The 54,678-nt window shown below is 63.9% G+C and carries 57 protein-coding genes and 1 riboswitch (1 of these 58 cut by a window edge); of the genes, 27 read left to right on the top strand and 30 right to left on the bottom strand.

Going from position 1 to position 54,678, the window contains the following annotated elements; all coding sequences use genetic code 11:
* The 4 genes from ACLBXN_RS19805 to ACLBXN_RS19820 form a co-directional block, all read right to left on the bottom strand.
* The coding region (locus ACLBXN_RS19805) for a porin (RefSeq protein ID WP_447613283.1) at positions 1 to 1,035 on the bottom strand (1,035 nt) is incomplete at its 3' end.
* 72 nt (positions 1,036 to 1,107) lie between these two features.
* Positions 1,108 to 2,328, bottom strand: a complete 1,221-nt coding sequence (locus ACLBXN_RS19810) for a sugar transporter (RefSeq protein ID WP_447613284.1) — start codon at positions 2,326 to 2,328, stop codon at positions 1,108 to 1,110.
* 77 nt (positions 2,329 to 2,405) lie between these two features.
* A complete protein-coding gene (locus ACLBXN_RS19815) occupies positions 2,406 to 2,897 on the bottom strand; it encodes a DUF2127 domain-containing protein (protein ID WP_343678899.1) in 492 nt (163 codons plus the stop codon).
* A gap of 155 nt (positions 2,898 to 3,052) precedes the next feature.
* Entirely contained in the window at positions 3,053 to 3,712 is a 660-nt protein-coding gene (locus ACLBXN_RS19820; protein ID WP_343678900.1) for an NAD(P)-dependent oxidoreductase, read from the bottom strand.
* A gap of 108 nt (positions 3,713 to 3,820) precedes the next feature.
* Between ACLBXN_RS19820 and ACLBXN_RS19825 the strand changes: the two genes are divergently transcribed.
* Entirely contained in the window at positions 3,821 to 4,732 is a 912-nt protein-coding gene (locus ACLBXN_RS19825; protein WP_447613285.1) for a LysR family transcriptional regulator, read from the top strand.
* Positions 4,733 to 4,872: 140 nt separating this feature from the next.
* Here ACLBXN_RS19825 and ACLBXN_RS19830 read toward each other — a convergent pair whose 3' ends face one another.
* Together ACLBXN_RS19830 and ACLBXN_RS19835 are read right to left on the bottom strand one after the other, a co-directional pair.
* On the bottom strand, positions 4,873 to 6,009 hold the full coding sequence (locus tag ACLBXN_RS19830) for a branched-chain amino acid ABC transporter substrate-binding protein (RefSeq protein WP_003052646.1): 1,137 nt from the start codon (positions 6,007 to 6,009) through the stop codon (positions 4,873 to 4,875).
* Between the two features lie 239 nt (positions 6,010 to 6,248).
* Positions 6,249 to 6,791, bottom strand: a complete 543-nt coding sequence (locus ACLBXN_RS19835; protein ID WP_043006880.1) for a 6,7-dimethyl-8-ribityllumazine synthase — start codon at positions 6,789 to 6,791, stop codon at positions 6,249 to 6,251.
* A gap of 90 nt (positions 6,792 to 6,881) precedes the next feature.
* Positions 6,882 to 7,050, bottom strand: a riboswitch (FMN riboswitch).
* 248 nt (positions 7,051 to 7,298) lie between these two features.
* Between ACLBXN_RS19835 and ACLBXN_RS19840 the strand changes: the two genes are divergently transcribed.
* On the top strand, positions 7,299 to 7,931 hold the full coding sequence (locus ACLBXN_RS19840; RefSeq protein ID WP_447613286.1) for a hypothetical protein: 633 nt from the start codon (positions 7,299 to 7,301) through the stop codon (positions 7,929 to 7,931).
* Between the two features lie 87 nt (positions 7,932 to 8,018).
* Positions 8,019 to 8,702, top strand: coding sequence for a DUF4124 domain-containing protein (locus ACLBXN_RS19845; protein WP_447613287.1), 684 nt, complete (start codon positions 8,019 to 8,021; stop codon positions 8,700 to 8,702).
* Positions 8,703 to 8,821: 119 nt separating this feature from the next.
* Here ACLBXN_RS19845 and ACLBXN_RS19850 read toward each other — a convergent pair whose 3' ends face one another.
* Complete coding sequence (locus tag ACLBXN_RS19850; protein WP_447613384.1) at positions 8,822 to 9,709, bottom strand: NAD-dependent epimerase/dehydratase family protein; 888 nt, start codon at positions 9,707 to 9,709, stop codon at positions 8,822 to 8,824.
* 169 nt (positions 9,710 to 9,878) lie between these two features.
* Between ACLBXN_RS19850 and ACLBXN_RS19855 the strand changes: the two genes are divergently transcribed.
* A complete protein-coding gene (locus tag ACLBXN_RS19855) occupies positions 9,879 to 10,925 on the top strand; it encodes a CDP-6-deoxy-delta-3,4-glucoseen reductase (protein ID WP_447613289.1) in 1,047 nt (348 codons plus the stop codon).
* 120 nt (positions 10,926 to 11,045) lie between these two features.
* The gene (locus tag ACLBXN_RS19860) at positions 11,046 to 12,014 is read left to right on the top strand and encodes a Bug family tripartite tricarboxylate transporter substrate binding protein (protein ID WP_003052626.1); all 969 of its coding nucleotides are present in this window, start codon (positions 11,046 to 11,048) and stop codon (positions 12,012 to 12,014) included.
* Between the two features lie 112 nt (positions 12,015 to 12,126).
* Here ACLBXN_RS19860 and folK read toward each other — a convergent pair whose 3' ends face one another.
* The 4 genes from folK to hda are packed head-to-tail and all read right to left on the bottom strand — an operon-like array spanning position 12,127 to position 15,651.
* Positions 12,127 to 12,639, bottom strand: coding sequence for a 2-amino-4-hydroxy-6-hydroxymethyldihydropteridine diphosphokinase (gene folK / locus ACLBXN_RS19865; RefSeq protein ID WP_447613290.1), 513 nt, complete (start codon positions 12,637 to 12,639; stop codon positions 12,127 to 12,129).
* Positions 12,632 to 14,197 (bottom strand): polynucleotide adenylyltransferase PcnB, encoded by a 1,566-nt coding sequence (gene pcnB / locus ACLBXN_RS19870; RefSeq protein WP_447613291.1) that lies wholly within the window; start codon positions 14,195 to 14,197, stop codon positions 12,632 to 12,634. The genes folK and pcnB overlap by 8 nt, the downstream gene beginning before the upstream one ends.
* Positions 14,194 to 14,895 carry an HAD family hydrolase gene (locus tag ACLBXN_RS19875; RefSeq protein ID WP_447613292.1) on the bottom strand — a complete coding sequence of 234 codons (702 nt, stop codon included), beginning with the start codon at positions 14,893 to 14,895 and terminating at the stop codon, positions 14,194 to 14,196. Before ACLBXN_RS19875 ends, pcnB begins: the two co-directional genes overlap by 4 nt.
* Positions 14,896 to 14,952: 57 nt before the next feature.
* Positions 14,953 to 15,651 carry a DnaA regulatory inactivator Hda gene (hda, locus tag ACLBXN_RS19880; protein ID WP_003070849.1) on the bottom strand — a complete coding sequence of 233 codons (699 nt, stop codon included), beginning with the start codon at positions 15,649 to 15,651 and terminating at the stop codon, positions 14,953 to 14,955.
* A gap of 357 nt (positions 15,652 to 16,008) precedes the next feature.
* Here hda and purM point away from each other — a divergent pair, with 357 nt between their 5' ends.
* Together purM and ACLBXN_RS19890 are read left to right on the top strand one after the other, a co-directional pair.
* Positions 16,009 to 17,061 (top strand): phosphoribosylformylglycinamidine cyclo-ligase, encoded by a 1,053-nt coding sequence (gene purM / locus ACLBXN_RS19885; protein ID WP_003052609.1) that lies wholly within the window; start codon positions 16,009 to 16,011, stop codon positions 17,059 to 17,061.
* Between the two features lie 37 nt (positions 17,062 to 17,098).
* Complete coding sequence (locus ACLBXN_RS19890) at positions 17,099 to 18,157, top strand: AI-2E family transporter (protein ID WP_447613293.1); 1,059 nt, start codon at positions 17,099 to 17,101, stop codon at positions 18,155 to 18,157.
* An 11-nt stretch (positions 18,158 to 18,168) separates the two neighbouring features.
* Here ACLBXN_RS19890 and ACLBXN_RS19895 read toward each other — a convergent pair whose 3' ends face one another.
* Together ACLBXN_RS19895 and murJ are read right to left on the bottom strand one after the other, a co-directional pair.
* Positions 18,169 to 19,017 (bottom strand): SirB1 family protein, encoded by an 849-nt coding sequence (locus ACLBXN_RS19895; protein ID WP_447613294.1) that lies wholly within the window; start codon positions 19,015 to 19,017, stop codon positions 18,169 to 18,171.
* Positions 19,018 to 19,121: 104 nt separating this feature from the next.
* Positions 19,122 to 20,687 carry a murein biosynthesis integral membrane protein MurJ gene (gene murJ / locus ACLBXN_RS19900; RefSeq protein WP_447613295.1) on the bottom strand — a complete coding sequence of 522 codons (1,566 nt, stop codon included), beginning with the start codon at positions 20,685 to 20,687 and terminating at the stop codon, positions 19,122 to 19,124.
* 236 nt (positions 20,688 to 20,923) lie between these two features.
* Here murJ and rpsT point away from each other — a divergent pair, with 236 nt between their 5' ends.
* The 3 genes from rpsT to ACLBXN_RS19915 all read left to right on the top strand — a co-directional run bounded on the left by rpsT (position 20,924) and on the right by ACLBXN_RS19915 (position 24,714).
* Positions 20,924 to 21,217, top strand: coding sequence for a 30S ribosomal protein S20 (rpsT, locus tag ACLBXN_RS19905; RefSeq protein ID WP_003052598.1), 294 nt, complete (start codon positions 20,924 to 20,926; stop codon positions 21,215 to 21,217).
* Positions 21,218 to 21,531: 314 nt separating this feature from the next.
* Positions 21,532 to 23,226, top strand: coding sequence for a malate dehydrogenase (quinone) (mqo, locus tag ACLBXN_RS19910; RefSeq protein WP_407713960.1), 1,695 nt, complete (start codon positions 21,532 to 21,534; stop codon positions 23,224 to 23,226).
* Between the two features lie 111 nt (positions 23,227 to 23,337).
* On the top strand, positions 23,338 to 24,714 hold the full coding sequence (locus ACLBXN_RS19915; protein ID WP_447613296.1) for an MATE family efflux transporter: 1,377 nt from the start codon (positions 23,338 to 23,340) through the stop codon (positions 24,712 to 24,714).
* A gap of 83 nt (positions 24,715 to 24,797) precedes the next feature.
* On the opposite strand, the gene ACLBXN_RS19920 is transcribed toward ACLBXN_RS19915, so the two are convergent.
* Complete coding sequence (locus tag ACLBXN_RS19920; protein WP_003052588.1) at positions 24,798 to 25,124, bottom strand: DUF3579 domain-containing protein; 327 nt, start codon at positions 25,122 to 25,124, stop codon at positions 24,798 to 24,800.
* Between the two features lie 236 nt (positions 25,125 to 25,360).
* Here ACLBXN_RS19920 and ACLBXN_RS19925 point away from each other — a divergent pair, with 236 nt between their 5' ends.
* The 4 genes from ACLBXN_RS19925 to ACLBXN_RS19940 all read left to right on the top strand — a co-directional run bounded on the left by ACLBXN_RS19925 (position 25,361) and on the right by ACLBXN_RS19940 (position 28,287).
* Complete coding sequence (locus tag ACLBXN_RS19925; protein ID WP_447613297.1) at positions 25,361 to 26,557, top strand: acetylornithine/succinylornithine family transaminase; 1,197 nt, start codon at positions 25,361 to 25,363, stop codon at positions 26,555 to 26,557.
* A 17-nt stretch (positions 26,558 to 26,574) separates the two neighbouring features.
* On the top strand, positions 26,575 to 27,498 hold the full coding sequence (gene argF / locus ACLBXN_RS19930) for an ornithine carbamoyltransferase (protein ID WP_043374444.1): 924 nt from the start codon (positions 26,575 to 26,577) through the stop codon (positions 27,496 to 27,498).
* A gap of 38 nt (positions 27,499 to 27,536) precedes the next feature.
* Positions 27,537 to 27,800 (top strand): hypothetical protein, encoded by a 264-nt coding sequence (locus tag ACLBXN_RS19935; protein WP_447613298.1) that lies wholly within the window; start codon positions 27,537 to 27,539, stop codon positions 27,798 to 27,800.
* 121 nt (positions 27,801 to 27,921) lie between these two features.
* On the top strand, positions 27,922 to 28,287 hold the full coding sequence (locus tag ACLBXN_RS19940; RefSeq protein ID WP_034353569.1) for a YkgJ family cysteine cluster protein: 366 nt from the start codon (positions 27,922 to 27,924) through the stop codon (positions 28,285 to 28,287).
* Between the two features lie 139 nt (positions 28,288 to 28,426).
* Here ACLBXN_RS19940 and ACLBXN_RS19945 read toward each other — a convergent pair whose 3' ends face one another.
* From ACLBXN_RS19945 to ACLBXN_RS19955, 3 genes are read right to left on the bottom strand one after another with little or no spacing between them, the layout of a single operon-like run.
* Positions 28,427 to 28,621 carry a hypothetical protein gene (locus tag ACLBXN_RS19945; RefSeq protein ID WP_447613299.1) on the bottom strand — a complete coding sequence of 65 codons (195 nt, stop codon included), beginning with the start codon at positions 28,619 to 28,621 and terminating at the stop codon, positions 28,427 to 28,429.
* A gap of 13 nt (positions 28,622 to 28,634) precedes the next feature.
* Complete coding sequence (gene feoB / locus ACLBXN_RS19950; protein ID WP_211459497.1) at positions 28,635 to 30,569, bottom strand: ferrous iron transport protein B; 1,935 nt, start codon at positions 30,567 to 30,569, stop codon at positions 28,635 to 28,637.
* A complete protein-coding gene (locus ACLBXN_RS19955; protein WP_019042650.1) occupies positions 30,566 to 30,898 on the bottom strand; it encodes a FeoA family protein in 333 nt (110 codons plus the stop codon). Before ACLBXN_RS19955 ends, feoB begins: the two co-directional genes overlap by 4 nt.
* Before the next feature lie 259 nt (positions 30,899 to 31,157).
* Between ACLBXN_RS19955 and ACLBXN_RS19960 the strand changes: the two genes are divergently transcribed.
* Positions 31,158 to 31,478 carry a YkgJ family cysteine cluster protein gene (locus tag ACLBXN_RS19960; protein ID WP_003052565.1) on the top strand — a complete coding sequence of 107 codons (321 nt, stop codon included), beginning with the start codon at positions 31,158 to 31,160 and terminating at the stop codon, positions 31,476 to 31,478.
* 28 nt (positions 31,479 to 31,506) lie between these two features.
* On the opposite strand, the gene ACLBXN_RS19965 is transcribed toward ACLBXN_RS19960, so the two are convergent.
* Positions 31,507 to 32,238: a Stp1/IreP family PP2C-type Ser/Thr phosphatase gene (locus ACLBXN_RS19965; protein WP_447613385.1), complete on the bottom strand. Its 732-nt coding sequence runs from the start codon at positions 32,236 to 32,238 to the stop codon at positions 31,507 to 31,509.
* Between the two features lie 237 nt (positions 32,239 to 32,475).
* Here ACLBXN_RS19965 and ACLBXN_RS19970 point away from each other — a divergent pair, with 237 nt between their 5' ends.
* From ACLBXN_RS19970 to kynU, 5 genes are all read left to right on the top strand, one after another.
* The gene (locus ACLBXN_RS19970; RefSeq protein ID WP_447613300.1) at positions 32,476 to 33,102 is read left to right on the top strand and encodes a LysE family translocator; all 627 of its coding nucleotides are present in this window, start codon (positions 32,476 to 32,478) and stop codon (positions 33,100 to 33,102) included.
* A 10-nt stretch (positions 33,103 to 33,112) separates the two neighbouring features.
* The gene (locus ACLBXN_RS19975; protein WP_447613301.1) at positions 33,113 to 33,913 is read left to right on the top strand and encodes a helix-turn-helix domain-containing protein; all 801 of its coding nucleotides are present in this window, start codon (positions 33,113 to 33,115) and stop codon (positions 33,911 to 33,913) included.
* Positions 33,914 to 34,013: 100 nt separating this feature from the next.
* A complete protein-coding gene (locus tag ACLBXN_RS19980) occupies positions 34,014 to 35,393 on the top strand; it encodes an amino acid permease (protein WP_447613386.1) in 1,380 nt (459 codons plus the stop codon).
* A gap of 167 nt (positions 35,394 to 35,560) precedes the next feature.
* Positions 35,561 to 36,193 carry an arylformamidase gene (gene kynB / locus ACLBXN_RS19985; RefSeq protein WP_447613302.1) on the top strand — a complete coding sequence of 211 codons (633 nt, stop codon included), beginning with the start codon at positions 35,561 to 35,563 and terminating at the stop codon, positions 36,191 to 36,193.
* Between the two features lie 163 nt (positions 36,194 to 36,356).
* Positions 36,357 to 37,664 carry a kynureninase gene (gene kynU, locus ACLBXN_RS19990; RefSeq protein ID WP_447613303.1) on the top strand — a complete coding sequence of 436 codons (1,308 nt, stop codon included), beginning with the start codon at positions 36,357 to 36,359 and terminating at the stop codon, positions 37,662 to 37,664.
* 34 nt (positions 37,665 to 37,698) lie between these two features.
* On the opposite strand, the gene ACLBXN_RS19995 is transcribed toward kynU, so the two are convergent.
* Positions 37,699 to 39,108 carry an SLC13 family permease gene (locus tag ACLBXN_RS19995; protein ID WP_407713970.1) on the bottom strand — a complete coding sequence of 470 codons (1,410 nt, stop codon included), beginning with the start codon at positions 39,106 to 39,108 and terminating at the stop codon, positions 37,699 to 37,701.
* Between the two features lie 97 nt (positions 39,109 to 39,205).
* On the opposite strand from ACLBXN_RS19995, the gene ACLBXN_RS20000 reads away from it, so the two are divergent.
* Entirely contained in the window at positions 39,206 to 39,778 is a 573-nt protein-coding gene (locus ACLBXN_RS20000; protein WP_043006940.1) for a helix-turn-helix domain-containing protein, read from the top strand.
* Between the two features lie 28 nt (positions 39,779 to 39,806).
* On the opposite strand, the gene ACLBXN_RS20005 is transcribed toward ACLBXN_RS20000, so the two are convergent.
* Together ACLBXN_RS20005 and ACLBXN_RS20010 are read right to left on the bottom strand one after the other, a co-directional pair.
* Positions 39,807 to 40,796 (bottom strand): DNA-3-methyladenine glycosylase 2, encoded by a 990-nt coding sequence (locus ACLBXN_RS20005; RefSeq protein ID WP_447613304.1) that lies wholly within the window; start codon positions 40,794 to 40,796, stop codon positions 39,807 to 39,809.
* Between the two features lie 93 nt (positions 40,797 to 40,889).
* Complete coding sequence (locus ACLBXN_RS20010; RefSeq protein WP_447613305.1) at positions 40,890 to 41,768, bottom strand: methylated-DNA--[protein]-cysteine S-methyltransferase; 879 nt, start codon at positions 41,766 to 41,768, stop codon at positions 40,890 to 40,892.
* Positions 41,769 to 41,923: 155 nt separating this feature from the next.
* On the opposite strand from ACLBXN_RS20010, the gene kynA reads away from it, so the two are divergent.
* Both kynA and ACLBXN_RS20020 read left to right on the top strand, forming a co-directional pair.
* Positions 41,924 to 42,799, top strand: a complete 876-nt coding sequence (gene kynA / locus ACLBXN_RS20015; RefSeq protein ID WP_043006945.1) for a tryptophan 2,3-dioxygenase — start codon at positions 41,924 to 41,926, stop codon at positions 42,797 to 42,799.
* Positions 42,800 to 42,909: 110 nt separating this feature from the next.
* Positions 42,910 to 44,175 (top strand): MFS transporter, encoded by a 1,266-nt coding sequence (locus ACLBXN_RS20020; protein ID WP_447613306.1) that lies wholly within the window; start codon positions 42,910 to 42,912, stop codon positions 44,173 to 44,175.
* Positions 44,176 to 44,217: 42 nt separating this feature from the next.
* On the opposite strand, the gene ACLBXN_RS20025 is transcribed toward ACLBXN_RS20020, so the two are convergent.
* The 6 genes from ACLBXN_RS20025 to ACLBXN_RS20050 all read right to left on the bottom strand — a co-directional run bounded on the left by ACLBXN_RS20025 (position 44,218) and on the right by ACLBXN_RS20050 (position 47,225).
* On the bottom strand, positions 44,218 to 45,408 hold the full coding sequence (locus ACLBXN_RS20025) for an FAD-dependent monooxygenase (protein WP_447613307.1): 1,191 nt from the start codon (positions 45,406 to 45,408) through the stop codon (positions 44,218 to 44,220).
* Positions 45,409 to 45,527: 119 nt separating this feature from the next.
* Entirely contained in the window at positions 45,528 to 45,818 is a 291-nt protein-coding gene (locus ACLBXN_RS20030; RefSeq protein WP_003052529.1) for an H-NS histone family protein, read from the bottom strand.
* A gap of 130 nt (positions 45,819 to 45,948) precedes the next feature.
* Complete coding sequence (locus ACLBXN_RS20035; RefSeq protein WP_447613308.1) at positions 45,949 to 46,164, bottom strand: transporter associated domain-containing protein; 216 nt, start codon at positions 46,162 to 46,164, stop codon at positions 45,949 to 45,951.
* 4 nt (positions 46,165 to 46,168) lie between these two features.
* On the bottom strand, positions 46,169 to 46,441 hold the full coding sequence (locus tag ACLBXN_RS20040; RefSeq protein ID WP_447613309.1) for a hypothetical protein: 273 nt from the start codon (positions 46,439 to 46,441) through the stop codon (positions 46,169 to 46,171).
* A gap of 265 nt (positions 46,442 to 46,706) precedes the next feature.
* On the bottom strand, positions 46,707 to 47,012 hold the full coding sequence (locus ACLBXN_RS20045) for a CNNM domain-containing protein (protein WP_447613310.1): 306 nt from the start codon (positions 47,010 to 47,012) through the stop codon (positions 46,707 to 46,709).
* A gap of 63 nt (positions 47,013 to 47,075) precedes the next feature.
* Positions 47,076 to 47,225, bottom strand: coding sequence for a hypothetical protein (locus ACLBXN_RS20050; protein WP_447613311.1), 150 nt, complete (start codon positions 47,223 to 47,225; stop codon positions 47,076 to 47,078).
* Positions 47,226 to 47,249: 24 nt separating this feature from the next.
* Between ACLBXN_RS20050 and ACLBXN_RS20055 the strand changes: the two genes are divergently transcribed.
* The gene (locus ACLBXN_RS20055; protein WP_447613312.1) at positions 47,250 to 48,104 is read left to right on the top strand and encodes a symmetrical bis(5'-nucleosyl)-tetraphosphatase; all 855 of its coding nucleotides are present in this window, start codon (positions 47,250 to 47,252) and stop codon (positions 48,102 to 48,104) included.
* A 56-nt stretch (positions 48,105 to 48,160) separates the two neighbouring features.
* Here the strand turns inward: ACLBXN_RS20055 and ACLBXN_RS20060 are convergent, their stop codons facing one another.
* The 3 genes from ACLBXN_RS20060 to ACLBXN_RS20070 all read right to left on the bottom strand — a co-directional run bounded on the left by ACLBXN_RS20060 (position 48,161) and on the right by ACLBXN_RS20070 (position 51,141).
* Positions 48,161 to 49,582, bottom strand: coding sequence for a DEAD/DEAH box helicase (locus ACLBXN_RS20060; RefSeq protein ID WP_043006953.1), 1,422 nt, complete (start codon positions 49,580 to 49,582; stop codon positions 48,161 to 48,163).
* Positions 49,583 to 49,792: 210 nt separating this feature from the next.
* The gene (gene ypfJ, locus ACLBXN_RS20065) at positions 49,793 to 50,662 is read right to left on the bottom strand and encodes a KPN_02809 family neutral zinc metallopeptidase (protein WP_043006955.1); all 870 of its coding nucleotides are present in this window, start codon (positions 50,660 to 50,662) and stop codon (positions 49,793 to 49,795) included.
* A gap of 149 nt (positions 50,663 to 50,811) precedes the next feature.
* Complete coding sequence (locus ACLBXN_RS20070) at positions 50,812 to 51,141, bottom strand: hypothetical protein (RefSeq protein ID WP_447613313.1); 330 nt, start codon at positions 51,139 to 51,141, stop codon at positions 50,812 to 50,814.
* 156 nt (positions 51,142 to 51,297) lie between these two features.
* Between ACLBXN_RS20070 and ACLBXN_RS20075 the strand changes: the two genes are divergently transcribed.
* From ACLBXN_RS20075 to nadB, 3 genes are all read left to right on the top strand, one after another.
* Positions 51,298 to 52,257, top strand: a complete 960-nt coding sequence (locus tag ACLBXN_RS20075) for a delta(1)-pyrroline-2-carboxylate reductase family protein (protein WP_447613314.1) — start codon at positions 51,298 to 51,300, stop codon at positions 52,255 to 52,257.
* A 204-nt stretch (positions 52,258 to 52,461) separates the two neighbouring features.
* Entirely contained in the window at positions 52,462 to 53,604 is a 1,143-nt protein-coding gene (nadA, locus tag ACLBXN_RS20080; protein ID WP_447613315.1) for a quinolinate synthase NadA, read from the top strand.
* Positions 53,605 to 53,619: 15 nt separating this feature from the next.
* On the top strand, positions 53,620 to 54,678 hold the 5' portion of the coding sequence (gene nadB, locus ACLBXN_RS20085; RefSeq protein WP_447613316.1) for an L-aspartate oxidase. 468 nt of this gene lie beyond the right edge of the window; 1,059 of the gene's 1,527 nt are visible here — the first part of the coding sequence; the start codon lies at positions 53,620 to 53,622; its stop codon lies off the right edge, out of view.

The following is a 54,678-nucleotide window of genomic DNA, read 5'->3' on the forward strand; positions in this document are numbered from 1 at the left end:
GATACCCACCAGGGCGCTGGTGCCGGACTTGTTGGGAATGTCCATGCTCACGCGGTCATACATGGCCACGGCATAGACATCGGTGCGCTTGGACAGGAAATGGTCGTAGCCCAGGCTGACCGTGGTGCGTGTGCCGCTGACGTTGCCCACTTCCGACTTGGTGCGTGCAGCCGCTGCCTTGAAGGTACCAGGCGTGCCGCTGACGGGGATGTCCAGACCCAGCGAGTAGGTGGTGTTCTCACGATCCTGGGCGTTGATCTTGGCCTGGCCGTAAGTGGCATAGAGCTTGGCCACGCTGAAGTCGTAGCTGCCACCCACCATCCAGTTGCTCTTGGTCGGCATCACTGCCAGCGATACCGGGTTGTTGATCTGCGCACGCTCGTAGAACGCGGTCAGGCTCAGCGGTCCGCCCGAGTACATCAGGTTCAGGCCCACATTCTTCTTGCCCTTGTTGCCGCTGCTGGTCTGCTCGCCGAACTGGTAATGCACATTGGCCCTGAGACCGCCGAAACTGGGCGTGGAATACAGGATCTGGTTGCTCCAGCCGGTGTTGGAAGCCGTGGTCAGGCTGTCCGTTCCCCAGGCCGCAGTCGTCATATTGGCATGTAGCACCAGCGGCGAGACCGTGAAGGAGTCGCCAAACGGATTGGTCAGCACCGTGGGCAGAAAGTTAGGCGCCAGGCCACGGCCCAGGCTCACGCGGCCAAAGCTGCCAGCCAGACCCACATTGGCATCACGCGAGAAAAAGGGGTCGGCATCAAAGCGGCCGGGGGTGCCGGTATCGGCACGGAAAAAGCTCGTGATATTGAAGTCGGCCTTGAGGCCGCCGCCCAGATCCTCCACGCCCTTCACACCCCACCAGGAAGTGGTCAGACCGCCGGAGCCGACCGAGGCCACGCGCTGCTGGCCTGCCAGCTTCATGGAGCCGGCATAGCTGTCGATCGTGCCGGTGAGCTGCACGGAGCTCTGGGCCTGGGCCGACAGGCTGGCCGCAGCCAGGGCGATGGTGGTGAAGGTAGCGGCAAACGCTTTCATGGGTGGTTTCCTCTCTAAAAAAGTTTGAGACAAACCACCCATGCAAGAGTCAGGCCAGTTTTGTATACAAAACTAGGACTTCAAACGAAAGCTGTCGGCCAGCTTCAGCATCATGAACAGCCAGAGCGCGCCGCCCAGCGCAATCAGCAGGCCACCAACCAGACCGATATCCGTCATGCCCCATTGCTGGCTGACGATGCTGCCCAGCAGTGCGCCGCCACCAATACCGATATTGAAAATGCCCGAGAACATGGACATGGCCACATCGGTGGCATCGGGCGCCAGATTCAATACCTTGGACTGCATGGACAGCGCAAAGCAGATCATGGCAATGCCCCAGACCGAGCTTTGCAGATACAGGCTCCAGACATGCGTGCTGCTCATGACCAGCAGCAGCAGGCTCAGTGCCAGCACGCCTATGGACGCCAGCAAAAAGCCGCGCGGAAAGCGCATGCCGAACCAGCCGAACAGCACGCTGCCCACAATACCCATGCCGCCATACAGCAGCAGCACGGCCGTGGTCACATCGCCGGCGTGGCCGGCAATGTCCTGCACAAAGGGTTCGATGTAGCTGTAGGCGGTGAACTGACCGGTAATCACCACCACCAGCAGCACATAGATACCGACCAGGGCCGGGCGCCTGAACAGCATGGGCACACTGGACAGTGAACCGGCGTTCTCGCTGGGCAGCAGAGGCAAGAGCTTGCCCAGCACCAGCATCACCGCCGCTGCCACCCCACCGATGGCCAGAAACGTCATGCGCCAGCCCAGCCATTCACCCACGATGCGACCCAGCGGAATGCCCAGCACCATGGCCACGGAGGTGCCCGTGGCCAGCAGGCTCAGCGCCATGGCCTTCTTGCCCGGCGGCGCCACGCGCACGGCCAGCGAGGCCGTGATGGACCAGAACACCGCATGCGACAGCGCAATGCCGATGCGGCTGATGACCAAAGACGCATAGCTCCAGGCCACGCCCGAGAGCAGGTGGCTGAGCACAAACACCGCGAATACGCCCATCAGCAGCTTGCGCCGTTCCACCTTGCGCGTGAGCAGCATGAAGGGCAGCGAGGCCAGCGCGACCACCCAGGCATAGATGGTGAGCATCAGCCCCACCTGCTCCACCTGCATCTCGAAGCTGGCGCCAATGCTGCTGAGCAGACCGACGGGCACGAACTCGCTGGTGTTGAAGACAAAAGCGCCCAGCGCCAGCGCAATGACGCTGAGCCAGGCCTGGGCGGGGGATCGGGCAGGAGATATCGAGGTGGAGGTCGGAGAGGCTAAGGGCTCTGTCATGAATTTGCAGCTTGCTGCAACGCAGCATAAAGACCGAATTGTGCGCGCCCATGCGTCAAACGGGGCGCGCAGTCCGCTTATTCCGCAGCCATTGCAGGGACGAGGGCCTGCCTGCGCTTCTGAATGAGCCTGGCCAGCAGCACCAGAACCAGTGCAATATTGAAGGCCAGCACCAGCATCGCCTGCCAACTGCTGCGATGCAGCAGATGGAGCAGCTCAAACGGCAGGTACACGGTGCTGGCCAATACGCCGAACCACTCGCCCCAGGCCTTGTCCTGCCACAGACCCCAGGCCTCGATGAAGCGCACGGCTGCATAGAGACAGCCAAGCAGCACCAGCGTACTGACCGGCGTGACGTTGAGGGCATCCGCGGCCTGCAGCAGCAGGGCCGGATAGCGTTGCTGAGGCGACAGGCCCATATGGCCGATCAACTCCAGCACCAGCCGGTGGATATCATGGTGCAGCAGACTCAGCACGCCCCACAGCCCCAATAGCGCCGCCACGCCCTTGGTGGCCTCGAACACGGCCATGGCCTTGACCGCAGTGCGCAGTGACGACTGTGAACTCATGGGCGTTTCCGTCGCTGAAAGCACCACTATAGAAACAACTGCCGGATAGTGCTTGCGCTTAACTTATGCAGACACGCGCCGCCATCCGCGGCAGCTCAAGTGCCCCCCGGGGCGCTTGCGCCCCAGGTAAAGCTCAGGCCCAAGCTGCCGCAGAATCAATAGGCCACCGTGAAGCGCTCACGCACATGGAGGCCCTGCTCCAGTGCATCGATCAGCGCCACGGCCAGGTCTTGCACCGAAATATCGCCGGGCTGACCGTCAGCCTGCATCAACGGCTCGTCCTTGCCCGTGCGGTACTCGGCAGTGCGGCCCCTGGATTGCGCAGCCGAGCCGCTATGAAAGCCCACGGCCGGGCTCAGCATGGTCCAGTCCAGAGCGACTTCCTTCTGCAGCTCGGCGAACATGTCGCGCGCCGCCGAGGCGCCGGGCTTGATGAACGCCGGAAAGTCGGGCGAATCCACCAGTTGCTGGCCATTCACGTACAGGCTGCCGGCGCCGCCCACAACCAGATAGCGCTTGATGCCCGCAGCCTTGACACCTTGCACGATGGCACGCGAGCCCTGCATGAAATCGTCATAGATATTGGGGTTGTTCCAGCCCGCGTTATAGGCGCTGACCACCGCGTCGCAGCCGGTCACTGCGCGCTGCACCTCGTCGGCATTGAGCACATCGGCCTTGACGAACTGCACATGCTCGCGTGCGGCAGCAGCTTCGGGCTTGCGTACCAGGGCCACGACTTCATGACCGCGACGCAGCAGCTCATCCAGCAATCCGGCACCGACAAAACCCGTGGCGCCAATCAATGCAACTTTCATGGAGAAACTCCTTGTATCTTCAACAGGGCTAAAGATTAATCGGCATTAATCGCGAGAAAAACCCCCTTCAGCCACCATAACCTTGAAGCAGCACTTCAAAATAGCCGGATGGAAGATTTTAGACGCATGGCCATTTTTGCCGCCGTGGTGGAACGCGGCAGCATGAGCGCGGCCGCCCGTCAGCTCGACATGACGCCCTCGGCGGTCAGCCAGCACATCCGTCAGCTGGAGCAGGAGGCCGGCCTGACACTGCTGCACCGCTCCACGCGCCAACTCACGTTGACCGATGCCGGCCAGCGCTTCTACATCCAGTGTGCCGCCATGTGCGAAGCCGCCAGCCGGGCCCGCGCCGAGCTGGCCGCCGAGCATCAGCGCCCCAGCGGCGAGCTGCGTCTGGCCGCCCCGGCCGGCTTTACCCAACATGCTGCCCCGGCGCTGGGCAAGTGGCTGGCCATGCATCCTGAGTTGCGGCTGCGCCTGCTGATGGACGACGCCCCCATAGACCTGATCCAGGCTCGCGTGGATCTGGCGCTGCGCTTCGGCAATCTGCAGGACTCCAGCTGGGTGGCCCGCCATCTGGGACGCAGCGCCACCGTACTCTGCGCCTCGCCGCATTGGATCAAGGCCCACGGCAGCACGCCCCGACACCCCGGCGAGCTGGCGCAGCTGCCCTGGCTGGAGATGAGCCGCAGCGACGATGCCCAGGCCGACTTTCTCTGGCGGCACCAGGGTACGGCCCAGGAGTTCCGGCTGCAGGTGCGCCCGCTCATGGTCAGCAACCACCGCAGCGCCGTGCAGCAGTTCTGCGAAGCGGGTCTGGGTCTTGCCCTGCTTTCAGCCCATGACGTGGCAGCCAGTCTGGAGTCTGGCAGACTGGTGCGCCTGCTGCCCGACTGGAATATGGGCATGCTGGACATCTGGGCCGTCACCGCCAGCCGCGACACCCTGCCCGCCAAGGTGCGCGAGGCCATCGAGGTGCTGCGCGAGTATTTCGGTCAGCTCCAGGGCATGCAGAACTAGCGCAATCCTCAGGCATGCAAGGATCTGGTAGCCATCCAGGTCTGCCGCCCAGGCGCTGGATGCAAAAAAGCCTGCAAATGCGAGGCATCTGCAGGCTTTGCAAAACAGGCCACACCACATGGCCCTGCGCACTCAAACCATCATTTCAGATCGATAGGCGTCTTGTTGCCGTTCACATAGCGGCTCAGCGTATAGCTGGGGTTCTTCATTTCGCCGTTCTTCTCGAACTGGATCTTGGAGGTCACACCCGAGAAGTCGGACTTCTGCAGGAAGGGGATATAGACCTTGGGGTCCCAGGAGTTGGCACGCTTCATGGCGTCGGCCAGCAGCATGGTGCCGTCATAGAAATAGGGGCTGTAGACCTGGAACTGGCCCGGATACTTGGCGTCATAGCGCTTTTTCCACTCCGTGCCGCCAGGCATCTTGGCAATGGAGGCACCGCCGTCGGCGCAGACCACATTCTCCAGCGGCTTGGCGCCTGCAGCCACCTTGGCCAGCTCGGTCACGCAGATGCCGTCGCCGCCGAACATCTTGACGTCATTCATGCCCAGCTGGGCCATCTGGCGCAGCATGGGGCCGGCCTGACCGTACATGCCGCCGTAGAAGATGGCATCGGGCTTCTTGGCCTTGATGGAGGTCAGAATGGCCATGAAGTCCGTGGCCTTGTCGTTGGTGAACTCGTTGGCAACGATCTTGATGCCCTGCTTTTCGGCATCCTTCTTGAACACATTGGCCAGACCCTGACCATAGGCCGTGCGGTCGTCGATCACGGCCACGTTCTTGAGCTTGAGGTTCTTGGCCGCATAGGTGGCCAGTGCAGCACCCAGGGCGTTGTCATTGGCGATCACACGATAGGTGGTGTTCCAGCCGGGCTTGGTCAGGTCGGGGTTGGTCGCCGCGCCCGTGATCATGGGAATGCCGCAGTCCTGGAATACCTTGGACGACGGAATCGCCACGCCGGAGTTCACAAAGGCCACGGCACCAGCGACCTTGTCATCGCAGAGCTTCTGCGAAGCGGCCGTACCCTGCTTGGGATCGGCCACATCGTCTTCGGCCACCAACACGAACTTGACCTTCTTGCCGCCGATTTCCATGCCCTTGGCGTTCAGGTCCTCGATGGCCATGCGCACGCCGTTTTCATCGTCCTTGCCGAAGTGAGCCTGAGGGCCGGAGGTCGGGCCGATGTGGCCGATCTTGATGATCTGCTCCTGGGCCATCACCCCGCCTGCCATACCTGCTACGACTGTCGCGATACACAACTTGCCAAAATTCTTCATTGCGCACTCCACTCGGTTGAGACAAGACGCAACCTTATGCCCCACGGCAGGCAATTGGCAATGAGGCAATCACATAGGTGCAGGGAGTGCTACACCGGCACAACAATCAGTGTTTTCAGGGATCGGCAAGTGCGCCGGGCTGTGCTGGAAAAAGCCGCCGCCACCCATGCTCGCGAAATGGCAGCAGGACCCAAGAAGAACGCCCCAGACTGGGGCGTTCCTTTATCAACAACTGCCGCTCAGGCTGCCTTGGCCTGCAGGAATGCATCCACCTTGGCATGCTGGTCCAGCGTACTCAGGCAGGCATGGGCCACTTCCACGCCCTTCTTCACGAAGTGCTGGCGGAAGAACTCCACATGATCGCCATGTTCGTGGAAGTCGCGCGGCGTCAGCACGGCGGAGAACACGGGCACTTCGGAGTCCATCTGCACGCGCATCAGCCCGTCGATCACGGCCGTGGTCACGAATTCATGGCGATAGATACCGCCGTTGACGATCAGTGCAGTGGCGATCACTGCATCGAAACGACCGCTTTGTGCCAGCTTCTTGGCCAGCAGCGGGATTTCAAAGGCACCGGGCACGCTGAAATGCGTGATGTTGCCTGCCTGCACGCCTTGTGCCTGGAGCTCGGCCTGGGCGGCATCGCGGGCCTGGTAGACCACTTCGGTGTGCCAGCTGGCACTGATGATGGCAATGCGGCTGCGGCCGGCCACAGCCTTCCAGGGCGTACCGTCGGAAGTCGCGTGAGTGGCAAAGTTCATGGAGATGGGGGTCTGATTCATGGTGGTATTTCCAGAAAATTCCAATGAATCAGGGCGTGCGCAAGAACACCTGCCCATGCGGCAGCGACAGCTACACCACGGACCAATGCTGCGCGATCTCTTTCATCCGGACTATGACCGTCGGCTCTGGCATCTCACCAGATCTGCTGACCCTGCAGGCTCTGGCGAGACTGCAGGCGCTCGCGGGCTGCTGCAGTCAATGCAAGGCATTGCCGCAGATACCGCCGGTGGGGAATTGCACCCCGCCCTGAGAACGCTGCTTTGCAGTGAACCTGAATTCACCACAAGACGAAGTCATTCTAGCGAGGCTTTGGCTGCGCTTTTGACAAAAGGGTCACTATGGCGTCAATCTGAAAAATCAAGATAAAACTGCCTTCATCTCCCGTCCACAAAGCGAAGCAAGCTCTCATTTGATGAGCACTTAGCATCATGAAGTCAACCCGGAGCAGCCGCCGGACGTTGAGAGCACAAAGCCTTGTTTCCACCCCCACCTCCAACCGACCCGCCATGAAGTCATCCCTGCAGGCAATGATGTCCACCTCCACACGCTGGGCCAGCATGGGGGCTTTGGCGGTGCTTTGCACTGCCTGCGCGGTTCCCGGCGAGTACGACTCCGGCTATGGCGGCAGCTACGGTGGCAGCTACGGTGGCAGCTATGGCTCCACCACCATCTACAGCACCCAGCCTGCTTATCCAGCCTATCCCGCCTACCCGGTGTACCAGGGCCAGGACCGCAATGACTGGGCGTGGCGCGAACGTGAACGCCGTCAATGGGAGCGCCAGCGCGAGCTGGAACGCGATCGCGCCCAGAACATGCGCGATCGCGAGCAATGGCAGCGTCAGATGGAGCGCGACCGCGCTCAGCAACAGCGCGATCGGGATCAGCAGCGCCGCGACTGGGATCGTCAGCAATCCCAGAATCGCCGCGATCAAGACCAGATGCGCCGCCAGCAGGAGCGCGAGCAGCAACAGCAATCGCAGCAGCACGAGCGTGACCGCATGCAGGCCGAACGCGATCGCCAGCAACAGGCCCGCGACCGCCAACAGCAAGACCGCGAACGTGAGCGCGATCAGCGCCAGCAGCAACGCCAGCGCGAAGGCCAGCAGCAAGGCTTTCCTCCGCGCGGTGACTGGCGCTGACCCGATGCTGCGGCACGGCACCGCTTCTGCTTTTCTTGCCGCCACTTCATAATTTGCAGGCACTCAAACGCCTTTGAAGGAGCGGTCATGTCAGAGCCCCTATCTCCCACCGTCATCATGCGCAAGCTGCCGCTGGGCTTGCTGCTGGGCTGGGCGCTGATCGCAGGCACGGCCCAGGCTCAGGTCATGCGCTGTGTCGATGCCAAGACTGGCGAGGTGACCTATACCAACGGCCGCTGCATCTCGGGCGAAATGAGCACGCAGATTCAGGCGGCGCAAAGCGCCGAGGAAATTGCCTCCGAGCGTGCCAATGCCAGCCAGGCGCGGGAGCGCAGCAAGGCCCAGATGGCGCGCGACGATGCCCAGCGCCGTCAGCGCGAAGAGCAGGAACGCAAGGAGCGCGAAGCCGCCGAGAAAGCCCAGGCCCGGGCCGGTGCCAATCTCGAAAACACGGCAGCCTGCCGCCAGGCCCGCGAGCGCTACAACGCCATACTGGCCGAAGCGAGCCCCGATCCGGCCACCTGGGGAGAACGCAGCCAGGCGGCTCAGGCCCAAATGGAGATGAGCTGCCTGGGCGCAGCCGCCTACCAGCAGCTGCAGCAAAGCCGGGCGCTGCAGCCCAATGCCATCAACCGCCCACAGTGGGGCTATGGCTATCCCAACCGCTACCCGCCGGCACGTCCCACTCCATCGCAGCCACCCGCCAAGATCGTCAACTGCAATGTCTTCCGCTGCTATGACAACCGCGGCGGCGTTCATCCGATACCGTAATCCCCCTGAGGCGCTGTGAGCCCTCCCCCAGGGAGCGGCAGCTTCGCTGCGCGGCGGTGCTTGCTTGCTGCCCAATGCCTGACCGCGCCAATTTTGGACGGTCCTGCTCTTGGCCCTGCCTAGCCTTGCAGGCCTTCGGTCACTGTGGGATAGCGCAGCCTGAGTCTCAACTCGCGCTTGAGCCGTCGATTCGAAAGCCGCCGCGACTCGCTCATGAAGCTCAGCAGACTTGCAGGCAGTTCGGTCTGCGCCTGCTCGCGTGAAATGCGCGGCGGCCTGGCCAGGCCGTAGAGATCGGCCGCCAGATCGAAGTAATCCCCCATCTTCAACTGCGTGTCGTCGCTGGCGTGATAGATGCGCTGCGCCTTGCCGCGCCACAGCGCAAGCAGGCAGGCACGCGCCAGGTCATCGGCATGAATATGGTTGGTATAGACATCGTTATCGGGCTTCAGCACGGCAGTGCCACGCTGCAGCCGGGTGCGGGGCGTACCGCCCTCCCGATCCGGGGCATAGATGCCGGGAATGCGCAGCAGGCTGGCCCGCAGACCCGAGCGCCCTGCAAAGCGCACCGCGAGCTCGGCATTCACGCGACGCTGAGCTCTGGCAGTCGTCGGCGCGACGGATCGGGTTTCGCTCACCCACTGCCCCTGGCAATCGCCATAAACGCCCGAGGTCGATGCATAGACCAGGCTGCGCGGCAGGCTGCGCAGGCTCAGTGCCCGCAGCAGCGCCGTGGTGCGGGTGTCCAGCCACCAGCGTTCATCCCCGGCAACTGGAGCCGGAGGCGGCGCCAGGTGCAGCACACGCGTCGCGATACCTGCCAGTCTGCGCAGGCTGGCCGGATCATCCAGATCCCCCCACAAAGGCCTCACGGCCTGGGCATGCAGCAAACCGGCCCGCTCCGGATTGCGGCTCAAGGCCAGCACCTGGACTGCCTGCCTGCCGCGGCCCGAAGTGAGCAGCAATCGGGACACGCGCTGACCCACATCGCCGTGGCCGACGATCAATAGACGTTCACGACGAAAGCGCGCTGGCAGCGCGCCCAATGGGCTTTGGTTTGAGGGCAAAATCGGGACCTGGTGCGTACAAGTTCTAAGGAGCCGCTGGCGTTGCTGCGACAGCAGCAGCGCCGACAAAAAGGCTGCCGGATACGCCTTCAAGGATAACCAAAACGTCATGACCGAGATTGCCCACGCTTCGTTTGAAATTACCGTCCAGCCCAGCGGACGTGCTTTTGCCACTCAGGGCGCTGAAACCATTCTGGCTGCGGCGATTCGTACCGGCGTCGGCCTGCCCTACGGTTGCAAGGACGGTGCCTGCGGCTCCTGCAAGTGCAAGAAGCTCAGCGGCGAAGTCAGCCACGGCACGCACTCGGACAAGGCTTTGAGCGCCGAGGAGGAAGCCGGCGGCTATGTGCTGACCTGCTGCGCCACACCCCACAGCGATGTGGTGCTGGAGTCGCGCCAGGTCACGGATGCCAGTTCCTTCCCCATCAAGAAGATGCCCGTACGCGTGGCTGCGCTCGAAAAGAAGTCGCATGACGTGATGCAGGTGCGCCTGCAGTTGCCGGCCAGCGAGAAGTTCCAGTACCACGCAGGCCAGTATGTGGAGTTCATACTGCGTGACGGCGCCCGCCGAGCCTATTCCATGGCCACCGCACCTCATGTCCAGGAGACGGCGCCCGGCATCGAGTTGCATATCCGTCACATGCAGGGCGGCAAGTTCACCGATCATGTCTTCGGCGGCATGAAGGAAAAGGAAATCCTGCGTGTGGAGGGCCCGTTCGGCAGCTTCTTCCTGCGCGAGGACTCGGACAAGCCCATCATCCTGCTGGCCTCGGGCACGGGCTTTGCCCCTATCAAGGCACTGATCGAGCATATGCGCCACAAGGGTATCAACCGCCCCGTCGCGCTGTACTGGGGCGGCCGCCGCCCCTCCGATCTGTACGACGCCAGCTGGATTGCCGAGCACACGGCCGCCATGCCCCAGTTCAGGTATGTCCCCGTGATCTCCGACGCCCTGCCCGAGGATGCCTGGACAGGCCGCACCGGCTTTGTCCACCAGGCCGTGCTGGACGACTTTGCCGACCTGTCCGGCTACCAGGTCTATGCCTGCGGTGCTCCCATCGTCGTGGATTCGGCTCGCGCCGCTTATACCAGCGAACGGGCCCTGCCTGCCGAAGAGTTCTACGCCGACGCCTTCACCTCCGAAGCGGACAAATAAGAGCGCTGTTTTTCGCAAACCCCGATGCATTCCATGACGCATCAGGGTTTACGCGCAATTTTCTTGCACAAGTAACCGCCAGTTCCGGAGCCGATGCAATTTTTTGCACAATAGAGCTCTATGAACCGTAGAAACAGCCTTCTCTCGGTCATGGCGGCCGTTGCTGCCTTGGCCTCTCCCCTCTCCCAGGCCCAAGAACCCATCCGTCTGATCGTGCCCTATGCGCCCGGTGGTCCGCTGGACATCACCTCCCGCGCTCTGGCAGAGCGGGTGCGCGATTCTCTGGGCGTCGTCATCATCGACAACAAGGCCGGTGCCGGTGGCAATATCGGCGCCGATGCCATTGCCAAGGCCCAGCCCGACGGCCTGACCATAGGCCTGGCCGCCACGGCCACGCATGCCGTCAACCCCTGGCTCTATACCAAGATGCCCTATGACGCAGGCAAGGACTTTGCCGGCATCACCCAGATGGTGCGCGTGCCCAATGTGCTGGTGATGAATGCCGCCAAGGCCGAGCAGCTCAAGATCCATAGCGTGGCCGATCTGATCACCTACGCCAAGGGCCATCCCGGCAAGCTCAACTACGGCAGCGGCGGCAATGGCTCCGCAGGCCATCTGGCCGGCGAGATGCTCAAGCAAAAGGCCGGCATCTTCGCCCTGCACGTACCCTACCGTGGCGCCAACCCCGCCCAGCTGGCCCTGCTGTCTGGCGAGGTGGACTTCAATATCGACAACCTGGCTGCAGCCGCGCCCAATATCAAGAGCGGCAAGCTGGTGGCACTGGCAGTGACTTCGCTCAACGCCTCGCCGCTGCTGCCCGGCGTGCCCGCGCTGTCCAAGACCTACCCCGGCTTTGCCATCGACACCTGGTGGGGACTGGTGGCCCCGGCCGGCACCCCCAAGCCGGTGCTGGACAAGCTGAGCAAGGCCTTCAATGATGCCCTGCACGCACCGGAAACCAAGACCCGCTTCAACGCCCTGATGGCCGAACCCGTGGGCTCCACGCCTGCAGAATTCGACAAGTTCATGGCCGCCGAGCGCGCCAAGTACCAGCCCATCGTCAAGGCCTCCGGCGCCAAGGTCGACTGACGGGCCCTGGCACTGATAAAAAAGCCCGGCAGCCTGACGGCCCCGGGGCTTTTTTTGGTAGTTTCAGCCTCAATCGCTTGCCAGGCAAGCGCAAGAAGCTATCAAATCTGAACTACGCTGACTGCTCTATCCACCAGCCCTGACCCAGGCTGCGTTCTATGCCCTGATCTGCCACGGCCTGCAGCTGTTCGGCGCTCACGCAGCCGGGCGCAATTTCGGCCAGTGGCACCAGCACAAAGGCGCGCTGCCACATGCGCGGGTGGGGAAGAATCAGCTCGGGAGCCTGCGACTGCCTGTCGCCCCATAGCTCGATATCCAGATCCAGCGTGCGCGGTGCATTGCGGTAGGGGCGCTCGCGCCCGGCCTGCAGCTCGATCGCCTGCAGCGCGTGCAGCAGATTCAGCGGCTCCTGTTCGGTGCGCAGCAGCGCCACCGCATTCAGATAGTCAGGCCCGGAAGAATCAATGGGTTTGCTGCTGTAGAGCGAGGACACGGCCAGCAGCTCGGTCCGGGCCAGCCCGGCCATCGCCACCACGGCCCAGGACAGGGTCTGGCGCGCATCGCCCAGATTGGCCCCGAGACCGACGGCAACCGTATCGGTCGCCAGGGCAGGCGGTCTATTCATCGCCACCCGCGGCAGGAGCAGCGCCAGCGGATGGTTTGCGGCGACGGCGGCGGCGCTTTTTGGGCGCGGCGGCATCGCCTTCTGCGGCGACCTGATCCAGCGGGCTGTCCTGGTCGCCTTCGGCTTTTTTCTTCGCTACGCGATGCACCTTGGGAGTCGTTTGCTGCTGGGCGCGCTGGCGGGCACGCTGCTCGTCGCGGGCCTGGGCAATCAGGTCATCGCGCTGGGCATCATCGGCCTGCTGGAACTCCTGCCACCAGCTGGCCAGGCTTTCCTCAACCTCGCCGATATCGGCACGCAGGCGCATGAAGTCAAAACCGGCCCGGAAGCGCGGCTGCGCCACCATGGAGTGCGGGGTGGCGCCGGTGCGCTTGTCAAAGCGTGGCTGCATGACCCAGATCTCGCGCATATCGGCAGCCAGCTTGCCCCGGCCCGAGACATCGCCGATACGCTGATCGAACACCTCGTCGATCGACTCCTGCAGTGCAGGGAAAGGGTGATAGCTCTTGGCCAGACGCTTTTCCCAGCCCTGCTTGACGTCCTGCCACAGCACGCAGGCCAGCAAGAAGCTGGGCGCCACGGGCTTGCCTTCGGCCACGCGGCGGTCGGTATCCATCAGTGCGGCCTGCACGAAGGGATGGTCGGCGCGCTCCATGACCACGTCCAGCAGCGGATAGATGCCGCGCGACAGACCCAATTCCTTGAGCTGTGCCACCGAGGCCAGCGCGTGACCGGTCTGCAGCAGCTTGAGCATTTCGTCGAACAAACGACTTTGCGGCACTTCCTGCAGCAGCGGCTCGCACTCGACCAAAGGCTTGGCGGTCTTGGCTTCGAGCTTGAAGCCCTTGCTGCTGAGCTTGGCGGCAAAGCGCACGGCACGAATGATGCGTACCGGATCTTCACGGTAGCGCGTGGCCGGATCGCCGATCATGCGCAGCACCTTCTTCTTGGCATCCGCAATGCCGCCGTGATAGTCGACCACGATCTGTGTCTCGGGGTCGTAGTACATGGCGTTGATGGTGAAGTCGCGGCGCGTGGCGTCCTGGTCCTGCGGGCCCCAGACGTTGTCGCGCAGAACGCGGCCGCTGGCATCCACGGCATGTTTCAGCCCAGCCAGCTGATTCTTGCTGGTACGTTCATTTCCGCTGACCTGCTCGGCCGCACTGTTGTCCAGAAAGGCCCGGAAGGTGGACACTTCGATGACTTCGTTTTCACGGCCGCGGCCATAGACCACGTGCACGATCCGAAAGCGCTTGCCGATGATGAAGGCGCGGCGAAACAGGTTCTTGACCTGTTCGGGCGTGGCATCGGTGGCCACGTCGAAATCCTTAGGGCGCAGGCCCAGCAGCAGGTCGCGCACGGCGCCGCCGACGATATAGGCCTCGTGGCCAGAGCGCTTGAGCGTCTGCACCACGTCGATGGCGCGACGGTCCACCAGGTTCGGGTCTATGCCATGCACCTGAACCGGCACTTCCTCACGCTTGCCGAACTTGGGCTTACGCGAGCTGGGAGCTGCGGGCGCCTTGCCCAGCAGCTTGTCAATAATGGTCTTGATCATGGTGCTTCGCTAAATAGGTCCACGATGCGCCAGCCGCGTTCCTCGGCCAGGGCACGCAAGCGCGCATCGGGGTTGGTGGCCACCGGGTGATCCACTTTTTCAAGCAGCGGCACATCGTTCATGGAGTCGCTGTAGAAGGTCGCCTCGACGTCCTCCCAGCGCAGGCCGCGCTGGGTCAGCCATTCGGTCATGCGCACGACTTTGCCCTCGCGCATATTGGGAGTGCCGGCGATCTCGCCGGTGAACCAGCCGCTGCCATCACGCACCAGCTCGGTCGCCAGCAGATGATGTACGCCGAAGGCCTGGGCGATGGGACGCGTCACAAACTCGTTGGTGGCCGAGGTGATGACCACGGTATCGCCCGCATCCAGGTGCTGCTGCACCAACGCCAGGGCGGAAGGCTTCATGGCGGGGCGAATCACTTCGTCCATGAAACGCTGGTGCGCAGCCGTGGCCGCTGCCTCGCCACGCTGAACCACGGCAGCCGTGGCAAAGCGCACATAGTCGGGGATGTTGAGACGGCCGGCCAGATAGTCGTCAAAAAAGGCATCGTTCTGGCGCCCGAACTCCTCGCGGTCGCACCAGCCGATGGCGATGGAGAACTCGCCCCAGCCATGGTCGGAGTCCAGCGGCAGCAGCGTATGGTCCAGGTCAAACAGGGCCAGCCTGGGCTTGATAGCCAATTCAGAAGTCGACATTCAAATCCAACAAAAAATGCTGTGGCATGGCCAAAGCGGGGAGCGTGACCGGGGGCCTCACTCGGTTTCCAGCATGGTCTTGAGCAGCGGGATGGTGATGGCGCGCTTGTTGCGCAAGGCAAAACCGTCCAGCATGTCCAGCAGCTGCATCAGCGAGCCCAGATCGCGAGAAAAGCGTCTGAGCATGTAATCCATCACTTCGTCGCTCAGAAACACGCCACGGGCATCGGCTTCCTGACGCAGCACGGCACGCCGTGCCGACTCGTCGAGCAGATGCAGCTGATAGACATGACCCCAGCCAAGACGGGTGCGCAAGTCCTCACGCATCTTGAGATCGGCGACTGGCAGCTGGCCCGCAGCCAGCACCCAGCGCGGCAGGCCGGTGGCGGGACTGGTGGCATTCACAAACCAGTTGAAGGCACGCGCCTGCTGGAACGGTGTGTAGATATCCACATCGTCCATGAGCACGGCAGCCCAGCGCTCGTCGAACTCGGGCGGGAACGGCGTGGATGCATCCATCCAGCCCACCATCGCGCCTTGCTCGCGCAAAGCTTCTCGCACCGCCTTGAGCAAATGACTCTTGCCGGACCCGGCCTCTCCCCAGAGATAGGTGGGCACAGGCGTGCGCGACTGCTGCAGCTGACCATCGCCCACCCAGTGACGCAGATGATCGATCAGCGCAGCATTCGGGCCGACGAAGAAACGCGCAAGCGTCGGGCCGGGCGCCATGCTGATATCCAGAGCCAGCTGCTTCATCTGCGACATACGCGCAGCGCCCCCTTTCCTGGGCATTCAGCAGCCCATGCGGCGAAATCTGGCAGGAGATTCATCAGCATCAATGGTGGAAGATACAAAGGCCCGGACGCGCATTTAGATCAGGCCCTGCAATATGCCCTAGCGTGATCACTCGGTAACAAAAGCACCAATTTTAGTCTGCACTCGCAGCCCCCGAGCGGGTTCGGGCTGATTTTGCCTACTGCCGTTGTTGTAGTCAGACCATGAATGCTCCAGCAAAACCCTTTGACGCATGTCCGGCCGCCCCCGCTGCACGGGCAAGCGCCGTAGAATCCCGGGGTTTCCGCCCAGCAGGGCGCCCCCGCACCGGATCCATCGATGAGCTCTTCCGCACCCTCCTCTACTCCCATTTCCTACAAAGACGCCGGTGTTGACATCGACGCAGGCGACGCCCTGGTCGAACGCATCAAGCCCCTGGCCAAGAAAACCATGCGCGAAGGCGTGATGGCCGGCATCGGCGGCTTCGGCGCCCTGTTCGAGGTGCCCAAGCGCTACAAGGAACCCGTGCTGGTGTCCGGCACCGACGGCGTGGGCACCAAGCTCAAGCTGGCCTTCGAGTGGAATATGCACGACACCGTGGGCATCGACCTGGTGGCCATGAGCGTGAACGATGTGCTGGTGCAAGGTGCCGAGCCCCTGTTCTTCCTCGACTACTTCGCCTGCGGCAAGCTGCATGTGGACACGGCCGCTGCCGTGGTGGGCGGCATTGCCAAGGGCTGCGAGCTGTCCGGCTGCGCGCTGATCGGTGGTGAAACCGCCGAGATGCCCGGCATGTACCCCGATGGCGAATACGATCTGGCCGGCTTTGCCGTCGGCGCGGTCGAGAAGTCCAAGATCCTCAGCGGTCAGAACGTCAAGCCCGGCGACGTGGTGCTGGGCCTGGCTTCGCACGGCGTGCACTCCAACGGTTTCTCTCTGGTGCGCAAGTGCATCGAGCGCGCCGAAGCCCAGGGCAGCCTGCCCGAGACCCTGGACGGCAAGCCCTTCAAGGCCGCCATCATGGAGCCCACGCGCCTGTATGTGAAGAACGTGCTGGCCGCATTGGACAAGCACCCCATCAAGGCCTTGGCCCACATCACCGGTGGCGGCCTGCTGGAAAACATCCCCCGCGTGCTGCCCGAAGGCACGGCTGCCCATCTGAAGGCCGGCAGCTGGCCCCAGACCGAGCTGTTCGCCTGGCTGCAAAAGACTGCCGGCATTGACGATATCGAAATGAACCGCACGTTCAACAACGGTATCGGCATGGTGGTGGTGGTGGCAGCCGAAGACGCCGAAGCCACGGCAGCCACACTGGCCGAGCTGGGCGAGAAGGTCTACAACATCGGCGCCATCACGGAAATCGGCTCCGGCAAGCCCGTTGAAGTGCGCTAAACAGGTCTTCATCACAGCCCCTCTACCCCGAGCCTGAATGACGCAGCATTTGCCCGCCCCCATCACTACGCAACCGGGTGCCTCACCCAAGGTCATACTGGCCAGTTACATATTGATGGGAGCAGCGCTGCTGCTCGTCATGCATCAGGGGATTCTTCCCGGACTGCTGTGCGTATGCGTGGGTTTCATGCTGACCCGCGCCCTGTCTCGCCTGCTGTCCCGGCTCAATCCTCGCGCCTTTGCCCGCAATCAGCTGCCGCACTGGGCCCAGGTGGTGGCGACCACCGTCGTGATTCTGGCGCCCCTGGCCCTGCTCAGCGGCGCCCTCTCCCAGACCCGCACCTACATCACCGAGGCACCTGCCCAGTACAAGGAACTGCTGGACTACCTGGCGGCCACCGTGCTGGAGCTGCGAGAGAAACTGCCCTCGGACATTGCCGACCAGTTGCCTGACGGCGCCCAGGAAATTCAAAGCAAGCTGGCCGGCTATCTGGCCGCCAAGGCCGGCGTGCTGGCCACTGCAGGCCGCGCCTGGCTTACCGGCCTGCTCTACGCCTATGTCGGCCTGATCATCGGCGCTCTGGCCGCCGTGCGCCCCATCGCCACGCGCAACCCGCCGCTGGTGCAGGCCCTGCAGCAGCGCATCGGACACTTTGCCCTGGCCTTCAAGCAGATCGTGGCCGCCCAGTTCTGGATCGCCGCCTTCAACACCTTGCTGACCTCCATCTTCCTGCTGGCCATATTGCCGATCTGGAAGCTGCAGCTGCCCTACACCCCCGCGCTGATCACGCTGACTTTCATCGCCGGCCTGATCCCCATCGTCGGCAACCTGCTGTGCAACGCCGTACTGACGCTGGTCGGCCTGTCGGTGTCGCCCGTGGCCGCAGCCGCCTGCCTGGGTTTCCTGATCCTGATCCACAAGGCCGAATACGTGATCAACGCCAAGGTCGTGGGAACGCGCACACACATGGGCGTATGGGAGCTGCTGGCCGTGATGTTCGTGGCCGAGTCTGTCTTCGGCCCCGCCGGCCTGGTGGCAGCGCCGCTGTTTTATGCCTATCTCAAGAAAGAGCTGGAAGCCGCACAGCTGGTGTAGGCCGGCAGCTTTCAGCCCGCGCGGCGCAGCCGGGCGATGGTCTTGACGATGTAATCGGCCTCCTGCCCTTGCGCAGCGGGCGCATAGCGCTCCAGATCCGATAGCGCTCTTTCAACTACCCCCCATTGGGCATAGGCCATGCCTCGGTCCCGGTACAGCTCTTCGCGACCGGGCTGCAGCAAAATCAGGCGATTGAGCACGGCCACCAGCATGGGCCAGTCCCTCTGGACCTGATGAATCTCCTGCAGATTGCGCAGCATGCGCGCCACGACATCACGCGGATGGGCTGCCTGCAGATACAGACCCAACGGCGGCGCATCGTCGGGCGTTATGCCTGCCTGATCGAGAAACGGCTGCAGGCGCTCCGCCAGCGCACTTGCGGAATAGGAATCTCCCGTCAGCGGGTCCTGCACCACCTGGCCCTGCGGCAGCATGGCCTTGACCAGGAAATGCCCCGGAAAGCCTATGCCCTCCACCGTCAGACCGATGCTGGCAGCCAGTTCCAGCCAGATCAACGCCACGCTGATGGGAATGCCGCGCCGCGTCTGCAGCACATGGTGGATATAACTGTTGGCGGGGTCGTAGTAGTTGTTGAGATTGCCGGCAAAGCCCAGCTCGCCATAGAAGAACTTGTTGAGCGCACTGAGCTTGTGCAGGCCGTCTTCCTCACCAGCCAGACGCTGCACCAGACGCACCTGCAGCCTGTCCAGATCGGCCTGCACGGCCTGCAGGTCAAGATCAGGCTCGGCATCCTGGGCAATGCTGATGGCCGCCTCCATCAGGGCAAAGTTATCGTCGCTCTGCACCAGGGACGCAAAATACTGCAGGGCAGTGGGGTACTCGTCAATCGTCCAGCTCATAAACCGGTTTGTAAGCCGCCTTGGCAGGCCACGCAAGCGGAATGCCCTTGATACGCCTGTAAGAACTGCACTGGCAGCTCACTTTTTCAATAGCAGCACGAGCTCTAGCGGCGCAGCAACTGACGCAGATTCAGGCCTGACAACCTCAGCGCGCCGAAGTAGAGCACAGCGGCCCCGGCCATCATGGCGGCCAACAGACCTGCACGCAGCAAGCCATTGCTGCGCAGACCCACCCAGTCGAAGTGTTGACTGCCCCAGAGCAGCAGCACCGCCAGCAAGGCACTGGCAGCGATCACCTGCAGGATGAACTTCAGCCACCCCGGTCCGGGCTTGTAGGTGCCGCGACGCAGGAGGCCGATGAGCAGCCAGGTTGCATTGACCAGCGCAGCCAGGCCGATGGACAGGGCCAGCCCCGTGTGCTTGAGCCAGGGCACCAGCACCAGATTGAGCAACTGCGTAATGACCAGCACCACGATCGCGATCTTCACGGGTGTGCGGATGTCCTGGCTGGCGTAATAGCCGGGCGCCAGCACCTTGATGGCCACCAGGCCCAGCAGGCCGGCGCCGTAGCCCATCAGCGCCAGGGCGATCTGCCCCACATCGCTGTCATGCAGGGCGCCACGATGGAACAGCGTGGCCACCAGCGGCGTGGCAAAGGTCAGCAGGCCCACGGCGCAGGGCACGGCCAGCAGCACCACCAGTCGCAGCCCCCAGTCCAGCATATTGGAGTAGCGCTCGCCGTCACCGGCCGCCTTGGCGGAAGCCAGCTGCGGCGTCAGCACCACGCCCAAAGCCACGCCCAGCAGGGACGTGGGAAACTCCATCAGACGGTCGGCATAGAACAGCCAGGTCACGCTGCCGGGTGCCATATAGGAAGCGATCTGGGTGTTGATCATCAATGAAACCTGTGCCACGCCAACCCCCAGCAGCGCCGGCCCCATCAGCGCCAGGATACGGCGCACGCCTGCTTCGTCCCAGGCTGCGCGAATGGCTGCAGGCGAAAAGCCGATCCGGGGCATCAGCCCCATGGAGCGCAGCGCAGGAATCTGCACCGCCAGCTGCAGCACGCCGCCCAGCATCACGCCGCCGGCCATGGCGTAGATGGGCTCTATGCCCTGCTTTTCGAACCAGGGAGCTCCCAGCAGAGCCGTCACGATCATGCTGAGATTGAGCAGCACCGGCGTGGCGGCCGATACCGCGAACTTCTTCCAAGTATTGAGAATGCCTGCCGACAACGCCACCAGCGACATGAAGCCGATATAGGGGAACATCCAGCGCGTCATCACCACGGCGGCGTGATAGCCGTCGGGTGACTGGCGCATGCCGCTGGCCAGCAACCAGACCAGCAGCGGAGCGCCGATCACGCCCAGCACGCAGACCACCAGCAGCGCCCAGAACAGCAGGGTTGCGACATGACTGATCAGGTGGCGCGTGGCCTCCTCGCCATCCCGGGTCTTGCTTGCGGCCAACACCGGCACAAAGGCCTGACTGAAAGCGCCCTCGGCGAACAGACGGCGAAAGAGATTGGGAATTCTGAAGGCGACATTGAAGGCATCGGTCAGCGCATTGGCGCCGAACATGGAGGCCATGAGCAGATCGCGTACCAGCCCCGAAATACGGGAGGCCAGCGTCAGAAGAGATACGGTGGAGGCGGCTTTGAACAGTGACACGCAGCGAAGTGTATGCGTTCATGCCAAGCGCTGCAGGCTGATTTGCGGCGCTTTTCACTCTGTAGCAATCCAGCGATCTCAAACCAGACACGGCCCAACACAGAGACATCGAGCAAGGGCCGCCCCGCCGCGAGGATGTCGCCCCCCCTTAAAGGGGGAAGCGACAAAGCCGCACAGGGGGTGATACAATCCATGGTTTTGCTGACATCATCCTCAGACACACAAGGAAATAAATCATGGCAACTAAAGCCAAAAAGAACCCCCGCCTGGCTTCTGGCCGCAAGCGCGCCCGCCAGAACGTCAAGCTGAACGCTGCGAACACTTCGCTGCGTTCCAAGTACCGTACTGCTGTCAAGAATGTCGAGAAGGCTGTTGTGGCCGGCGACAAGACCAAGGCAGCTGAACTGTTTGCCAAGGCTCAGTCCGTGATCGACGCGATCGCCGACAAGGGCATCTTCCACAAGAACAAGGCAGCTCGCGATAAGAGCCGCCTGTCCGCCAAGGTCAAGACCCTGGCTCTGGCTGCTTAATACCAGCCTCCCTCAAGCACGGATGACTTCGGTCATCTGCCGTTTGTAACGGGTGCGCTGTCAGCAAAAACATCAAAACCGCCTTAGGGCGGTTTTTTTGTTGTCCGCGCTCGACATGATCAGCGCATGCGCACACCGCCTCTCCTTTAGCACAAAGCGCCCTAATACGAATTGATTAGCGTCAGATTTTGACTTCCCTAGGACAATCCCCAGGTCGGGGAGTCTCATGTCTTTTATAGGACTTGCCCCGTATCTTCGCAAAAAGCCTGCTGCCTGCCCGCAGGCTTTTTTGATACTCAAGTCTAGAAAAAGTCATGAAAAAGTCGATCAAAGCAGGACTGGGAGCCGTCGCGGCCCTGGTCCTGGCCGCGCTATTGTTTTTATTTTGGCCAATATTTCCTCGCTCCGTCCCCAAGGCCGAGAACGAGCAGCCCGTTGATGTGGTGATGGTGGGCGCCGGTGTGATGAGCACGACGCTGGCCACCTACCTGCAGGAGCTGCAGCCCGACTGGAAGATCGAGGTCTTCGAGCGCCTGGACGGCGTGGCCCTGGAAAGCTCCAACGGCTGGAACAACGCCGGCACCGGCCACTCGGGCTTTGCCGAACTCAACTACACGCCCCAGTTGCCCGATGGCAGCGTGGAAACCAAGCGTGCCGTGGGCATTGCCGAGCAGTTCGAGGTCACACGCCAGTTCTGGGCCCACCAGGTCGGCCGCGGCCACCTGCAGTCGCCCGAGACTTTCGTGAACGCCACGCCTCATATGAGCTTCGTCTGGGGTGATGACAACATCGCCTTCCTCAAGAAGCGCCAGCAGGCCCTGGTCCAGAACCCTCTGTTCTACGGCATGGAGTACTCCGAAGACCAGGCACAGATCAAGAAGTGGGCCCCGCTGATGATCGAAGGCCGTGATCCGGCCCAGAAGATCGCCGCCACCTACATGCCTCTGGGCACCGACGTGAACCATGGCGTCTGGACCGAGCAGTTGATGGCCTCGCTCCAGAAGGGCCCCAACTTCCAGCTGCACCTGCAAAGCGAAGTCACGGCCCTGCGCCAGAACGCCGACAAGACCTGGAACGTGACCGTGGCCGATCTGGCCAAGGGCGGCCAGGAAAAGACTGTCAAGGCCAAGTTCGTCTTCGTCGGTGCCGGCGGTGCCGCACTCAAGCTGCTGCAGGCCTCGGGCATCCCCGAATCCAAGAACTACGCCGGCTTCCCCGTGGGCGGCCAGTTCCTGGCCATCGAGAACCCCGAGCTGGCCAAGCGCCACGACGTCAAGGCCTACGGCATTGCCTCCACCGGCTCGCCTCCCATGTCCGTGCCCCATCTGGACGCCCGCCAGCTCGACGGCAAGCCCGTGGTGCTGTTCGGCCCCTTTGCACTGGCCACCACCAAGTTCCTCAAGAACGGCTCCTGGTGGGACCTGTTCTCCTCGGTCACCCATGACAATCTGATGGGCATGCTGCGCGTGGGCATCCACAACCTGGACCTGGTCCAGTACCTGATGCAGCAGGCCGAGCTGACCGACGCAGACCGTCAGGCCGTACTGGCCCAGTACTTCCCCGAAGCCAAGCGCGAGGACTGGAAGCTGGTCACCGCCGGCCAGCGTGTGCAGATCATCAAGCGCGATCCCGAAAAGGGTGCTGTGCTGCAGTTCGGCACCGAAATCGTGGGCTCCGAAGACGGCAGCATTGCCGCCCTGCTGGGCGCCTCGCCCGGTGCCTCGACCGCTCCCCACATCATGCTGAACCTGCTCAAGAAGTCCTTCCCCGAGCAGATGGCCAGCGCCGAGTGGAAGAGCCACATCCAGCAGATCGTGCCCTCCTACGGCCGCAAGATCAATGAGGATGCCGCCTATACCAACGAGATCCGCCGCATGACCAGCTCGGCCCTGAAGCTGCCCTATGTGGATGTTCCTGCCGATCTGGGCAAGAAGGCCGAAGCGGCTCCCGCGCCTGCCGCAGCTCCTCAGAACCCCACCCAGCTGAACAAGGAAATGCAGGCGCTCTAAGCCTGGCTCTCCCCGCACCGGCCCGCCGGTGCCCGCCCCGCCGGCCTGTGCCGCGCGGGGTTTTTTCTTGCAGAGTCCCTCCGCTTGGTGCTCTGCAGCTTCCTTCACCCCATGCACCAGCCACTGACTCACGCACCGATAGGCCGCGCCCTGCTGCGTTTTTCCCTGCCTCTGTGGGGCGGCTATGTGCTGCAGTCGCTCAATACCTCGGTCAATGCCTTCTGGATCGGACGCCATCTGGGCGAGAGCGCACTGTCTGCGGCCGTGCATGCCAACAATCTACTGTTCGCACTGATCGCTCTGGTCTTCGGTATCAGCCAGGCCGCCAATCTGCTGGTGGCTCAGGCCGTGGGCGCGGGCCGCTGGGCCCTGGCCCGCCGCATCACGGGCACCAGTGCCAGCCTGTTTCTGGGCATGTCCCTGCTGATGGCCGCCCTGGGCTGGCCGCTGGCCGCTCCCATGCTGGGCGCCATGGGGGCCGCGCCAGCCACCGCCGCGCTGGCCGTGGACTATCTGAGAGTGCTCTTTCTCGCGCTGCCGCCCATGCTGCTGCTGATCTTCGTGGCCGCCGTGCTGCGCGGCACGGGCGACAGTCGCACGCCTTTCGTGGCCCTGCTGGGCGTGGCCCTGGGCGATGCCCTTCTCAACCCCTTGTTCATCTTCGGCGCCGGCCCCCTGCCAGGCCTTGGCATGGCGGGCTCGGCACTGGCCACCCTGGTGGCCAACAGCCTGGGTCTTGCGGGCCTGCTGGCCTGGCTGCGCTGGCAACGCCTGCCACTATGGATAGGCTGGCGCCAGCGCCGTCATTGGCGGCCTGTGCCTGAGCTGCTGCGCTGCCTGGTCATCAAGGGCCTGCCCATGGGCCTGCAGATGCTGGTGGTCTCGCTCTCACTGGTGCTGATGCTGGCCCTGATCAACACCCATGGCCCCCAGGTTTCGGCCGCCTACGGCGCGGCCCTGCAGCTATGGGCTTATGTGCAGATGCCGGCCATTGCGGTGGCCTCGGCCTGCACCACCATCGCCGCCCAGAACGTGGGCGCCGGCCACTGGCCGCGTGTGGCGCGCACGGCGCGTGCCGGCGTGGCCTGCCACCTGCTGCTGACCGGCGCCTGCGTGGCCCTGGTGCTGGCCTGCGACCGCTCCGTGCTGGCCCTGTTTCTGCCCGAGGGCAGCACGGCCCTTGAGCCCGCGCGCCACCTCAACCGCATCGTGCTGGGCTCGTTCGTGCTGCTCGGCGTGAGCAGCGTGCTGGCCGGCGTGGTGCGTTCCACGGGGGCAGTGCTGGCTCCTCTGGTCATCCTGGCCCTGGCGCTGTGGGGCCTTCGCCTGCCTCTGGCCTGGGGGTTACAGCCTCTGTGGGGGCAGGATGCGCTGTGGTGGAGCTTCCCTCTCAGCGCGCTGGCATCCATGCTGCTGTCCATCGCCTACTACCGCTGGGGCCCATGGCGCCGGTCACGGCTGCTGGACGACACGACAGCGCAGAACTAGCCCCGCCCGCAGCACACAGATACAAAAAAAGCTTCCCGTGGAAGCCTTTGTCGTTTGCGTGGCGCCCCTTGGCACCTGAAAAATCACTTCTTGCCGGCTGGCAGCTTGTCAGGCAGCAGGCAGGCCTCGGCCACTTGCAGATCGTTGTCCTTGGCGAAATTCAGGCAGAAGTCCCAGGCCATGGGTTCGTAGTCGCGCAGATCCCGGTTGATGACCACGCATTTGGTGCCGTTCATCACCGTGGGCACGCACCAAGGAGAGTAGCTCAGATGGCTTCCGGCGCAGGCACCACCAGGGCGAAACTGACTCATGACACCGGCCAAGCGCTCGGCCCAGTCGCTGGGTCGAAAGGTTTTTCCGGCATGGGTCATACCCATGATGAACAGTTCTTTGCTGGAAGGGGTAACCATCAAATATTCGCCAAAAAGATCCGGCAACCAGGCGGGATCCCCGCCAACATGCCTAAACGAGCATTCTAACTCTTGTATAAGAGCCATGCTGTCAACCCCACAATGGCGTAGGTTGATTGCATGGCAGCGATGCGCAATCCGCAATGTTGGGGTTATCCGGGCACTCTAGAATCAAAGCTCTCATTTTTCAGGTGCCGCCGTGCACCGTTGACCTTCCTTCTCAGGAGATTCTTGCAATGACCGCTTTCATCGAGGCAGCTTCGCCCCACGTTATGCCCACTTACGGCCGCGTACCCATCGCGCTGGAGCGCGGCCAGGGCTGCCGCGTTTGGGACGTGAACGGCAAGGAATACCTGGACGCGCTGGGTGGCATCGCCGTCAACACCCTGGGGCACAACCACCCCAAGCTGGTGCCCGCGCTGCAGGATCAGCTCGCCAAGCTGATCCACACCTCCAACTACTACCATGTGCCCGGCCAGGAGACCCTGGCCAAGCTGCTGACCGAGCGCTCGGGCATGACCAATGTGTTCTTCTGCAACACCGGCCTGGAAGCCAACGAGGCGGCCATCAAGATCGCCCGCAAGTACGGCGTGGACAAGGGCATCGCCAAGCCAGAGATCGTGGTCTACGACCATGCTTTCCATGGCCGCTCCATCGCCACCATGAGCGCCACGGCCAACCCCAAGGTACGTAACGGCTTTGGCGATCTGCTCGCAGGCTTCACGCGCGTGCCCCCCAATGACTACGAAGCCCTGATCGACGCGACCGAAGGCAACCCCAACATCGTCGCCATCATGATGGAGCCCATTCAGGGCGAAGGCGGTCTGCACCCCATGCGCGCCGACTACCTCAAGAAGGTGCGCGAGCTGTGCGATGCCAAGGGCTGGCTGCTGATGATGGACGAGGTGCAGGCCGGCATGGGCCGCACCGGCAAGTGGTTTGCCCACCAGTGGGCCGGCATCACCCCCGATGTGATGACCCTGGCCAAGGGCCTGGGCTCGGGCGTGCCCGTGGGGGCCGTGGTGGCGCACAAGGCCGCCGCCGAAGTGCTCAAGGCCGGCAACCATGGCTCCACTTTTGGTGGCAACCCGCTGTCCATGCGCGCCGGCGTGGAAACCATCCGCATCATGGAAGAAGATGGCCTGCTGGCTCATACCACGGAAGTGGGCGAATATCTGAAGGCTAAACTGCAAGCTGAACTGGGCAGCCTCGAAGGCTTTGTCGAAGTGCGCGGCCAAGGCCTGATGATCGGCGTGGAGCTGACCAAGCCCTGTGGCGAGCTGATTGGCCAGGCCGCAGAAGCCGGCCTGCTGCTGAGCGTGACCGCCGACACGGTAATTCGCCTCGTGCCGCCGCTGATCCTGAGCAAAGCCGAAGCCGATGAAATCGTCGCCAGGCTTAAGCCCCTGGTTCAAGCCATCCTGGCCGCCTGATCCTCAAGGAATACTGCATGAAGCATTACCTGCAATTTAGCGACTTCACCGCCGACGAATACGACTACCTGCTGGAACGCGCAGCCCTGATCAAGAAGAAATTCAAGGGCTACGAAAAGCACCACACGCTGACCGACCGCACCATGGCCATGATCTTCGAGAAGGCCAGCACGCGCACGCGCGTGAGCTTCGAAGCCGGCATGTACCAGCTCGGCGGCTCCGTGGTCCATCTGACCACGGGCGACAGCCAGCTGGGCCGCTCCGAGCCCATCGAGGACAGCGCACGCGTCATCAGCCGCATGACCGATCTGGTCATGATCCGCACCTTCGGTCAGGACAAGATAGCGCGCTTTGCCGAGTACTCGCGCGTGCCCGTCATCAACGGCCTGACCAACGAGTTCCACCCCTGCCAGATCCTGGCCGACATCTTCACCTTCATCGAGCACCGCGGCTCGATCAAGGGCAAGGTGGTGGCCTGGGTGGGCGACGGCAACAACATGGCCAACACCTGGCTGCAGGCCGCCGATCTGCTGGGCTTCACGGTCCATGTCAGCACGCCCGGCGGCTACGAAGTGGACGAACAGCTGGCCTTCAACGGCAAGCCCGTCAACCCCGGCTGCTACAAGGTGTTCAAGGATCCTCTCGAAGCCTGCAAGGGTGCTGACCTGGTCACCACCGATGTCTGGACCAGCATGGGCTACGAGGCCGAGAACGAAGCGCGCAAGAAGGCTTTTGCCGACTGGTGCGTGGATGCCGAGATGATGGCCTCGGCCAAGGCCGATGCCCTGTTCATGCACTGCCTGCCTGCCCACCGCGGCGAGGAAGTGGAGGCCGAAGTCATCGACGGACCGCAATCCGTGGTCTGGGACGAGGCCGAAAATCGCATGCATGTGCAAAAGGCGCTCATGGAGTACCTGCTGCTGGGCCGCCAGCCAGGCTGATTCGGCACGTCCGGGCTCATCTGCATACCTTCACCTCCATGCACCTGAGCCACATCACATCCCCACACCGCCAGCGGGCCCTGCGCCAGCTGGCGGTGTTTCTGTTTCCGCTGCGCCCCACCCAGGGCGATGTGCGCTACGGCCAGCGCGGCGGCCTGCTGGCGCTGCGCCAGCCCCATATGGCACGCCACACGCGCGTGCCACCTGTCTTCGGCCCGCGCAAATCCTTTGCCGCGCGCGTGCGGGCGCTTTATGTGCGCATCCACACCTTCTATCTGAAGTTTCTTCAAGGCCATACCTAGTGGCCCGGCACCGGAAGCCGCAGGCAGCCCTGCGCGCCGGCTTCTTCCCTCGACCTCCAACAGCCGTCCTTGCCCGAGGAGGACGGCGTGACCCCGATGCCTGAATCCTTGAAGAAACACGATGTCCGAATCCGTCCACCCCTGCCTGAACTGTGGCGCCTGCTGCCAGAACTACCGCGTGGAGTTTTCCATTTACGAGCTGCAGTCCATGGGCGGCACCGTCCCCGATGAGCTGGCCCATGAAGTGCCTGGCAAGGGCAACCGCGCGCGCATGAACGGCACGGAACGTCACCCGGTGCGCTGCGTGGCGCTGCGCGAGCTGCCCGAGGTCGGCGCAGGCTGCATAGGCTGCGGCATCTACGAACAGCGCTCGCGCCCCTGCCGCGACTTTCCGTTTGCCTCCTACGGCTGCCACGACACGCGCGAGAAGTTCGGCCTGTCGGCACTCAGCGACGAGGAAGTCCAGCCCTGGCTGGAAGCCGCCTGAGCTTTCGACAAACCAACAGGCGCTATCAAATAAAAAGCTGCCTGCGCTTGCCACTTAAGCATTTCAGATACAAAAGCATCTGAAATTCAGAGATGACAAGCGCAGGCAGCTATATTTTTATGTAAGGTCGGTATCCGCCTCAAGCCTTGCGCGTATCCGAGCAGCTATCGCCGCCACAGGCACTGCAACCGCCGCAGCTACCGCTCTTGGCTACCGGAGCCAGCGAAGGATGAGCCCGCGTCAGCCTGCGGCGCAGACCGGCCGGCATGAAACGCCAGGCCAGCGATACGGCGGCCACCAGGACGATGGCGCCCACTATCAGTTCCTGCCACATAGACAATCCTTTCTCAACCCCAGCCCAGGGCCACGGCGACGCGATAGGTCACGAAGCTGGCCAGATAAGCCAGACCAAACAGATAACCGGCCATCAGCAGCGGATAACGCCAGCCATTGGTTTCGCGCTTGACCATGGCCAGTGTGGAGATGCACTGGGGCGCAAACACAAACCAGACCAGCAGCGACAGCGCAGTCGCGATCGACCAGCTGCTGGCGATCAGCGGGCTCAGCTGCTGTGCCATGGCGTCATCGCCCACGGCCGACAGTGCATACACCGTGCCGAGCGCACCCACCGCCACCTCGCGCGCGGCCATGCCGGGCACCAGCGCAATGGCGATCTGCCAGTTGAAGCCGATGGGCGCCAGCACCACTTCCAGCGCACGGCCGATCTGGCCCGCGAAGCTGTAGCGAATCGCACCTTCGGTAACTCCCTCGGGGGCGCCGGGGTAGCTGGAGAGGAACCACAGCACGATGCTGACGGTCAGAATGATGCCGCCGACGCGGCGCAGGAAGATCATGGCCCGCTCGTACAGGCCCAGCACCAGACTGCGCAGGCTGGGGATGCGGTAGGAAGGCAGCTCCATCAGCAGCGGCGTGCGGGTCTTGACCTTGGCGGCCAGCTTGCCCACCCAGGCCACGGCCATGGCACTGACGATGCCGCCCACATAGAGGGCAAACAGCACCAGGCCCTGCAGATTGAAGAAGCCGGCCACGGTCTGCTCGGGAATGAAGGCACCGATCAGCAGCGTGTACACGGGCAGCCGTGCCGAGCAGGTCATCAGCGGCGCGATCATGATGGTCAGCAGACGGTCGCGCCAGCTGGAGATCGAACGCGTGGCCATGATGCCGGGCACGGCGCAGGCAAAGCTGGACAGCAGCGGAATGAAGGAGCGTCCGGACAGGCCCACGCTGCCCATGATGCGGTCCAGCAAAAAGGCGGCGCGCGGCAGATAGCCCGAGTCTTCCAGCACCAGGATGAAGAAGAACAGAATCAGGATCTGCGGCAGAAAGACCACCACCGAGCCGGTGCCGGCGATCACGCCGTCGACCAGCAGACTGCGCAGCACACCATCGGGCATCACGCCATGTACCCATTGGCCGAAGGCGCTGACCAGGCCTTCAATGCCGTCCATCAGGGGCTCGGCCCAGCTGAACACGGCCTGGAACATCAGGAACAGCGTCACCACCAGCAGCAGCGTGCCCCACAGCGGGTGCAGCACCACGGAGTCGATGCGATCGTCACGCTGCGTGGGAGCTGCGGGCTCCTGCACGGTCTGGCGCATGATCTCGGCCACCTGCTGGTGCAGGGCCAGTAGCTGGGCGCGCGAGTTGCTGCCCGTCACGGGCTTGAACTGGCCTTCGAGCGTCGGAGCCTTGAGCTGCCTGGCCTGATCGCTGTCCAGCCAGGCCAGCAAATCCTTGGCGCCGGACAGATGCACGCCCACGCTCTCCACCACGGGCACGCCCAGAAGCTCGCTGAGCTTGGCCTTGTCGATGACCAGGCCCTGGCGACGCGCCATATCGCTCATATTGAGCACCACCACCATGGGCAGGCCCAGGGCGCGTGCTTCCAGTACCAGACGCAGGTTCAGGCGCAGATGGGTGGCATCGGTCACGCAGACCAGCAGCTCGGGCGGCGCTTCGCGCGGGTGCTGACCCTTGACGATGTCGCGCGTGATGCGCTCGTCCTCGCTATGCGCATCCAGGCTGTAGGTGCCGGGCAGGTCCAGCACGCGCACGCGGCGCTTGCCGGGCGTGCTCAGCCAGCCTTCCTTGCGCTCCACGGTCACGCCTGCGTAGTTCGCCACCTTCTGGCGGGCGCCGGTCAGCAGATTGAACAGCGCCGTCTTGCCGCAATTCGGGTTGCCCAGCAGCGCTGCGCGCAGGGGTGCCTGCTCCGCAGCCTGAGGGCTCATCATGGTGATCTGGGATTCGCGCGCGTTCATGCTGCGGCCTCCAGCTGCACCAGCACCTGGGCCGCCTCGTGGCGGCGTAGGGCAAACGTCGCCTGACCTATGCGCACGGCCAGCGGGTCGGGGCCGGGAAAGCCGGTGGCGACGACGCGCACGGACTCGCCAGGCAGAAAACCGATTTCCATGAGTCTGAGCAACAGGCTTTCATCCTCGCCTTCGGAGGAAGCCAGATCCACCACCCGGGCTGGCTGATTCACCACCAGCTGATCCAGGCCCATGACGGGCCCGGTTGCGGCGGCCGTGGCTGCAGCGCTGGAAGATGGCACGCCGGATTCAGACGCTTGAACAGAAAAAGCATTCATGGACGAAGTAACTGACACTGCCTCAGACCTCGCCGAGGGGGACTGCAAAGAACTCATAGCGCATTATTAATTGATTTTGATTCTCATTTTCCATTTACTGTAGGCGATTGGTGCACAACGGTGGCGAATTGACACCAGCAGCATGGATTATTGGGCGGGTATTGCGCAACGCGGTTGACAAATCGGCAGCCCGGCACAACCCAAGGATTTGCACAGCTGCGAAAATCACCGCCCCACCGGAAAAATTCCGCCTCCCCCCATGACTCATCCCTGCCTTAGCTGCGGCGCCTGCTGCGCATCCTTTCGTGTCGACTTCTCCGTGCACGAGTCCCAGGAGCATGGCGGCAGCGTCCCCGCCGGGCTGGTCGAGGAGGTCACCGACTACACCTGCCGCATGCGCGGCACGGACTGGGCGAGGCCGCGCTGCGCCGCCCTGGTGGGCAAGGTGGGAGAGAAGGCCTATTGCGGTATCTATGAATGGCGCCCCTCGCCTTGCCGCGAGTTCGCCGCGGGCTCGGATGCCTGCAACCGCGTGCGTCAGCGCCACCAGCTGCCTGTGCTGGAAAGCGGTCTGATCTAAGACGAAGAGTCCTGGCCAGATCCGTCCATCAGGCGTCCTGCTCGATCAGCACCACGCCGATATTGTCCTTGCCGCCTGCGGCATTGGCCGCTTCGATCAAGGCCTCCTGCAATCGCGCCAGCGGCAGGTTTTCATCGAACAGGGATTCAAGGCTGGCGTCGCTGAGCATATCCGTCAGGCCATCCGAGCACAGCAAAATGCGATCCCCCTGCTGCAGCAGCCAGTGACTGAGCTCCGGCTCCACCTGGGGCATCACACCCAGGGCCCTGGTCACCAGATGGCCGTAGCGCGAGGTCCTGGCATCGGCCTCGCTGATCAGGCCGGCATCGATGTCCTGCTGCACCAAAGAATGATCCCGCGTCAGGCGCTGCAGCCGGCCGGCACGCCAGGCATAGGCCCTGGAGTCGCCCAGATGGGCGATCAGCACCTCGCTCGCCAGCACCAGGGCGGCCACTACCGTGGTGCCCATGCCGCTGCAACCGGGTGTGGACTGCGCGGCCGCATAGATGGCCGTATTGGCCATGTGCAGGGCATCCATCAGCTCGCACTGCGCAGCCAGCATGGATTCATCGGCAGCCGGGCCGTGCTGCACGCTGGTCGTGATCAGCTCCACGGCCATCACGCTGGCCACCTCGCCCGCGTTATAGCCGCCCATGCCGTCGGCCAGCACGGCAACCGGCCAGGGCCTGGCCTGCGGCTCCAGCCCCACCGAGTCTTCGTTATTGCTGCGCTGGCGCCCCATATCGGCACGCCCCACCATGCGTACGGCCGGCCAGACTCGGGATGGGCTAGAAGCTGCTGCGGATGACATGAAGATGGAGACGGGGGAAGCTGGAGGGCGGATTCGCGAAAAGCATTCAAGCGTAACGCAAGTCCCCTTCCCGTGTCGGTCGAAAAGAGCCGTTTTGCACTTGTTAACCAAGCCAAGGCGCAATTTTGTTCAATACCCGGGTGGACCCAAGGCTCAGACTGGCGGCCTCTTGTTTCGGGTTTGCCCATGCTTTCTTCTGTTCTGGCCATGGCCGGATTTGCACTGGCCGGCGCCATCACGCCGGGCCCGGTGAACGTGCTGGCCCTGCGCCATGGCAACGGCCGCGCTGTGGCCGCCTTCTGCTACGTGCTTGGCGCCAGCGTCAGCTATGCCGTCATCGTCTGGCTGATGGGCCAGAGCGGGCAATGGCTGCTCAAGCAGCCAGAGCTGCTGCGCTGGGCGCCGCGCGTCTGTGCCGCCTACCTGCTCTGGCTTGCCTGGCAGCTGGCCAAGGCCCCCGAGGACCATGGACAGGGGGCCAGGGAGAGCGCCCCCGCATCGCTGCCGGTCGGCCCGGGCGGAGCATTTGTACAGGGCATTGCGATTCAAAGCCTCAACCCCAAGGCCTGGCTGGTGGCGCTTTCGGGCATCGGCATGTTCGTGGCTCCGCTGGCTGCGCAGCAGGTCTCGCTACCAACCGCATTGCTGCTGTTTTGCGCCGTCTCCTTGCTGGCCTGCCTGCTCGGCGTCGGCTGCTGGGCCGCGCTGGGCCACGCACTGACCCGGTGGCTGAGCACCCCATTGCGCCAGCAGCGACTGAACCAGACCCTGGCCATGGTGCTGGTGGCAAGCGTGGTCAGCATGCTGGCATGATGACGCTGTCATGCCAGCCCCCAGCCACCGCTTCCACCGCCACCCGGCCCTGCCCTGGGCCGAGCTGCGCGTCAGCCGCCAGTCCTGCTACAGCTACCGGCTGCATGCACATGCGCAGTACTCCATAGGCATTGTGGATGAAGGCGAGACCCTGTTTCTTCACGATGATGGCCCCGAAACTCTGAGCGCGGGCAGCGTGGTGCTGATCGAGCCCGGCCACTGGCATGCCTGCAACCCCGAGACATTGCAGCCCTGGTCCTACCGCATGCTGTTCGTGCAGGCCGACTGGGTGCATGAGCGGCTCGGTGTCGGCGCCCTGCGCTTTGCCCGGCGCGCGCTGCACGATCCTGCCATATCGCGCTGGGCTGACAGTCTCTGCCAGCCGCTTGCCGGCAGCGCCACGGACTCGGACCTGCAGCAGCACGGGCAATCGCTGGTGGATTTCCTGCAGCTGCTGGGCCGCGCCGCCGACTCCGCTGCCCCAGAGCCCCGGCCCGCCGATGCCGTGCTGCCCGCGCTCCAGCACATGCACCGCAGCCCCGAAGACGAGACCAGCGTCCAGGCCCTGGCCCTGCGCTGCGGCATGAGCCCGAGCCGTTTCATCCGCCGCTTCAGGGCCGTCACCGGCGTCACGCCCGGGGCCTACCGCCTCAACCTGCGGCTCAATGGCGTGCGCCATCTGCTGGCCCAGGGCGAGCCCCTGGCCTCGGTCGCGCAACAGATGGGCTTTGCCGACCAGGCCCATATGCAGCGCGCCTTCAAGGCCCATCATGCGCTGACGCCCGGCAACTACGCCGGGATGCCGCGCTGAGCCGGCTGGGCCTGCGCCAAGGACATTCGCCGCCACGCCGCTGCAGCCGGTCATTCGCGGGATACTTGCCGCTTCGATTTTTCGCATGCGCAAGTCAGCAATGGCCAACTTTGACAGTATTCAGCAACGCGAGACAGGCTTGCAGCAGCACCTGAACTCCGCCCAGATGACCATGATCGCCATCGGTGGCGCCATCGGTACCGGCCTCTTCATGGGCAGCGCCTTTGCCATCGGCTTTGCCGGCCCCAGCGTGCTCATCAGCTACGCCATCGGCGCCTTCATCGGCCTGCTGCTCATGGGATGCCTGGCCGAGATGACCGTGGCCCACCCCACCTCGGGCTCCTTCGGCGCCTATGCCGAGCACTACATCAGTCCGCTGGCCGGCTTTGTGGTGCGCTATGCCTACTGGGGGGCCGTGGTGCTGGCCGTGGGCATGGAGGTCACGGCCGTCGGCAAGTACATGGCCTACTGGTTCCCGGCCGTGGACCCATGGATCTGGGTGGCGCTGTTCTCGATCCTGCTGGCCGCCGTCAACGCCACCAGCGTCAAGGCCTTCGGCCAGGTCGAATACTGGTTCTCCATGGTCAAGGTGATTGCCATCGTGGCCTTTATCCTGATCGGTGCCTATGTGGTCTTCGGCACCCGGCCTGAGGGCGTGGGTTTCGACAACTACTTTGTCGACGGCGGCTTCTTCCCCAACGGCTGGTGGGGCACCTGGGTGGGCGTGATCGTGGCCATCTTCAGCTATCTGAGCCTGGAGTCCATTGCCATTGCTGCCGGCGAAGCCCAGAACCCCAAGCAGGCCGTGACCCGCGCATTCCGCACCACGGTGCTGCGCCTGGTGCTGTTCTATCTGCTGTCGCTGGCACTGATGCTGGCCATCGTGCCCTGGAGCCATGCGGGCACGGACAAGAGCCCGTTCGTCAAGGTGATGGAGATTTTGCAGATTCCCGGCGCCGCCGCGGCCCTCAACTTCGTGGTGCTGCTGGCCTCGCTGTCGGCCATGAACAGCCAGCTCTACGTCACCTCGCGCATGATGTTCAGCCTCTCGCGCGGCGGCTATGCCCCCAAGGGACTGAGCAAGCTCAGCAAAAGCGGCGTACCGCTGGGCGCGATTGCCGTCTCCTGCCTGGGCATGGCCGTGGCCATGGTGCTCAACGTGCTCAAGCCCGAGCAGTCGCTGGAGCTGATGATGTCGATCGCCATGTTCGGTGCCATGTTTGCCTGGTTCATGGTGTTCGTGACCCATCTTTTCTTCCGCCCGCGCTGGCAGCGCGAGCATCCTGGCCAGAAGCTGGAGTTCCGCATGTGGGGCTTTCCCGTGCTGACGCTGATCGGGGCGCTGCTGATGGCGGGCGTAATCGTCACCACGCTGTTTACCAAGGAGTTCCACACCACCGTGCTGGTGGGCGTGCCGTTTCTGATCGTGCTGGTGCTGGTCTATGCTCTTTGGTATAGAAAGAAGAAGGTCACCCCCTGAGCGGCTTTGCCTTGGCGGCCCCACCGCTTCCCCCCTCTCTCTGCGCGCTGTGCGCTACGGGAGGGGGACGACACCATCGCTGCGGGGCGGCCCTTGCTCGGTGTCTTTGACATAGGCTGCGCTACCTGTCGCGCTCCCGCTGAAATACACATATTGCTAGTTGCACCATGACACGCCAGATCTGGGATATTTCTCCTGCCATCCATCCTGCCGCACCGGTGTTTCCGGGCGACACGCCCTATAGCCAGGAATGGGTGGCCAGCATTGGCCCGGGCTGCCCGGTCAATGTCAGCGCCATTCATCTCTCGCCCCATGTGGGCGCGCATGCCGATGCGCCGCTGCACTACGATGCGCAGGGCGCGGCCATCGGTGCCGTCGATCTGGATGCCTTTCTGGGCCCCTGCCGCGTGATCCACGCCATAGGCTGCGGGCCGCTGATCGAATGGCGCCACATCGCGCACGCCATCGATGCCAGCCTGCCCGCGCGGGTGCTGGTGCGCACCTACGAGAAAGCGCCCACCGGCTGGGATGCCGACCTCGCCGCCTATGCCCCCGAGACCGTGCAAAAGCTGGCCGACCTGGGCGTCAAGCTGATCGGCATAGACACTGCCAGCATCGACCCCGCCAGCAGCAAGAGCCTGGACAGCCATATGGTGATCCGCCAGCGCGGCCTGCGCGTGCTCGAAAACCTGGTGCTCGACGAGGTGAGCGAGGGTGACTATGAGCTGATCGCACTGCCGCTCAAGCTCACCGAAGCCGATGCCTCGCCGGTGCGTGCCGTGTTGCGCAGCCTGCTCTGAAGCGCTGGGCGCAAAGAAACCGATGTCCGCGCTGCGAGGCGGCTGGGCCGCCCCGGTCTCGGACACAATAAGCGGTTCCCGGTCCCGCCAGATTTGAATCAAAACCCGCTTCAGCGCAGACACAATCAGCGTCAGAAGCTATCAAAATGAGAGAAGGAAGACAATGACCACTTTGCAGGACTGCCAGGCTCTGGACGCCCAGGACCCGCTGCGCGCGCTGCGCGAACGCTTTGCCCTGCCCCAGGGCGTGATCTACCTGGACGGCAATTCCCTGGGCGCCCAGCCCAAGGCCGCCGCCGCGCGCGCGGCCGAAGTGGTGACGCAGGAATGGGGCCAGGACCTCATCACCTCCTGGAACAAGGCCGGCTGGATCACGCTGCCCGAGCGCCTGGGCAACCAGTTCGCACCCTGGCTGGGCGTGGGCCAGGGCGAGCTGGTGTTCACCGACACCACCTCCATCAATCTCTACAAGGTGCTGAGCGCTGCCGCGCGCATCGCCCGCGAAGATGCGCCCGGCCGCAAGAAGCTGATCAGCGAGCGCAGCAACTTCCCGACCGACCTCTATATTGCCCAGTCCGTCTGCCAGGAATACGGCCTGGAGCTGGTACTGCTCGAGCCCGAGGAAATCGCCGGCGCGCTGCAGACCGACGTGGCGATCTCCATGCTCACCCATGTCAACTACCGCACGGGTGCCATGCACGATATGGCAGCCGTCACGGCCGCCGCCCATGCCAAAGGCATTCTCTGCGTCTGGGATCTGTGCCATAGCGCAGGTGCCGTGCCCGTGGACCTCAAGGGCGCCGATGCCGACTTCGCCGTGGGCTGCAGCTACAAATACCTTAACGGCGGCCCCGGTGCACCGGCCTTTGTCTGGGCGCATCCGCGCCTGATCAACCGCTTCTGGCAGCCGCTGTCGGGCTGGTTCGGCCATGCCGAGCCCTTCAAGTTCGTTCCCGACTACCACCCCGCCAAGGGCATCCAACGCTATCTCTGCGGCACCCAGCCCATGATCAGCATGAGCGTGCTGCAATGCGGCGTCGACATCTACACCGAGGCAGAGGCTTTCGGCGGCATGGCCGCGCTGCGCAAGAAATCGCTGGCGCTGACCGATCTGTTCATCCAGCTCGTGGAAGAGCGCTGCCAGGGCCACGGCCTGGGTCTGGCGACACCGCGCGAGCATGCGGCACGCGGCTCCCAGGTCTGCCTGACCCGGGAAGAAGGCCTGGGCCTTGACGGCCAGAACAGCGGTGCCTACGCCATTGTCCAGGCGCTGATCGCACGTGGGGTGATCGGCGACTTCCGCAAGGGCGACGGCGGCACGGGCAGGCACAAGGACATTCTGCGCTTCGGCTTCACGCCGCTGTATGTGGGCTTTGCCGATGTCTGGAATGCCGTCGAGCACCTGCGCCAGGTGCTGGAATCGGGCGAATGGCAACGACCCGAGTTCAATACCGTGCACGCCGTGACCTGAGGCAGGCTGCGGGGGCGGGCCGGGCGAGCTCCGATCAGGCCCGTGCCCAGCTCCAATTGAGTACGCCCATCAGCGCCACGGCGGCCAGGGCCAGCATCAGCACGCTTTGCTGCACCCAGCGCCGCTGGTCAGCACCCTGCGCCAGCAGTTGCACGGCCATCTCCACCTTGCCGGGCGAAGCCATGAGCAGCAGCGAGGCACTGACGTTGTGCACCGCCATGAATGGCAGCAGCGGCGTGCCCAGCGCACGGGCGATCTCGGCCTGCGTGGCCGCGAACATGGCATTGGCCCCGGTGTTGGATCCGGTCACGAAGCCACCCAGCGCTCCCACAAACGGTGCGGCCAGCAGATACAGCGGCCCGCTGCCGGCCAGCGCCTGCGCCAGTTGCGCGGCCATGCCCGAAACCGCCATCAGCACGCCCAGCACAATGAACAGCGCCGTGACCGGTGCCACCTGCAGCCAGGAGCGCCAGACCTTTGCCAGCGATGGGCGCGCCGGCCGACCTCGCGTGAAAAAAACCGCAGCCACCAGCAGCCACAGTCCCGGCGAAGCCAGCCCATGCCAGGCAGCGGGCAGATTCAGGGTGCGCAGCAGCGCTGCCGCCGCCAGCACGCCGCCCAGCAGCAGCGCATAGGCCGCCAGCGCTCGCCGTCCCGGTGCGCTCAGGGACGGCTTGTCCGCGTCCGCTTGCGACACGCGCAGGCGCAGCAGATGCCAGCCCACCACCAGCAACGCCCCGAGTGCCCCTGCGGGTGCCGTGCCGGCAAGGGTATTCATCAGAGCCACGGCCGCCGTCAGCAACAGACCCGACAGCAGGCCCTGCAGCAGAGCCGGCCAGCGACGACCCGGCACACTCGCCAGAGCCGCCGCCGCCATGCCGGTGATGACAAACGGAATCACGCTGACCAGGGCCGAAGCCTGACCCAGCTCCTTGAACGGCAGACCCGCCATGGTGGCCGCCACCAGCGTCCCCGGCCCCATGGAGCCCCAGGGCACGGCGCAAAGGCCCAGCAGACCGATGAGCACCACCTTGCGCGGCGGCAAGCCGAAGTGCGCGAGTAGCGGTATACCGATGGTCACGCCCACGCCAAAGCCGGTGACCGACTCGGCAAACGGCGTGATGCCATGCACCACCAGCAGCACGGCGCCCGTGCCGCTGCCGGCCCTGGCCAGCAGCCAGTCGGCCAGGGCCTTCTGCGCTCCCGACGCGCGCAGCACCTCGGACAGCAGCAGCCCGCCCCCCACGATCAGCAGCACTTCCAGCAGCACCGGCGCCCAGTGCATGCCCGCGGCCAGCCATGTTGAAGCGGGCTGCGCGAAGGCTGCGGCAATCACCAGCAGCGCCACCGCCACGCCCAGCGCTGCGGCATGCAGCGAGCGCCAGCCCGCCAGCAACACGGCGATGACGGTGGCCACGGGCAAGGCGCTGATAAACATGTACATTGCATTCATCCTCGAAAAATAATTTCGTATACGCAAAATTATTTTCTCATAGGAAAATTTTCAACACAAGAACAGACGCCATGAAAAGGAGCCGGACTTGAACTCCACCACCGCATCGCAGGCATCGGAGCAGGATGCGCTTTTCGGCGCAGCCGTCCGCGCGCGCCGCGCCCAGCTGGGCATCACACTGGATCAGCTGGCCCAGGCCAGCGGCGTCTCACCGGGCGCGCTGTCGCGCGTGGAACGCGGCCTGCTGGCCACCAGCCTGCGCAATGCCATGGCGATTGCACAAGGTCTGGGCTGCGAGCTTGGCGAGCTGGTGCAAAGCGCACCCAGCGCGCAGATCACGCGCGCCGGCGAGAATCTGCGCTTTGTCGACGAGGCCAGCGGCGTGGAGCGCCTGGCCCTGGCCAGCCCCAGCGCGGGTGTGAACCTCGTGCATTACCGCTTTCCGCCGCATGCGGTCTCCAGCCATTTCGCGGCCCATCGCGCAGGCACGCGCGAGGTCTTTCATGTGCTGGAAGGCAGCATCGAAGTCTTCACCGCCCAGGAGCAGGTGCTGCTGCACGCGGGCGACACGGCCACGCTGGTGGTGGACAGCGAGCACCGGCTGGCCAACGCCTCGGGCCAACCCGCACGCCTGTTGCTGCTGGTGCTGTCGCCGCTCTGAAGCGCTGCCGCCCGTCGCCGGTCGCCTCTCAATAGGCGCTGTCGGCCAGCGAGGCCCACAGGTGCGCAGCCACCAGCGCGCGCCAGGGCTTGAACTGTTCCAGCCAGTCGCTGGCGGCGCGCGCATCGGGCTTGTCCCTGCCGGTAAGCAGACCGATGGCCCGGCGCACCGCCACATCGCCGTGCAGACTACCGTCGGGCCAGCCAAAGCCGCGCAGCAAGGTGTAGTTCACCGTCCACGGCCCGATGCCCTTGACCGCCAGCAATTGCGCCGAGGCGGCGGCCACATCCTGCTCCTGCCACTGGCCAGCGGCGCTGCGGGCGGCCCAGTCGTCCAGCGGCAGCTGCCCCTCGGCAACGGCCTGGGCCACGGCCAGCAGGGTCTGGGCCTTGGCCTGGGAAAAGCCCGCGCCGCGCAGCGCGTCCAGCTCCAAGGCTGCCACGCGCTGTGCATCGGGATAGGCATGCAGCGCCGGCATGTCCCCGTCTTGCGCCAGCGGCTCGCCCGCCAGCGCGATCAGCTTGCGCCGCAGCGAAACGGCCACGGCCACCGTGATCTGCTGGCCGGTGATGGCCCAGGTCAGCGCCTCGAAGGGCGTGGGCGAGCCGGGCACATGCAGGCCGGCCTGGCGCGACAGCAGCGCGCCCAGCTCGGGGTGGTCGCCATGCGCCTGCTCCAGCTGGCCGGGCGCGTAGATCAGCCCCAGCATGCGTTTCACCATGGCCTGCAGCGCGGCCCGGTCTGCCTCGGCCGGCTCTGCCTGCGGCGCATGCAAGCTGGCCTGTACCTGTCCGGTCTGCCATTGCAGCTGCAGCAAGGCGGGGCTGTGCTTCCACATGATGGCCTTGCGCAGGCTGCGCGCGCCGGCATCGACCCGCTCGGCCAGTTGCTGCTCGTCGCGATCATGGAAATGCACGAATTCGTCAAAGCGGTAACGCGCGGGCAGGGCAATGGAGACTTCAAGCAGCATGCGGTTTTCTATCACAGCGGGCTGCACCGGAGCGCGCCTGTGCTTCATTCATTAAATTCATAGCTGCTATCGCTCATCAATCAACGATTTCAGATAAATATCCATCTGAAAACGTTGAATAGCATGCGATAGCAGCTCTCTTTAAGAGAGCTTGAGCTGGGCCTGCTGGGCCTCGCGCAGCAGCAGCGCACGCTTGCGCTCCACGCCCCAGCGATAGCCCGAGATGCTGCCGTCGTTGCGCAGCACACGATGACAGGGCACGGCCACGGCAATCGGATTGGCCGCCACCGCGCTGGCCACGGCCCGCGTGGCGCTTGGCTGGCCCAGATGCCGGGCCAGCTCGCTGTAGCTGACGGTCTGCCCGGCGGGAATGCTTTGCAGCGCCTGCCAGACGCGCTGCTGAAACGCCGTGCCCTGAATATCCAGCGGCAGGGCCAGCCCCAGCCGGGGCTGCTCCATCAACGCCACCACCTGGGCTACGGTCTGTTCATACCGGGCATCGGCCCCGATCAGCTGCGCCGCCGCAAAACGCCGCTGCAGATCGTCGACCAGCGCATGCGGGTCATCGCCCAGCAGCACGCAGCACACGCCCTTGTCGGTGCTGGCCACCAGCAGGCTGCCCAGCGAGCATTCGGCCAGGGCAAAGCGGATACGCTGGTCCTGGCCGCGCCTGCGATAGGACTGCGGCGCCATGCCCAGCATGGCCGGCGCATCCTTGTAGAAGCTGCTGCTGGCTTCGTAGCCGCTCAGATAGGCCGCGTCGGTGACCGACTCGCTGGCCTCCTGCGCCAGCGCGGCACGCACATGCCTGCCGCGATGGGCCTTGGCATAGGCCTTGGGCGTGAGCCCGGTGGCACGCTTGAAGTTTCTGTGCAGCTGCCAGGGGCTGAACCCCAGCCGCTGGGCCAGCTCATCCAGCGAGGGCATGGGCTCTTCGCTCTCCAGCCAACGGCAGCACAGGACCATGCGCTCATCGATTGGCGGGTTGGCGGCGGCTGTAGAGGGCAGAGGACTGGACATGGCTTAAATCTCGGCTGAGTGCGTTTTCCGTCACGGGTCTGTGACTGGCCTGACTTTACGCAAAGCTTTGGCAGCTTGCATCCACGTTCTTGCAGGCTTTGCGGGCCCGGATTCGGTTACGCTGCGCGCACCGATCCAACAAACATGATTTCACCATGACGAACGAATCCTCCGGCTGCCCTCTGCATGGCGGCGCAGCCATCGTCCGCGACGAGAAAGCCCAGCTCGACTTCAGCCGCGACATGAGCTATGGCGACTATCTGCATCTGGACCAGATTCTCACGGCCCAGCACCCGCTGTCGCCGGCCCATGACGAGATGCTGTTCATCGTGCAGCACCAGACCAGCGAGCTGTGGATGAAGCTGATGCTGCACGAGGTGCGCGCGGCCACCGCCGCCATTGCCAATGCCTCGGGCGCGACCAAGCCCGATGCCTTCAAGATGCTGGCGCGCGTCTCGCGCATCATGGAGCAGCTGGTCAGCGCCTGGACCGTGCTGTCCACCATGACGCCGCCCGAATACTCGGCCATGCGCCCCTATCTGGCCAACTCCAGCGGCTTCCAGAGCTACCAGTACCGCTGCATCGAGTTCGCGCTGGGCAACAAGAACGCGGCCATGCTCCAGCCCCACGCGCATCGCTCGGACCTGCTGGCCCAGGTACAGGCTGCCTACGAATCGCCATCGCTGTACGACGTGGCCCTGCAACTGCTGGCGCGAGAAGGTATCGCCGTGCCTGCCGACCGCCTGCAGCGCGACTGGACCCAGCCCTATGAAGCCAGCGAGGGCGTCAAGCAGGCCTGGATCACCGTCTACCGCGATCCGCACAAGCACTGGGATCTGTACCAGCTGGGCGAAAAGCTGGCCGATATCGAAGACGCCTTCCGTCTCTGGCGCTTCCGCCACCTGACCACGGTGGAGCGCGTCATCGGCTTCAAGCGCGGCACGGGCGGCACCGGCGGCGTGAGCTACCTCAAGAAGATGCTGGACGTGGTACTGTTTCCCGAGATCTGGAGCCTGCGCACCGAGCTGTAAGCGGGTCCGGCCATCGCCACTCAGGCTGCCCGTGCTGCTCTTTCGTGACAGCGCGGGCAGCCTGAATTATTTAGGCTCCGTGCAAAACCTAACATCACAACTAACTGCCCATGCCTTCCGATCACAGCGCCGCCGAGGCTGCGCCGAACTCCAGCCCGAAGCCCAACTCCTCCGCCTGGGCCATGCTGGTCTGCCTGCTCACGGGCTTTGCACTGAGCCAGGCCTTTCGCACGGTCACCTCCATCATCGCCGACGGTCTGCGCACGGACTTTGGCCTCTCCGCGCAGTCCCTGGGCTCGTTTGCCGGGCTGTTTGCGCTGTCCTTCGGCGTGGCCCAGCTGCTCATGGGCATAGGCATGGATATCTACGGCCTGCGCCGTACCGTGCTGCTGGCCTTTCCGCTATCGATTGCGGGCGCCGCGCTGTCCGCACTGGCACCCAGCTATTCCTGGCTGATGCTGGGCCAGTTGCTGATCGGCGTGGGCTGCTCGCCCGCCTTTCTGGCCAGCACCATGTTCATCGCACGCCATTTTCCGGCCGATAAATTTGCCTACCTCTCGGGCATAGGCCTGGGTCTGGGCGGACTGGGCCTGCTGTTCACCGGCACGCCCATGGCCTGGCTGGTGCAGCATCTGGGCTGGCGTGCCGGCTTTGCTCTGTTGGCGGTGCTGAGTGTGCTGTCCTGGCTGCTGATCTTCTTCAAGGTGCACGAGCCCGAGCTACCCGGCGACGCCCTGCCCAAGCCCGGTTTCATGCAGGCACTGCAGGGTTTCGGCAGCCTGCTGCTGCTGCCTCATACCTGGGGCATCGTGCTGCTGGGCATGGTCAGCTATGCCTCGTTTCTCACCGTGCGCGGCCTCTGGCTCAGCCCCATGCTGATGGACCGCTACCAGTTCTCCTTGGTCACCACCGGCAACGTGGCTCTGGCCTGCTCCGTCATTTCGCTGTTCGTGCCCTCCATGTTCGGCCGACTCGATCCGGGACCTGCCAGACGCCGCCAGCGCATCGCACGCTTTGCGCTGCTCATGGCTGGCATTTTTGTGGCCCTGGCCCTGGTCCATCAGTCCGTGGGCAGCGTGGTTCTGCTGCTGGTCATGAGTGTGCTGTCGGGCTACGGCACGCTGATCTATGCCGATGTGCGCTCCTCCTATCCGCCGGCCACGACGGGACGCGCCCTGTCCATCTTCACCATGGCCATGTTTCTCGGAGCGGCACTCATGCAGTGGCTGTCGGGCCTGGTTGCGGGAGTTGCAGAGCGCCAGAATGCCGACATCTACCAGGCCGTGATGCTGATGATTGCCGCCATGCTTGGTGGTGGCGTGCTGGCCTACCGGGTCATCAAGCCCTCGCCAATGCTGCTCAAGGCCGATCACTAGAGCACTGCCACTGCTGGCGCAGCGCTGGAAGCTGCGCCCGCGCTAGAGCGCGTTCTCGTAGAGCCAGGGCACATCCATGATGCGCCCTCCCAGAGCGCGCAGCGACAGATCGCGTCCCCAGCGCAGCGGCCCCGTCGCATGGAAGATGCGTCCATTGCGCAGCGAGCGCTCCTGCACCCTGGCATTGCGCTGCCAGCGATTGAGCGCATAGCGCCGCAGCCGCAGGCTGACATCCAGATCATGCATGGACAGAGCGCTTTGCAGCTCGGCCGCATCCTCGATGGCCATGCCGGCGCCCTGGGCCAGATAGGGACGCATGGGATGGGCGGCGTCGCCGAGCAAGGCCACCAGACCCTGCGCCATCTGTGCCTGTGACGACAGCGGCTGACGGTCGGCCACCGGCCACAAGCGCCATTCGCCGCCCCCGCCGGGGACATGCTGCACCAGATCCTGCAGATAGCCGCATGTTCCCTGAAGATGCTGCAGCAGGTCGGGCAGATTGGCGGAATGGTCCCAGTGGTCGAGATCCTCAGGCGCCGGACCCTGGACGATGATCACCAGATTCTGCAGCTCGCCCCGGCGCACGGGGTACCGAATCGCGTGCAGCTGCGGCCCCAGCCATGCCGTGACCTCGCTGGTGCGCAAGCGCTTGGGCAGATTGGCCTGGTGCACCATGGCACGATAGGCCAGATGTCCTGTCACTCGCGGAGGTCCGTCGCCCAGCATCTGGGCCCGCATGGCACTGCGCACGCCGTCGGCTCCGATCAGGGCATCGCCCTCGATGAGCTTGCCGGAGCTGGTGCGGATGGTGACCACGCCGTCCTGCTCGCTGTAGCTGCTGACGGCCTGGTTGAGGTTGAGGTGAACCTCGGCCAGACCCTGCAGGGTCTCCAGCAGGATCCCGTGCAGGTCGGCGCGATGAATGGTGAGATAGCTGGCCCCGTAGCGCTGCACCATATCCACGCCCAGCGGCAAACGGCCCAACTCCTGTCCTGTCACGGCACTGCAGGCACGCAAGGCCTGGGGGGACGCCACGACCTGCTGTAAGGATCTCTGCAGCCCCCAGGCCTGAAGACGGCGCACCACATTGGGCCCGAGCTGAATGCCGGCACCGACTTCCGAGAACTGCGCGGCACGCTCGAACAAACGTACCCCCCAGTCGGCACGTACCGCACCTATGGCTGCGGCCAGACCACCGATACCGCCACCTGCAATCAACACCTGCTTGTTCATGGACTCTTATTGTGCCGCCTAGTCAGCTGCATCGACGAGAACTCCGATTTGCGCTGCCGCAAACTTTGCCCCATGAAAAAAGCCCGCCAAGGCGGGCTCTTTCAACGTGCGCAAGCAGATCAAATAGCGAACTTTTCACGGTCCTGGTCTGCAATCCACTTTGGTGGCTTGCCGCGGCCGGTCCAGGTCTGACCCGTTGCAGGATCACGATACTTGGGGGCCACCTTGGCGCCAGCATTGGCGGAAGAGCGCGCGCGAGCGGGAGGGAAAACATCTTCAGCAGTCAAGCCGTACTCAGCAATCAGGCCGCGAACCTTGCTCACGGCTTCGGCCAGTTCACGCGAACGGGCTTCGTTGATTTGCTGCTCCAGCTCTTCTCTCTGCTTCAGGAGTTCCTTGTAAGTGCTCATGATTTGCGCTTCTCGGTTGATTAAAGTGGATTCATTATAAATGCGGTAATTTCAAATTCATCTTTTTCCGAGTAAGCAAAAACCACAATTCACAATATTTTATAAAATGCAACCATGTGTTAATAAATAGCTATTCTCTCTGGGTAAGCGCCAATATCCTGTCAATGCGCTTGCCATCCATATCAACGACTACCAATATCCAGCCGCTAGACCAGACCTTCTCGGCCAGAACGGGCAAATGACCGCTTTCGGCGAGGCATAAACCGGCCAGCGCGTTATAGATGGCTTTGTCTTCATCGGGCAATACCCGAATCGCCAGCCTGGCCCTCAATTCGGCGACAGGCATCAGATCAGCCAGGCCCGTCCTCTCTTCGGGTTGCCCAGGCCTTGGCGTCCTCTACGGAGCGAAGCTCTGCGGTAATCGCCTCCAGCAAATCAGGTGGCGTCATGATGCCCTGAACCACGCCATATTCATCGACAACAAACACCACGCATCCTGTTTGAGCGCGCAGCTGATCGAGCAGCTTCATCCCGGTCAGGGTTTCAGGCAAGAATGCAGAAGCCAGCGCATGCTCTCTCAACAGGTCGCTTGATCTCTCGCCCAGCGCCAGCATCCTGGGCATGCTGAGATGCCCAGCACCTCATCCAGCGAACCGCGGCATACCGGAACCAGGCCTGCCCACCCATCGCCCTGCCTTCGGTGCAGGCCAGCAAGCCTCGGATATCGTCATTCCGCCTCCCAGTCAATGCACATCGACGTGATGGACTATTAAAGATGTGAGAGATCTATCGTCTAAATGCAAAACATCGCGCACCATCTGGTGCTCATGCGTCTCAATCAAACCCGCTTGGTGCCCTCTTCCAAACTGGCCCCGATTTCCTGCTCGATCACTGTCGTGCTGCAGATTCATTAATACTGAGCAGGGTCAAGATGACAGGCGTAGAAAATGCCAACAAACGCACAAAGGGCTTTGCAACATGGGCAACCCGGGCCATAAGTCGCTGCGCCAATACCGAAACCGGCTTGGGATGGAGCTGCCCTATACGCGTTGGAACCAGTTCGCCTAAGATAATCGTTATAAATGTAATAGCAGTTACGACGATAGACGTTGCCGAAATGGCGGAAACCCTTTCCGATATTCCCGGCGATACCAGCCAAACTGCCAGCCCTTCGCTGAAGGCAGCCTCGCCCAAATGCCGTTGCGCAGCCCGATGAAAGTAATCCCCACTTGCACGGACGACAGAAATTGCGTGAGGTTATCGAGCAGTTCCAGCGCATCCTGCGCGCCCTTGCCCCGCCTGCGCCAAAGCCAGCAATCTGGCCTTGCGACTGGAGGCCAATGCCGATTCCGACATTGCAAACACCCCGTTGAGCAGCGCCAGCAATGTAATCAGCAGAAAATCCATGACTCGTCCACCAGAAAGAAGACCATGGCACTTTACTGTATCGGGGACATTCAGGGCTGCGATGACGCTTTCGAGCGCTTATTGCAGACCGTTGATTTCTCCGTAAGTCGGGACACACTTTATGTGCTCGGCGACCTTGTCAATCGCGGCCCCAAATCCACCGAAGTATTACGCCGCTGCATGCAGGCCGGCGATGCCATGCGCCCGCTGCTCGGCAATCACGACCTCCATCTGCTGGCCGCAGCCCAGGGCCTGCGCCGCCAAAGCAAGCGCGACACATTGGCCCAGGTTCTGAGCGCACCCGACTGCGATGCCCTGCTGCACTGGCTGCGCCAGCAGCCCCTGGCTCGCCTGCATGTCAATGCCTCGGGCGAGCAACTGCTCATGGTGCATGCCGGCGTGCTGCCCGCATGGAGCGTGCAGGACGTCACAGCCTTGAGTGCCGAGGTCGAGACCGTGCTGCAATCCGCCGGGCACGCGCGCTTTTTGCAGAACATGTACGGCAACCAGCCCGATCGCTGGTCCGCCGAGCTGCAAGGCGACGACCGACTGCGCTGCGTCGTCAACGCCTTTACCCGTCTGCGCTTTTGCAGTGCCGACGGCGTCATGGACTTCGAGAGCGCGGAATCCGCCGATCAGGCGCCTGAAGGACTGATGCCCTGGTTCGATGTGCCGGGGCGGCTCACTGCCAGTACGCCCATGGCTTTCGGCCACTGGTCCACGCTGGGCCATGTCAACCGGCCCGATCTGATGGCCATGGATACCGGCTGTGTCTGGGGCGGCTGCCTCAGCATGATGAGAATCGGCGAGCGCATGGACGAGCGAGAGCTGATACAGCTGCAGTGTCCGCAGGCCCAGGTCCCCGGCGCCAAGGGATAGAGCAAAGAAAAACGCCTGCATATGGCAGGCGTTTTTCTGGGGCGATCACTGTGCGCTCAGGAAGCCACGACAGGCGCTCTGAACAAGGCCGCGACCTTGCGCTTGGGCTTGATGCTCGCGCTCTTGACCGGGGCGACATGCTTGCTGTCCCAGGATGCGGTCTCGGCCACGCTGCTGGCCTCATAGGGCTTGTCGAAGAAGGGATCCACGTTGACAGGGCGCTGGGCCATGCGCGATGGACGATGCGCATAGCCGCCACGGGGCGCTGCATCGAACTCGCGTTCGCGACGCGGACGATATTCCTCATCGCTGCGGCTGCGACGTGCCGGACGGAAGTCCTGCATGGGCGCGGGTTCGACATCGATCTTCTTCTTGGTGAGCTTTTCGATGTCAGCCACATTGCGGCTGTCATGGTCGGTCACCAGGGTCACGGCCAGACCCGATGCGCCGGCGCGACCGGTACGGCCGATGCGGTGCACATAGTCTTCGGCGTTGAAAGGCACGTCGTAGTTGAACACGGCGGGCACGTCCTTGATGTCCAGACCGCGCGCGGCCACATCGGTACAGACCAGCAGATCCACCTCACCAGCCTTGAAGGCTTCCAGCGCCTTCAGGCGTTCGTCCTGGCTCTTGTCCCCATGCAGTGCGGCGGCGCGCAGGCCGTCGCGCTCCAAAGCACGCGTCAGGCGCGCACAGCCCAGCTTGCTGTTGGAGAAGATGAAGGCCTGGCGAATGTCGCGCTCCTTGAGCACGGAACGAATCGCATAGCGCTTGTCGTCATCCGTGACCTTGTAGAAGCGCTGCTCCACCGTGGATGCCGTCTCGTTGGGACGAGCCACCTCGATGGTCACGGGGTCCTGCAGATAGCTGCCGGCCAGACGCTTGATCTCGGGCGAGAACGTGGCCGAGAACAGCAGCGTGGTGCGGCTCTTGGGCAGATAGGAGAGGATGCGCTGCAGATCGGGCAGAAAGCCGATATCCAGCATGCGGTCGGCCTCGTCCAGCACCACGTATTCCACCTGGTTGAGCACCACATTCTTGGCTTCGATGTGATCCAGCAGACGGCCGGGCGTGGCCACCAGCACCTCGACGCCTTTTTTCAGCTCGATGGTCTGAGGCTTCATGTCCATGCCGCCAAACACCACGGTGCTGCGCAGCTTGGTGTGCTTGGCGTACAGAGCGATCTGTTGCGCCACCTGATCGGCCAGCTCACGCGTGGGCAGCAGCACCAGGGCGCGCACCGGATGGCGGGCAGGCGAAGCGGAAGCGTTTTCATGGCGCATCAGGCGCTGCAGCAGGGGCAGGGAGAAAGCCGCTGTCTTGCCTGTGCCGGTCTGGGCTGCGCCCATGACGTCCTTGCCGGTCAATACCACCGGAATGGCCTGCGCCTGAATCGGAGTCATGGACTCATAGCCCATGTCGGCCACTGCGCGTGCCAGGGGCTCAGCCAAGTGAAGATTGGAGAAAGAGCTTGTCATTGAGGGCGTTATTGTCGCACCGAGTGGGTTTTTCGCGTTGGCTTTGTGATTTTCTGCAGACGGAAAGCCTTCGCCCCCTCTGTTTTCACGCGTTAGAAGCCTTGCCAATATCCCGTGCAATCTATCGGGATAACCCGGATTTTCACATTCTGCTGCCCCAAAAACAAAGGCGTGTGACAAAGCACACGCCTGCATCCGGGGGCTCGTGACTTACAGCGACTGGGCCGAGAAGGTGTCGCAGGCCCTGACGCTGCCGGTCTTGTAGCCCTGGGTGAACCAGCGCACACGCTGGGCGCTGGAGCCATGGGTAAAGCTGTCGGGACGCACCGTACCCGTGGCTTCACGCTGCAGCTTGTCATCGCCGATCTGCTGGGCGGCATTCACGGCCGACTCGATATCGCCCTGCTCCAGCCAGCTCTTGGCCTGCTGCGACTTGTTGGCCCAGATGCCGGCCAGGCAGTCGGCCTGCAGCTCCAGGCGCACCGACATGGCGTTCTGCCGGGACTCGCTGATGCGGCCGCGCATGGCATCCACCTTGCCCGAGATACCGAGCAGGTTCTGCACATGGTGTCCCACCTCGTGGGCGATCACATAGGCACGCGCGAACTCCCCGGGCGCGCCCAGCTGGCGGCTCATGGTGTTGAAAAAGTCCATGTCCAGATAGACCTTGCGGTCGCCAGGGCAGTAGAACGGCCCCATGGCCGACTGCCCCGTGCCGCAGGCCGTGGGCGTCACGCCCGTGAACAGCACCAGCTTGGGGTTCTGATACTGACCATTTTCCTCGCGGAAGATCTGGGTCCAGACATCCTCGGTCGAAGCCAGCACCGTGGAGACGAACTTGGCGCCCTGGTCGTCTGCTGCCGGACGATGCGCGGGCGCCTGCTGCACCTGGGGCGAGCCTCCGCCGGAGAGCACGCCAATGGTGGTCAGCGGGTTGATGCCGAACACGCCCCAGCCAATCAGCGCCAGCACCACGGTGCCGATGCCGATGCTGCGGCCACCAATGGGGAAACCACCGCCGCCACCGTCTCCACGGCGGTCTTCGACGTTGTCCGACTCGCGGTTACCTTCCCATCTCATGGTGCTTTCTCCTTTGCTATGTTGCACGCGGCCTGCGCCGGGTGGCGATATTAAGGGCTGCGGCTGCGGCTGCGGCCGAAGGTATCAAGCTGTGCTTTTGCCGCGCCGGTCAAGCTGCAATGCAGCATTGTTGACGTTTGGCCCGGTTTTCAGCGGCCGGCAGGCACGGAGATCAGGGTCATGCCCGGCGCGCCCGGCGTGGACTGGGGCTGGTTGCGGGCGACCTGCTCCTCCACCACATCGACCATGCTCAGAAACAGGAAAGCCACTGCCAGCAGGCCCACCACAGCCAGGACGGCCGATGCCCAAAGCCGGGCGGAAGAGAATTTGCGCGGCGTTGCCGCCTGCTGCTGGGTAGGCTCATAGGACGCGGCCGAGCCGCCATCCCGCCAGACAGGCTCGACAGGACCGCGGCTGGAAGGCGCTTGTGTCCAGGTAGGGTCCTTGCGTTGCCCGGAGCGGGAAGAAAAGCCAAACATGAGTGCACAGAATCGATGAATAAGACAGTGGCTATTGTGCGCTCTGCCAGCCCTTGCTCCCGGCGTCTATGCAGCGACCTGCTGTCGGCCAACACCGGGCCGGGCTTGCAATTCTGTAAGCTCGAAGCCCTGTCCGCTGCCCTCATACGACTGCCCATGAATGCCCTGACCCAGCCCTCTACAGCGTCTCTCGATGCCCGCGCTACTGCCGCATTGCTGCCATGGACCGCCCTGGCCGATGAAATCGAAACACTTTTGCTTCAGCTGCAAAACAGTGGCGGCGTCACCGTTCCGCCACGCATCGTCATGCCCACGGCTGCGGACAACTGTCTGTTCTGCATGCCGGCCACCGATGGTCAGGTGGTCATGACCAAACTCATCAGCTTCACGCCCGGCAATGCCCAGGCAGGCAGACCCACCATTCAGGGCGATATCGTGGTCTTTGACGCAGCCACCGGAGAGCGCCAGCTGATTCTGGACGGCCCCACCGTCACGGCCAGACGCACCGCCGCCGTCTCGCTGCTGGCTGCGCGCCGCCTGGCCCCTCAACCCCAGGGCCCGCTGCTCATCGTCGGCGCCGGCGTGCAGGGCAGCGCCCATCTGCAGGCCTTTGCCCAGGGACTGGGCACGCAGGAAGTCTGGATTCACTCGCGCAGCGCCGACAGTGCGCAGCGGCTTGCAGACCAGGCCCGCGACCTGGGCCTGCAGGCACGCATCACCGACGACCTGGAGGAGGCTGCCCGGCACTGCCCGCTGATCGTGACCTGCACGCCCGCACAGGCCGTGGTGCTGCACGAGGCCGCACGGCCCGATGCCTTTGTCTGCGCCGTGGGCGCCTTCACCCCCAAAATGGTGGAGCTGGCTCCGGCGCTGTGCCAGCGCTTTCTGCGTGAAGGCCGGATCGTCGTCGACACCGAAGATGCGCTGCACGAGGCCGGCGACCTGCTGCAGGCCGGCATTGACGTCAGCACCCTGCCCACACTGGCCACCGTGGTGCAGCACAACTGGTCGCGTCCCACGACCCCTGTACTCTTCAAATCCTGTGGCTGGGGTGGCTGGGATCTGGCCGCTACACGCCTGGCACTGCGCCAGCATCAGCTGGGCCGCCTCGTTTAGGCAGCATTCACTCGCTCATTTATCAGAAGCATCAATCCATTGACGGATAAGCGTCACAGCGACTTTTCGTAATTCCCTGCTGATCACCGCCCCCGCCAAAAGGCGGCGGCCGACCTCCTGATTTGTCCCTCAGGTGACAAACGTCAAAAAAGCGGTTTTAATAATACTCAGATTGAGTATAAATATTTAACAGCGCAACTCAGGATGGAGACGATGACGATCAGAACCGTGGAATTCGACCAGCCCGCACCGGGCAGCAGCACCCAGTGCAGCACAGGCCAGGCCTGGGCCAGGGTACTGCCGCCGCAGGACCGCCAGCAGCAGCGCGAGACGGCGCAGCGCATCAAGGCCTTGCTCAGAGAACGCAATGCCGTCATGGTCGCCCACTACTACGTGGACGGCGCACTGCAGGATCTGGCACGCGATACCGGAGGCTGTGTGGGCGACTCGCTGGAGATGGCGCGCTTTGGCGCCAACCACCCAGCCAGGACCCTGATCGTGGCCGGCGTGCGCTTCATGGGCGAGACCGCCAAGATACTGAGCCCCGAAAAAACCGTGCTCATGCCCGACGGCGATGCCACCTGCTCGCTGGATCTGGGCTGCCCGGCCGACGAATTCAGCCGGTTCTGCGATGCCCATCCCGATCGCACCGTGGTCGTCTATGCCAATACCAGCGCCGCCGTGAAAGCCCGGGCCGACTGGGTGGTCACCTCGTCGGTAGGACAGGACATCGTGGCCGCCCTGCATGCCCGTGGCGAAAAAATCCTCTGGGCGCCCGACCGCCACCTGGGCAGCCATATCCAGCAGCAGACCGGCGCCGACATGCTGCTGTGGCAGGGTAGTTGCGTGGTCCATGACGAATTCAAGGCCGACGAGCTGCAAGCCCTGGCCAACGCCCACCCCGGGGCCGCGATTCTGGTTCACCCCGAATCGCCGGCCGCCGTCACGGCGCTGGCCGATGTGGTGGGCTCCACCACCCAGCTGATTGCCGCCGTGGGCAAGCTGGCCACCGACAGCTTCATCGTCGCCACCGATCAGGGCATTCTTCACGACATGCGCCAGCGCTATCCGGGCAAGCGTTTTCTGGCAGCCCCGACGGCAGGCACGGGCGGCAGCTGCAAAAGCTGCGCCTTCTGCCCCTGGATGGCCATGAACAGCCTGCCCGGCGTGGAGCGGACGCTGCAGCAAGGCAGCGGCGCCATCGAGCTTGACGCGGCCCTGGGCCGGGCTGCCCGCAAGCCCATACAGCGCATGCTGGACTTCGCGGCGGCCCAGCGCCAGCCGGTACGCGCCAGCGGCGAGCTGGAACGCGACGCGGCCTTGTTCCAGAACTTCGGTCCGGCCTGAGAGAGGACAAGCACCATGCCCCAATCCCCGACCGGCAGCGATGTGCTCATCATCGGCTGCGGACTGGCCGGCCTGACGCTGGCGCTCAGCCTGCCCAGCAGGCTGCGCATCACCGTGCTCAGCAAAAGCCGTGCCGACGAATGCGCCAGCGCCTGGGCGCAAGGCGGCATTGCCGCCGTGCTGGACCCCGCCGACAGCCTGCAGTCCCATGTGCAGGACACGCTCATCGCCGGCGCCGGCCTCTGCGACGAAGCTGCCGTGCGCCGCATTCTGGAGCAGGGCCCCCAGGCCATCGCCTGGCTGCAAGCGCTGGGCGTTCCCTTCAGCACCGATGCCGAAGGCCGCCTGCACCTGACGCGCGAAGGCGGTCACAGCGCACGACGCATCGTGCATGCGGCAGACCGCACCGGGCAGGCCGTGCACCAGACCTTGCTGCAGGCCTGCCAGCGCCTGAAGCACATCACCTTGCTGCAGCATTGCTGCGCCGTGGAACTGCTGCAGGACGCTCAGCAGCGCTGTGTGGGCGCCAGCGTGCGCAATGCCGATGGCCAGCAGCAGAACATGCTGGCCAGCCATACGGTGCTGGCCACGGGCGGCATGGGCCAGATCTACCCCAGCACCACCAACCCGGCCACGGCGACCGGCGACGGCATCGCCATGGCCTGGCGTGCTGGCTGTGTCGTGCGCGACCTGGAGTTCATGCAGTTCCACCCCACGGCCTTGCAGGTGGGCGGCCGGTCCGTGGGCCTGGTCTCGGAAGCGCTACGCGGCGAAGGCGCCCTGCTGTGCCTGCCGGACCGGCACGGCCAGCCTGGCGAGCGCTTCATGCTGCGCCACGACCCGCGCGCCGAGCTGGCGCCACGCGATATCGTGGCCCGTGCCATCGATGGCGAAATGCGTGCCCACCAGTTGCCCCATGTGCTGCTGGACATCAGGCACCGCAGCCGCGAATGGCTGGCCCAGCATTTTCCCGGCGTCATGGCACTGTGCGCGGAGCACGGCATAGACATCGCCACCCAGCCCATTCCTGTCGCGCCCTGTGCCCACTATGCCTGCGGCGGCGTGCAGGCCCAT

The organism is Comamonas sp. C24C, from assembly GCF_053345995.1.

Coding starts and splice junctions, on each gene's coding strand:
- ACLBXN_RS19810 (WP_447613284.1), bottom strand. CDS start 2,328: ATGACAGAGCCCTTAGCCTCTCCGACCTCCACCTCGATATCTCCTGCC.
- ACLBXN_RS19815 (WP_343678899.1), bottom strand. CDS start 2,897: ATGAGTTCACAGTCGTCACTGCGCACTGCGGTCAAGGCCATGGCCGTG.
- ACLBXN_RS19820 (WP_343678900.1), bottom strand. CDS start 3,712: ATGAAAGTTGCATTGATTGGCGCCACGGGTTTTGTCGGTGCCGGATTG.
- ACLBXN_RS19825 (WP_447613285.1), top strand. CDS start 3,821: ATGGAAGATTTTAGACGCATGGCCATTTTTGCCGCCGTGGTGGAACGC.
- ACLBXN_RS19830 (WP_003052646.1), bottom strand. CDS start 6,009: ATGAAGAATTTTGGCAAGTTGTGTATCGCGACAGTCGTAGCAGGTATG.
- ACLBXN_RS19835 (WP_043006880.1), bottom strand. CDS start 6,791: ATGAATCAGACCCCCATCTCCATGAACTTTGCCACTCACGCGACTTCC.
- ACLBXN_RS19840 (WP_447613286.1), top strand. CDS start 7,299: ATGAAGTCATCCCTGCAGGCAATGATGTCCACCTCCACACGCTGGGCC.
- ACLBXN_RS19845 (WP_447613287.1), top strand. CDS start 8,019: ATGTCAGAGCCCCTATCTCCCACCGTCATCATGCGCAAGCTGCCGCTG.
- ACLBXN_RS19855 (WP_447613289.1), top strand. CDS start 9,879: ATGACCGAGATTGCCCACGCTTCGTTTGAAATTACCGTCCAGCCCAGC.
- ACLBXN_RS19860 (WP_003052626.1), top strand. CDS start 11,046: ATGAACCGTAGAAACAGCCTTCTCTCGGTCATGGCGGCCGTTGCTGCC.
- folK (WP_447613290.1), bottom strand. CDS start 12,639: ATGAATAGACCGCCTGCCCTGGCGACCGATACGGTTGCCGTCGGTCTC.
- pcnB (WP_447613291.1), bottom strand. CDS start 14,197: ATGATCAAGACCATTATTGACAAGCTGCTGGGCAAGGCGCCCGCAGCT.
- ACLBXN_RS19875 (WP_447613292.1), bottom strand. CDS start 14,895: ATGTCGACTTCTGAATTGGCTATCAAGCCCAGGCTGGCCCTGTTTGAC.
- hda (WP_003070849.1), bottom strand. CDS start 15,651: ATGAAGCAGCTGGCTCTGGATATCAGCATGGCGCCCGGCCCGACGCTT.
- purM (WP_003052609.1), top strand. CDS start 16,009: ATGAGCTCTTCCGCACCCTCCTCTACTCCCATTTCCTACAAAGACGCC.
- ACLBXN_RS19890 (WP_447613293.1), top strand. CDS start 17,099: ATGACGCAGCATTTGCCCGCCCCCATCACTACGCAACCGGGTGCCTCA.
- ACLBXN_RS19895 (WP_447613294.1), bottom strand. CDS start 19,017: ATGAGCTGGACGATTGACGAGTACCCCACTGCCCTGCAGTATTTTGCG.
- rpsT (WP_003052598.1), top strand. CDS start 20,924: ATGGCAACTAAAGCCAAAAAGAACCCCCGCCTGGCTTCTGGCCGCAAG.
- mqo (WP_407713960.1), top strand. CDS start 21,532: ATGAAAAAGTCGATCAAAGCAGGACTGGGAGCCGTCGCGGCCCTGGTC.
- ACLBXN_RS19915 (WP_447613296.1), top strand. CDS start 23,338: ATGCACCAGCCACTGACTCACGCACCGATAGGCCGCGCCCTGCTGCGT.
- ACLBXN_RS19920 (WP_003052588.1), bottom strand. CDS start 25,124: ATGGTTACCCCTTCCAGCAAAGAACTGTTCATCATGGGTATGACCCAT.
- ACLBXN_RS19925 (WP_447613297.1), top strand. CDS start 25,361: ATGACCGCTTTCATCGAGGCAGCTTCGCCCCACGTTATGCCCACTTAC.
- argF (WP_043374444.1), top strand. CDS start 26,575: ATGAAGCATTACCTGCAATTTAGCGACTTCACCGCCGACGAATACGAC.
- ACLBXN_RS19935 (WP_447613298.1), top strand. CDS start 27,537: ATGCACCTGAGCCACATCACATCCCCACACCGCCAGCGGGCCCTGCGC.
- ACLBXN_RS19940 (WP_034353569.1), top strand. CDS start 27,922: ATGTCCGAATCCGTCCACCCCTGCCTGAACTGTGGCGCCTGCTGCCAG.
- ACLBXN_RS19945 (WP_447613299.1), bottom strand. CDS start 28,621: ATGTGGCAGGAACTGATAGTGGGCGCCATCGTCCTGGTGGCCGCCGTA.
- feoB (WP_211459497.1), bottom strand. CDS start 30,569: ATGAACGCGCGCGAATCCCAGATCACCATGATGAGCCCTCAGGCTGCG.
- ACLBXN_RS19955 (WP_019042650.1), bottom strand. CDS start 30,898: ATGAATGCTTTTTCTGTTCAAGCGTCTGAATCCGGCGTGCCATCTTCC.
- ACLBXN_RS19960 (WP_003052565.1), top strand. CDS start 31,158: ATGACTCATCCCTGCCTTAGCTGCGGCGCCTGCTGCGCATCCTTTCGT.
- ACLBXN_RS19965 (WP_447613385.1), bottom strand. CDS start 32,238: ATGGTGGGGCGTGCCGATATGGGGCGCCAGCGCAGCAATAACGAAGAC.
- ACLBXN_RS19970 (WP_447613300.1), top strand. CDS start 32,476: ATGCTTTCTTCTGTTCTGGCCATGGCCGGATTTGCACTGGCCGGCGCC.
- ACLBXN_RS19975 (WP_447613301.1), top strand. CDS start 33,113: ATGCCAGCCCCCAGCCACCGCTTCCACCGCCACCCGGCCCTGCCCTGG.
- ACLBXN_RS19980 (WP_447613386.1), top strand. CDS start 34,014: ATGGCCAACTTTGACAGTATTCAGCAACGCGAGACAGGCTTGCAGCAG.
- kynB (WP_447613302.1), top strand. CDS start 35,561: ATGACACGCCAGATCTGGGATATTTCTCCTGCCATCCATCCTGCCGCA.
- kynU (WP_447613303.1), top strand. CDS start 36,357: ATGACCACTTTGCAGGACTGCCAGGCTCTGGACGCCCAGGACCCGCTG.
- ACLBXN_RS19995 (WP_407713970.1), bottom strand. CDS start 39,108: ATGTACATGTTTATCAGCGCCTTGCCCGTGGCCACCGTCATCGCCGTG.
- ACLBXN_RS20005 (WP_447613304.1), bottom strand. CDS start 40,796: ATGAAGCACAGGCGCGCTCCGGTGCAGCCCGCTGTGATAGAAAACCGC.
- ACLBXN_RS20010 (WP_447613305.1), bottom strand. CDS start 41,768: ATGTCCAGTCCTCTGCCCTCTACAGCCGCCGCCAACCCGCCAATCGAT.
- kynA (WP_043006945.1), top strand. CDS start 41,924: ATGACGAACGAATCCTCCGGCTGCCCTCTGCATGGCGGCGCAGCCATC.
- ACLBXN_RS20020 (WP_447613306.1), top strand. CDS start 42,910: ATGCCTTCCGATCACAGCGCCGCCGAGGCTGCGCCGAACTCCAGCCCG.
- ACLBXN_RS20025 (WP_447613307.1), bottom strand. CDS start 45,408: ATGAACAAGCAGGTGTTGATTGCAGGTGGCGGTATCGGTGGTCTGGCC.
- ACLBXN_RS20030 (WP_003052529.1), bottom strand. CDS start 45,818: ATGAGCACTTACAAGGAACTCCTGAAGCAGAGAGAAGAGCTGGAGCAG.
- ACLBXN_RS20035 (WP_447613308.1), bottom strand. CDS start 46,164: ATGCCTGTCGCCGAATTGAGGGCCAGGCTGGCGATTCGGGTATTGCCC.
- ACLBXN_RS20040 (WP_447613309.1), bottom strand. CDS start 46,441: ATGCCCAGGATGCTGGCGCTGGGCGAGAGATCAAGCGACCTGTTGAGA.
- ACLBXN_RS20050 (WP_447613311.1), bottom strand. CDS start 47,225: ATGGATTTTCTGCTGATTACATTGCTGGCGCTGCTCAACGGGGTGTTT.
- ACLBXN_RS20055 (WP_447613312.1), top strand. CDS start 47,250: ATGGCACTTTACTGTATCGGGGACATTCAGGGCTGCGATGACGCTTTC.
- ACLBXN_RS20060 (WP_043006953.1), bottom strand. CDS start 49,582: ATGACAAGCTCTTTCTCCAATCTTCACTTGGCTGAGCCCCTGGCACGC.
- ypfJ (WP_043006955.1), bottom strand. CDS start 50,662: ATGAGATGGGAAGGTAACCGCGAGTCGGACAACGTCGAAGACCGCCGT.
- ACLBXN_RS20070 (WP_447613313.1), bottom strand. CDS start 51,141: ATGTTTGGCTTTTCTTCCCGCTCCGGGCAACGCAAGGACCCTACCTGG.
- ACLBXN_RS20075 (WP_447613314.1), top strand. CDS start 51,298: ATGAATGCCCTGACCCAGCCCTCTACAGCGTCTCTCGATGCCCGCGCT.
- nadA (WP_447613315.1), top strand. CDS start 52,462: ATGGAGACGATGACGATCAGAACCGTGGAATTCGACCAGCCCGCACCG.